The sequence below is a fragment of the Corallococcus sp. M7 genome (genome assembly GCF_054512695.1).
In genome coordinates, this window is the sequence record NZ_CM137252.1 from 4,838,582 (window position 1) to 4,895,095 (window position 56,514).

Annotated in this window: 51 protein-coding genes, 2 tRNA genes and 1 pseudogene (2 of these 54 only partly in view); 39 read left to right on the forward strand and 15 right to left on the reverse strand. The window is 70.4% G+C overall.

Features of this window, described 5'->3' with window-relative positions:
• Together ACX114_RS19470 and ACX114_RS19475 are read left to right on the forward strand one after the other, a co-directional pair.
• Window positions 1-1,006: the 3' portion of a M16 family metallopeptidase gene (locus ACX114_RS19470; RefSeq protein ID WP_459299877.1), read on the forward strand. It extends 497 nt beyond the left edge of the window; only the last 1,006 of its 1,503 coding nucleotides appear in the window; the start codon falls outside the window, past its left edge; its stop codon occupies window positions 1,004-1,006.
• A complete protein-coding gene (locus ACX114_RS19475) occupies window positions 1,003-1,704 on the forward strand; it encodes an RluA family pseudouridine synthase (protein WP_459299879.1) in 702 nt (233 codons plus the stop codon). Before ACX114_RS19470 ends, ACX114_RS19475 begins: the two co-directional genes overlap by 4 nt.
• Window positions 1,705-1,713: 9 nt before the next feature.
• Here the strand turns inward: ACX114_RS19475 and ACX114_RS19480 are convergent, their stop codons facing one another.
• Genes ACX114_RS19480 through ACX114_RS19490 form a run of 3 tightly spaced genes read right to left on the reverse strand, consistent with a single transcriptional unit; the run spans window position 1,714 to window position 4,577 of the window.
• Window positions 1,714-2,559, reverse strand: a complete 846-nt coding sequence (locus tag ACX114_RS19480) for a hypothetical protein (protein WP_459299881.1) — start codon at window positions 2,557-2,559, stop codon at window positions 1,714-1,716.
• Window positions 2,556-3,968 (reverse strand): hypothetical protein, encoded by a 1,413-nt coding sequence (locus tag ACX114_RS19485; protein WP_459299883.1) that lies wholly within the window; start codon window positions 3,966-3,968, stop codon window positions 2,556-2,558. The genes ACX114_RS19480 and ACX114_RS19485 overlap by 4 nt, the downstream gene beginning before the upstream one ends.
• Before the next feature lie 45 nt (window positions 3,969-4,013).
• Complete coding sequence (locus ACX114_RS19490; RefSeq protein WP_459299885.1) at window positions 4,014-4,577, reverse strand: hypothetical protein; 564 nt, start codon at window positions 4,575-4,577, stop codon at window positions 4,014-4,016.
• A 234-nt stretch (window positions 4,578-4,811) separates the two neighbouring features.
• Here ACX114_RS19490 and ACX114_RS19495 point away from each other — a divergent pair, with 234 nt between their 5' ends.
• From ACX114_RS19495 to ACX114_RS19575, 17 genes are all read left to right on the forward strand, one after another.
• The gene (locus ACX114_RS19495; protein ID WP_459299887.1) at window positions 4,812-5,627 is read left to right on the forward strand and encodes an MlaE family ABC transporter permease; all 816 of its coding nucleotides are present in this window, start codon (window positions 4,812-4,814) and stop codon (window positions 5,625-5,627) included.
• Window positions 5,628-5,668: 41 nt separating this feature from the next.
• A complete protein-coding gene (locus tag ACX114_RS19500; protein WP_459299889.1) occupies window positions 5,669-6,406 on the forward strand; it encodes an ABC transporter ATP-binding protein in 738 nt (245 codons plus the stop codon).
• A 119-nt stretch (window positions 6,407-6,525) separates the two neighbouring features.
• The gene (locus ACX114_RS19505; RefSeq protein ID WP_459299891.1) at window positions 6,526-8,055 is read left to right on the forward strand and encodes an MlaD family protein; all 1,530 of its coding nucleotides are present in this window, start codon (window positions 6,526-6,528) and stop codon (window positions 8,053-8,055) included.
• A gap of 127 nt (window positions 8,056-8,182) precedes the next feature.
• A complete protein-coding gene (locus ACX114_RS19510) occupies window positions 8,183-9,109 on the forward strand; it encodes a PfkB family carbohydrate kinase (protein ID WP_014397093.1) in 927 nt (308 codons plus the stop codon).
• A gap of 161 nt (window positions 9,110-9,270) precedes the next feature.
• Window positions 9,271-9,609 (forward strand): TIGR02266 family protein, encoded by a 339-nt coding sequence (locus tag ACX114_RS19515; RefSeq protein ID WP_459299893.1) that lies wholly within the window; start codon window positions 9,271-9,273, stop codon window positions 9,607-9,609.
• Window positions 9,610-9,616: 7 nt separating this feature from the next.
• Window positions 9,617-10,348, forward strand: coding sequence for a metallophosphoesterase family protein (locus tag ACX114_RS19520; RefSeq protein ID WP_120526312.1), 732 nt, complete (start codon window positions 9,617-9,619; stop codon window positions 10,346-10,348).
• Window positions 10,349-10,451: 103 nt separating this feature from the next.
• Window positions 10,452-11,126, forward strand: a complete 675-nt coding sequence (locus ACX114_RS19525; protein WP_459299896.1) for a hypothetical protein — start codon at window positions 10,452-10,454, stop codon at window positions 11,124-11,126.
• 31 nt (window positions 11,127-11,157) lie between these two features.
• Complete coding sequence (gene asd, locus ACX114_RS19530; protein WP_459299898.1) at window positions 11,158-12,000, forward strand: archaetidylserine decarboxylase; 843 nt, start codon at window positions 11,158-11,160, stop codon at window positions 11,998-12,000.
• Between the two features lie 26 nt (window positions 12,001-12,026).
• Window positions 12,027-13,289 carry a histidine--tRNA ligase gene (gene hisS / locus ACX114_RS19535; RefSeq protein WP_459300203.1) on the forward strand — a complete coding sequence of 421 codons (1,263 nt, stop codon included), beginning with the start codon at window positions 12,027-12,029 and terminating at the stop codon, window positions 13,287-13,289.
• A gap of 173 nt (window positions 13,290-13,462) precedes the next feature.
• Complete coding sequence (locus tag ACX114_RS19540) at window positions 13,463-13,873, forward strand: S24/S26 family peptidase (RefSeq protein ID WP_459299900.1); 411 nt, start codon at window positions 13,463-13,465, stop codon at window positions 13,871-13,873.
• The gene (locus ACX114_RS19545) at window positions 13,870-14,184 is read left to right on the forward strand and encodes a PqqD family protein (protein ID WP_459299902.1); all 315 of its coding nucleotides are present in this window, start codon (window positions 13,870-13,872) and stop codon (window positions 14,182-14,184) included. The genes ACX114_RS19540 and ACX114_RS19545 overlap by 4 nt, the downstream gene beginning before the upstream one ends.
• The gene (locus ACX114_RS19550) at window positions 14,181-14,777 is read left to right on the forward strand and encodes a hypothetical protein (protein WP_459299904.1); all 597 of its coding nucleotides are present in this window, start codon (window positions 14,181-14,183) and stop codon (window positions 14,775-14,777) included. The genes ACX114_RS19545 and ACX114_RS19550 overlap by 4 nt, the downstream gene beginning before the upstream one ends.
• A 13-nt stretch (window positions 14,778-14,790) precedes the next feature.
• A complete protein-coding gene (locus ACX114_RS19555) occupies window positions 14,791-17,814 on the forward strand; it encodes an outer membrane protein assembly factor BamB family protein (RefSeq protein ID WP_459299906.1) in 3,024 nt (1,007 codons plus the stop codon).
• 51 nt (window positions 17,815-17,865) lie between these two features.
• Entirely contained in the window at window positions 17,866-17,991 is a 126-nt protein-coding gene (locus tag ACX114_RS19560; protein ID WP_459299908.1) for a hypothetical protein, read from the forward strand.
• The gene (locus ACX114_RS19565) at window positions 17,988-18,839 is read left to right on the forward strand and encodes a hypothetical protein (protein WP_459299910.1); all 852 of its coding nucleotides are present in this window, start codon (window positions 17,988-17,990) and stop codon (window positions 18,837-18,839) included. The genes ACX114_RS19560 and ACX114_RS19565 overlap by 4 nt, the downstream gene beginning before the upstream one ends.
• A gap of 220 nt (window positions 18,840-19,059) precedes the next feature.
• Window positions 19,060-19,950: a tRNA (adenosine(37)-N6)-dimethylallyltransferase MiaA gene (miaA, locus tag ACX114_RS19570; RefSeq protein WP_459300205.1), complete on the forward strand. Its 891-nt coding sequence runs from the start codon at window positions 19,060-19,062 to the stop codon at window positions 19,948-19,950.
• 172 nt (window positions 19,951-20,122) lie between these two features.
• A complete protein-coding gene (locus ACX114_RS19575) occupies window positions 20,123-20,716 on the forward strand; it encodes an HdeD family acid-resistance protein (protein WP_459299912.1) in 594 nt (197 codons plus the stop codon).
• Window positions 20,717-20,781: 65 nt separating this feature from the next.
• On the opposite strand, the gene ACX114_RS19580 is transcribed toward ACX114_RS19575, so the two are convergent.
• From ACX114_RS19580 to ACX114_RS19600, 5 genes are all read right to left on the reverse strand, one after another.
• Complete coding sequence (locus ACX114_RS19580; RefSeq protein WP_459299914.1) at window positions 20,782-22,053, reverse strand: PQQ-dependent sugar dehydrogenase; 1,272 nt, start codon at window positions 22,051-22,053, stop codon at window positions 20,782-20,784.
• An 88-nt stretch (window positions 22,054-22,141) separates the two neighbouring features.
• Window positions 22,142-23,020 carry a hypothetical protein gene (locus tag ACX114_RS19585; protein ID WP_459299916.1) on the reverse strand — a complete coding sequence of 293 codons (879 nt, stop codon included), beginning with the start codon at window positions 23,018-23,020 and terminating at the stop codon, window positions 22,142-22,144.
• A gap of 95 nt (window positions 23,021-23,115) precedes the next feature.
• Window positions 23,116-24,852 carry a response regulator gene (locus ACX114_RS19590; RefSeq protein ID WP_459299918.1) on the reverse strand — a complete coding sequence of 579 codons (1,737 nt, stop codon included), beginning with the start codon at window positions 24,850-24,852 and terminating at the stop codon, window positions 23,116-23,118.
• Window positions 24,853-24,878: 26 nt separating this feature from the next.
• The gene (locus tag ACX114_RS19595; protein ID WP_459299920.1) at window positions 24,879-25,835 is read right to left on the reverse strand and encodes a diguanylate cyclase; all 957 of its coding nucleotides are present in this window, start codon (window positions 25,833-25,835) and stop codon (window positions 24,879-24,881) included.
• A gap of 543 nt (window positions 25,836-26,378) precedes the next feature.
• Entirely contained in the window at window positions 26,379-27,125 is a 747-nt protein-coding gene (locus ACX114_RS19600; protein WP_120622117.1) for a tetratricopeptide repeat protein, read from the reverse strand.
• Between the two features lie 99 nt (window positions 27,126-27,224).
• Between ACX114_RS19600 and ACX114_RS19605 the strand changes: the two genes are divergently transcribed.
• The 5 genes from ACX114_RS19605 to ACX114_RS19625 all read left to right on the forward strand — a co-directional run bounded on the left by ACX114_RS19605 (window position 27,225) and on the right by ACX114_RS19625 (window position 30,061).
• Window positions 27,225-27,310, forward strand: a tRNA-Leu gene (locus ACX114_RS19605).
• Window positions 27,311-27,401: 91 nt separating this feature from the next.
• Entirely contained in the window at window positions 27,402-28,073 is a 672-nt protein-coding gene (locus ACX114_RS19610) for a response regulator (RefSeq protein WP_459299922.1), read from the forward strand.
• A 9-nt stretch (window positions 28,074-28,082) separates the two neighbouring features.
• Entirely contained in the window at window positions 28,083-29,462 is a 1,380-nt protein-coding gene (locus tag ACX114_RS19615) for an RsmB/NOP family class I SAM-dependent RNA methyltransferase (RefSeq protein WP_459299924.1), read from the forward strand.
• Between the two features lie 60 nt (window positions 29,463-29,522).
• Window positions 29,523-29,921: a hypothetical protein gene (locus ACX114_RS19620; protein WP_206794863.1), complete on the forward strand. Its 399-nt coding sequence runs from the start codon at window positions 29,523-29,525 to the stop codon at window positions 29,919-29,921.
• A 67-nt stretch (window positions 29,922-29,988) separates the two neighbouring features.
• A tRNA-Ala gene (locus ACX114_RS19625) sits at window positions 29,989-30,061 on the forward strand.
• Between the two features lie 89 nt (window positions 30,062-30,150).
• Here the strand turns inward: ACX114_RS19625 and ACX114_RS19630 are convergent.
• Window positions 30,151-33,825, reverse strand: a complete 3,675-nt coding sequence (locus tag ACX114_RS19630) for an ATP-binding protein (RefSeq protein ID WP_459299927.1) — start codon at window positions 33,823-33,825, stop codon at window positions 30,151-30,153.
• Window positions 33,826-34,129: 304 nt separating this feature from the next.
• Window positions 34,130-35,050: a class I fructose-bisphosphate aldolase gene (locus tag ACX114_RS19635; RefSeq protein WP_459299929.1), complete on the reverse strand. Its 921-nt coding sequence runs from the start codon at window positions 35,048-35,050 to the stop codon at window positions 34,130-34,132.
• Window positions 35,051-35,224: 174 nt separating this feature from the next.
• On the opposite strand from ACX114_RS19635, the gene ACX114_RS19640 reads away from it, so the two are divergent.
• Both ACX114_RS19640 and ACX114_RS19645 read left to right on the forward strand, forming a co-directional pair.
• A complete protein-coding gene (locus ACX114_RS19640) occupies window positions 35,225-37,024 on the forward strand; it encodes a TolC family protein (protein WP_459299931.1) in 1,800 nt (599 codons plus the stop codon).
• 66 nt (window positions 37,025-37,090) lie between these two features.
• Window positions 37,091-37,726, forward strand: coding sequence for an MlaC/ttg2D family ABC transporter substrate-binding protein (locus ACX114_RS19645; protein WP_459299933.1), 636 nt, complete (start codon window positions 37,091-37,093; stop codon window positions 37,724-37,726).
• Between the two features lie 92 nt (window positions 37,727-37,818).
• Here ACX114_RS19645 and ACX114_RS19650 read toward each other — a convergent pair whose 3' ends face one another.
• The 3 genes from ACX114_RS19650 to ACX114_RS19660 form a co-directional block, all read right to left on the reverse strand.
• A complete protein-coding gene (locus ACX114_RS19650; protein ID WP_459299935.1) occupies window positions 37,819-38,997 on the reverse strand; it encodes an N-acetyltransferase in 1,179 nt (392 codons plus the stop codon).
• Window positions 38,998-39,006: 9 nt separating this feature from the next.
• A complete protein-coding gene (locus tag ACX114_RS19655) occupies window positions 39,007-40,560 on the reverse strand; it encodes an aminotransferase class I/II-fold pyridoxal phosphate-dependent enzyme (RefSeq protein ID WP_459299937.1) in 1,554 nt (517 codons plus the stop codon).
• A gap of 801 nt (window positions 40,561-41,361) precedes the next feature.
• Window positions 41,362-41,499, reverse strand: coding sequence for a hypothetical protein (locus ACX114_RS19660; RefSeq protein ID WP_459299939.1), 138 nt, complete (start codon window positions 41,497-41,499; stop codon window positions 41,362-41,364).
• A gap of 13 nt (window positions 41,500-41,512) precedes the next feature.
• Here ACX114_RS19660 and ACX114_RS19665 point away from each other — a divergent pair.
• The 6 genes and pseudogenes from ACX114_RS19665 to ACX114_RS19690 form a co-directional block, all read left to right on the forward strand.
• Window positions 41,513-42,100 (forward strand): annotated as a pseudogene (locus tag ACX114_RS19665) (MMPL family transporter); the annotation flags it as partial.
• Between the two features lie 100 nt (window positions 42,101-42,200).
• Window positions 42,201-43,463, forward strand: a complete 1,263-nt coding sequence (locus tag ACX114_RS19670) for an MMPL family transporter (protein WP_459299941.1) — start codon at window positions 42,201-42,203, stop codon at window positions 43,461-43,463.
• Window positions 43,460-44,440 (forward strand): phosphatase PAP2 family protein, encoded by a 981-nt coding sequence (locus ACX114_RS19675; protein ID WP_459300207.1) that lies wholly within the window; start codon window positions 43,460-43,462, stop codon window positions 44,438-44,440. Before ACX114_RS19670 ends, ACX114_RS19675 begins: the two co-directional genes overlap by 4 nt.
• A gap of 62 nt (window positions 44,441-44,502) precedes the next feature.
• Window positions 44,503-45,702, forward strand: a complete 1,200-nt coding sequence (locus ACX114_RS19680; protein ID WP_459299943.1) for an aminotransferase class I/II-fold pyridoxal phosphate-dependent enzyme — start codon at window positions 44,503-44,505, stop codon at window positions 45,700-45,702.
• A 15-nt stretch (window positions 45,703-45,717) separates the two neighbouring features.
• Entirely contained in the window at window positions 45,718-46,437 is a 720-nt protein-coding gene (locus ACX114_RS19685; RefSeq protein ID WP_459299945.1) for a class I SAM-dependent methyltransferase, read from the forward strand.
• A gap of 20 nt (window positions 46,438-46,457) precedes the next feature.
• Window positions 46,458-47,432 (forward strand): hydroxymethylglutaryl-CoA lyase, encoded by a 975-nt coding sequence (locus ACX114_RS19690; RefSeq protein WP_171413346.1) that lies wholly within the window; start codon window positions 46,458-46,460, stop codon window positions 47,430-47,432.
• Window positions 47,433-47,440: 8 nt separating this feature from the next.
• Here ACX114_RS19690 and ACX114_RS19695 read toward each other — a convergent pair whose 3' ends face one another.
• Complete coding sequence (locus ACX114_RS19695) at window positions 47,441-49,435, reverse strand: TIM44-like domain-containing protein (protein WP_459299948.1); 1,995 nt, start codon at window positions 49,433-49,435, stop codon at window positions 47,441-47,443.
• 101 nt (window positions 49,436-49,536) lie between these two features.
• On the opposite strand from ACX114_RS19695, the gene ACX114_RS19700 reads away from it, so the two are divergent.
• A complete protein-coding gene (locus tag ACX114_RS19700; protein WP_459299950.1) occupies window positions 49,537-50,313 on the forward strand; it encodes an enoyl-CoA hydratase-related protein in 777 nt (258 codons plus the stop codon).
• An 84-nt stretch (window positions 50,314-50,397) separates the two neighbouring features.
• On the opposite strand, the gene ACX114_RS19705 is transcribed toward ACX114_RS19700, so the two are convergent.
• Complete coding sequence (locus ACX114_RS19705; RefSeq protein ID WP_459299952.1) at window positions 50,398-50,778, reverse strand: YtxH domain-containing protein; 381 nt, start codon at window positions 50,776-50,778, stop codon at window positions 50,398-50,400.
• 217 nt (window positions 50,779-50,995) lie between these two features.
• Between ACX114_RS19705 and ACX114_RS19710 the strand changes: the two genes are divergently transcribed.
• From ACX114_RS19710 to ACX114_RS19735, 6 genes are all read left to right on the forward strand, one after another.
• Window positions 50,996-52,525: an acyl-CoA carboxylase subunit beta gene (locus ACX114_RS19710; protein WP_459299954.1), complete on the forward strand. Its 1,530-nt coding sequence runs from the start codon at window positions 50,996-50,998 to the stop codon at window positions 52,523-52,525.
• A gap of 43 nt (window positions 52,526-52,568) precedes the next feature.
• A complete protein-coding gene (locus ACX114_RS19715; protein ID WP_459299956.1) occupies window positions 52,569-53,714 on the forward strand; it encodes an acyl-CoA dehydrogenase family protein in 1,146 nt (381 codons plus the stop codon).
• Window positions 53,714-54,577, forward strand: coding sequence for a hypothetical protein (locus ACX114_RS19720; RefSeq protein ID WP_459299958.1), 864 nt, complete (start codon window positions 53,714-53,716; stop codon window positions 54,575-54,577). Before ACX114_RS19715 ends, ACX114_RS19720 begins: the two co-directional genes overlap by 1 nt.
• 14 nt (window positions 54,578-54,591) lie before the next feature.
• A complete protein-coding gene (rnc, locus tag ACX114_RS19725; RefSeq protein ID WP_459300209.1) occupies window positions 54,592-55,365 on the forward strand; it encodes a ribonuclease III in 774 nt (257 codons plus the stop codon).
• Window positions 55,366-55,432: 67 nt separating this feature from the next.
• The gene (locus ACX114_RS19730; protein WP_459299960.1) at window positions 55,433-56,110 is read left to right on the forward strand and encodes a peptidylprolyl isomerase; all 678 of its coding nucleotides are present in this window, start codon (window positions 55,433-55,435) and stop codon (window positions 56,108-56,110) included.
• Window positions 56,107-56,514: the 5' portion of a peptidylprolyl isomerase gene (locus ACX114_RS19735; RefSeq protein ID WP_459299961.1), read on the forward strand. It continues 150 nt past the right edge of the window; 408 of the gene's 558 nt are visible here — the first part of the coding sequence; the start codon lies at window positions 56,107-56,109; its stop codon lies off the right edge, out of view. The genes ACX114_RS19730 and ACX114_RS19735 overlap by 4 nt, the downstream gene beginning before the upstream one ends.

Genomic DNA, 56,514 nt, shown 5'->3' on the forward strand with positions numbered 1-56,514 from the left:
CGTGCTGGGGCAGGTGGTGCGCGAGCCCACGTTCCCGGAGAAGGAGGTCGTGGACGCGCGGGAGCGCGCGCTGGCGCAGTTCGCCAACGACCTGGATGATCCGTCCTCCATCGCGGACCGCGCCTTCACGCGCGCCATCTGGGGGGACCATCCGTACGGGCGCGACCTGGGCGGCAACAAGCGCACCGTGTCCACCTTCACCCGCGACGACGTGGTCCGCTTCCACGCCGAGTGCATGGGGCCGCGCATCTCCCTGCTCACGGTGGTGGGCGCCATCGACCCGGCGACCGTGGCCGCGGAGGCCGAGCGCGCCTTCGCCGGCTGGACGGGCGGCCCCGACGCGGAGCCGATGCTGCCCCGCAAGCAGGAGCCGCTGGCGAAGGCCGGCACGGTGCTGCTGGTGGACAAGCCGGACCAGACGCAGTCCCAGGTGCGCCTGGGCGGCCCCGGCTTCTGGCTGGGCCACGAGGACTACTTCCCGGCCACGGCGATGAACATCGCGCTGGGCGGCGGCTTCACGTCGCGGCTGATGAACGAGATCCGCGTCAACCGGGGCCTCACCTACGGCGTCAGCTCCTACTTCGACACGATGAGCGCGGCCGGCATCTTCGCGCTGTCCACGTTCACGAAGACCGCGTCCACGCGGGAGATCATCGACGTGGCGCTGAAGGAGATCCACGGCGTGCGCGACGGCGGCCTCAAGCCCCGTGAGCTGAAGGACGCGCAGAGCTACCTGGCCGGCCTGTATCCGCTGCGCACGGAGACCAACGAGTCCGTGGCCTCCGTCATCGCGGACATGCGCATGCACGGCCTGGGCGACGACTGGGTGGAGAAGTTCCGCGACCGGCTGCGCGCGGTGACGCCCAGGGACGTGGCCGCCGCGGCGAAGAAGTACGCCTTCGCGGACCGGCCCGTCATCGTGGTGCTGGGCAAGGCGTCGGAGGTGAAGCCGCTCCTGGAGGGGCTGGGCCCCATCACCGTCGTGCCGGCATCGGACTACGAATGAGCCGTGACGTTCCCCGCGTCCTCTTCGAGGGCGCGGGCGTGATGGTGGTGGACAAGCCGGCCGGGGTGCTCGTCATCCCCGGCCGTGAGGGCGGCCCGTCCCTGCGCGACACGCTGGAAGCCCACCTGGGCCGCAAGGTCTTCGTGGTGCACCGGTTGGATCGCGACACGTCCGGCGCGCTGGTGTTCGCGCTGGACGCGGCCGTGCACCGCGCGCTGTCCCAGGCCTTCGAGACGGGCAAGGTGCGCAAGCGCTACCGCGCCCTGGTGGAGGGCCGGCTGGAGGCGCCCCAGATGGTGGACGCGCCGCTCGTCGCCGGCCGCAAGGGGCGCATGCGCGTGGCGAAGCCGGAGGAGCCGGACGCGAAGCTGTCACGCACGCGGGTGCGTCCGGTGGAGACCTTCGCGAGCGCGTCGCTGGTGGAGGCGGAGCCGCTGACGGGCCGCACGCATCAGATCCGCGTGCACTTGCTGTCCCTGGGGCATCCGCTGCTCGTGGACCACCAGTACGGCCGCGAGGCGCCGCTCACGGAAGGCGACCTGGGAGGGCAGGGGAGTCAGGAGGTGCTGACCCGGACGCCGCTGCATGCCGCCCGGGTGGAGTGGCCCGCGTTGCCCGGGCTGCCCGCGCGCGGCGTGGACGCGCCGCTTCCCGCGGACATGCAGCGCACGTTGGAGCTGCTGCGCGCTGCGGGGTGAGGCGCGGCGCTACTTGTACGGCTCCAGGCGGAACGTGTTGGAGTCGCCGGTCACGCCGAAGCTGTCCCTCGCGGTGAGGTGCACGTTGCCCGCGGGCGCGTCCATGACGACGAACGCGAGGCACGCGCCCAGGATGCAGGGGCCGATCTTGCTGGGCGTCACCGTCCCGCGCGACGCGCTCAGCTCCACCGAGCCCTGGAAGTGTCCGGCCCTCGGCCCCTGGGCGCGCACCGTGATGGCGAAGGACGTCCGGCTCACGCGCGTGCCTTCGATGGTGTCGAAGCTGAAGCCCGTGACGTCGCCCTCGCGCATCGGCTCGTCCGGCCCGGGGCCCGCGTCCATCACCCGGTCGCCGCCGTCCGTTTCGTCGACCCCGCCGTCGAAGTCGCCGTAGACGGGCCCGGCGTCGGTGAGGATGAGCACGCCGCCGTCCTCGGGGAGGGGAGGGTCGATGACCTCCTGTCCCGGAGGGCGCAGGGTGAGGGCGCCCTCGGCCACCGCCTCGCGCCCGTCATCCAGTCGCAGCCGCACCGCGTGCGCGCCCGCGCCCAGCCCCCGGGGCACCGTCACGATGGCGACGCCCGCCGGGTCGAAGCTCGACACCGCCGCTTCCTGATCATCCATCCAGATGCGGCCAGACCCCATGCGCGCATCCACCTTCTCCTCGCCGTAGTCCACGGCCACGCTGTAGCGCGCGTCGAACCGAACGGTGACGTCCTCGTCCTTCGCGTTCACCGGCAGCGTCGCGGGCTCCACGCCGACGATGGTGGGCGGAGGCAGCGCAGCGGGATCCCCCGTGCAGGCCCACGCCAGCACCGCCATCCCCACCGTGGTGGCCAGGGCCGCGCGCATCACGGGACGAACCTCAGCCCCGCGGACACGGACACGCCGCCCAGCTCGGCGCGCAGCGACGGGGTCTCCACCGGCGCCAATGCCGCGCGCACCTCCGTGAGGAGGCTGAAACGGCCCAACCGGTAGGCGCCCTGCGCGGCCAGGAATCCCATGGCGCGCACTCTGCGCTCATCCACGACGTCAGGAAAGACGTCCCCGGTCCCAATGCCTTGCGTCGACAGGTGATGGCTCAAAGCCAGCACTCCGCCGCCTGCACGGCCGTCCAGCTGAAAGGAACCCCGCTGGAAAAGGGTGACCCGCGCGGACAAAAGCAGGGGGATCCCCCACACGCGCGAGTGCACCTCCGCGCCTCCCTGCTGTCCGTCCATGCTTGCGTGACGCAGGCCCACCTCCGCCTCCGCCGCCACGCGCCAGAACGGTGCCGGCACCGGCAGCGGCACGGAGACGCCCAGCCCCAGCAGCGGCCCTCCATTGGCGCCGCTCGCGAACGCGGCGCCGCCCAGGAGGAACAGCGACGTCCGTACCGCCGCCGCCGGGACCGCGACACCGTGTGCCGGGAAGGGTCTGTCGGTGTCGATGATCACCACCTCCGCGGGCCGCACGGCGGCGGGCTTCACCGCGCCCTGGAGCGTCACCGCGTCCTCGACGGGCGCATCAGTCCAGCGCACGGTGACGGACACGTCCGTGGCGTCCGCGCGCGGCTGCACCGTGTAGCGCGCGCGGTCCGGATCCACCGGCTTCACGGTGGCGCCCTCCGCCTCCACGCTCAGCTCCGAGGCGGCGATCCGCTCCTCGTTACCCGCGATGATCAGCCAGCCACCGCCCTCCACGGGCAGCGGATCCGGCGTGAGCGCGGCTACGAGCGGACGCGCGGCGGGCACCTCCAGCGGCGCGCGGCGATCCGTGGTGAGCGTGCCCCGGGTCGCGAGCACGCGCGCCTCCGTCGCATCCGGCGGCACCTCCACGGGCACCTGCGCCTGGCCTCGCCCGTTCGCCTTCACCGGGCCGAAGCGCGCGTCGCCCACCGCGACCACCACCTCCGCGCCCGGCGCCGTGGACACGTCCAGCGTGGTGCGTCCCAGGAGGGGCAGCCGCACGGTGGTGACCTCCGGCGCGCGGCCGTCCTCCACCCAGAACGCGAGCACCGCCCACAGCGGGTAGCGCACCGGCGGAGGCGTCCAGTGGAAGACGCGCTCGGCGCCGCCCTCCACCCGCGTCTGTTCCCAGGTTCCAGAGGAGGCCGCCGCGCGCACGGGGCCGGCGCCCCTGGGCACCCGCACCCGCACCTCCACGGTGACGTCCTGCCCGAGCACCACGCGCCCGGGCGTCGCCTCCACCTCCGGCGGATCCGCCCGTGCGACGGCGGCACCCAGCATCAGGAGGCAGAGAGCGAGGGGGAGCGGCGGACGCATACGGGACACCCAGCGACCTAGTTGACCGCCGCTCCGGCCTCCGGGTCAATCCCCGGAAGACAGGGAAGTCTCAGCGGCCGTGTCCGCCTCCGGGGGCGGCTCGGCCTGGGGCTTGTCCGCGGGGCCGGTGTGCTTGTTCGTCGGCGGACTGAAGACGGGCTTGTCCGCCGGAGCGCCGCCCCGGCCGTGCACCAGCGTCTTGGTGTCCGAGCGGAAGGTGAGGTCCACCTTGTCGCCGCGCACCGCCGTCACCAGGCCCACGCCGAACGTCGGGTGGTGGATCACCTGATCCACCTTGTAGGTGTCCTTGGGGCTGTACTTGGGCGCGCTCGCGATGTCCTTGCCCGCCAACTGCTCGTCGAAGGAGATGACCACCTTCTCCGCGCGGGGCGTGCTGGAAGAGGCGGCGCGGGGCGCGCGCGTCGCGGCGGCCTTGGTGGGGCGGTCCGTGACGCCCGCCGCGCCACGGAACGCGTGGTCCCCGCCGCAGGTGTTGCAGCGGACGCGCACGATCTTGGGACCGACCATCGCGAGGATGGTGTGCGCCAGGTTCATCTTGCAGCGGGTGCACTGGGCATCCACCTCGCCGCCGACCTTCTGAGTAGCCATGCTGTCGTGTCGCTCTGGCCCGGCAACTCCCAGAAGGGCGCGCCGGGCGTGGAAGTAAAGAGGGCCGCGCAACATAACGGCCGACCCCAGGCGGAGGAAGCCCCATCGCATCCCACCCGCGCGCCGCGTGGGAGCCCTCCGGGCAACCAGCCGATGGAGGTGGGGGTGGGATGGGCCCGCGCTCAGTTCCCTTGTGCCGCCGTCCGGAGCACGTAGAGTCGCCCGCCTGAACGCATGACCACCGAGACCCCCAGCAAACCCAACCGGATCACCGGCGCCTTCACCCAGTCGGTGGAGGGCCTCGGCAAGGGCATCATCGACGTCGTCAGCAGCATTGGCGGAGTGGTGGCCCTGGGCCTGGACGTCTTCCGCTGGAGCGTGCGCCGCCCGTTCCGGCTGCACAACCTCTTCACCCAGCTGGACTTCGTGGGTGTGGGCTCCATCTTCATCGTGGGGCTCACCGGCACCTTCACCGGCATGGTGTTCGCCCTCCAGACGTCCACGGCCTTCGCCCTGTTCGACGCGGAGAGCCTGGTGGGCCCCACCGTGGCCCTGACGCTCACGCGAGAGCTGGCCTCCGTGTTCGCCGCGCTGATGGTCACCATGCGCGCCGGCTCCGCCATGTGCACGGAGTTGGGCACCATGCGCGTCACCGAGCAGGTGGACGCGCTGGAGACCATGGCCGTCAACCCGGTCCAGTACCTCCTGGTCCCCCGGGTGCTCGCGGGCCTGTTCATGGTCCCCGCGCTCACCATGCTCTTCAACACCACGGGCATGACGGGCGCCTACGTGGTCGCCGTCTTCGGCCTGGGCATCTCCCCCGGTACCTTCCTCTCGCGCACCCAGCAGTGGATGGCGCCAGCGGACGTCTACGAGGGCCTGCTCAAGGGCGCCATCTTCGGCCTCTCCGTGGCCCTCATCTGTTGCTACAAGGGCTACAACGCGTCCGGCGGCGCCAAGGGCGTGGGCCAGGCGACCACGGAAGCCATGGTGGCGAGCGCGCTGTCCATCTTCATCCTCGACTTCATCGTCGGCATGTTGATGCACTGATGGACCCCCGGACTCCGACAGCTGCCGACTCCCAGCGGGCCATGATCGACATCGTGGACCTGCACAAGACGTTCGCGGGGAACAAGGTCCTCACCGGCATCAACCTCACCGTGCCCGCGGGCAGCACCTGCGTCATCCTGGGCGGCTCCGGCTCCGGCAAGACGGTGCTGATGAAGCACATGATCGGCCTGCTCAAGCCGGACAGCGGCAAGGTCATCATCGACGGGCAGGACATCGTCCCCATGAGCGTGGAGGGGCTGCAGCAGGTGCGCCGCAGCTTCGGCATGGTGTTCCAGGCCGCCGCGCTCTTCGACTCCATGACGGTGTTCGAGAACGTCGCCTTCCCGCTGCGCCAGCATACGAAGCTGTCCGAGGACGAGATCCGCGTCCAGGTGAGGAAGCGCCTGGACCTCATGGGGCTCAAGCGCGAGGTGGAGGGCCGCTTCCCCGCGGACCTGTCCGGAGGCATGCGCAAGCGCGTGGACCTGGCGCGCGCCGTGGTGCTGGACCCCAAGGTCGTCCTCTATGACGAGCCCACCACCGGCCTGGACCCCATCACCACGGACTCCGTGGACGACATGATCCTCACCGCGCAGAAGGAGCTGGGCGTCACCAGCGTGGTCATCAGCCACGACATCGCGTCCGCCTTCAACGTGGCCAATCAGATCGCCTTCTTGTCCAAGGGCGTCATCGTGGAACACGGTCCGCCGGAGAAGCTGCGGGAGTCCCAGCACCCGGCCGTCCAGGTCTTCCTCCAGACGTGGTTCGGCAAGAACTAGGACCTTCAGGTAGGGAATCCGGTCCCCCAAGGATTCCAGTCCTTCATGAAAAGCTGGCACCCGGCATGCAAATCGTTAGAGTCGCGCGCGGCCGGTGGTAGCGCTCGGAGTCACATCAGGTGAAGAAGCTCGTCACGCCCTTCCGTGTTGGCCTGCTGGTCCTCGCCGCCGGAGGATTCCTCATCACGTTCGTGCTGTTCGCCAAGAAGGGCGGACTGAGCGACAGTGACTCCACCCAGGTGTGGGCCTACTTCCGGGATGCGTCCGGCCTGGCGGTCCGCGGCCGGGTGCAGATCGCGGGCATCCCCGTCGGCGAAATCAGTGACATCAGTCTGGAAGGCACCCGCGCGAAGATCTGGCTGAAGATCCGCAAGGGCGTGGACCTGCGCCAGGACGCCGCGGTCACCAAGCGCTCGGAGTCCCTGCTGGGCGACTACCTGCTCGACCTGAACCCGGGCACGGAGCAGGCGCCTGAGCTGGAGAACGGCGGGCAGATCCGCCGCGTCATCGACACCCAGGGCGTGGAGGCCGTCTTCGAGTCCCTGTCGCAGATCACCTCCGACATCCAGCAGGTGACGGGCGCGCTGCGCGAGGTGCTGGGCGGCGAGAAGGGCGCGGGCAGCCTGGAGCGCATCGTGGAGAACCTGGTCCGCCTGTCGGACTCGGTGGACGCGACGGTGCGCCGCAACACGGACCGCCTGGACACCATCATGGCGAACGTGGAGGGCGTGTCCTCCGACGTGCGCGCCATCACCCAGGGCAACGGCGCGGAGGTGACGCGCATCGTCACCAACGTGGAGCGCATCACCCAGGACGTCCGCGAGGTGCTGGGCACCGTCAAGAACATCGTGGGCAGCGGGGAAGGGGAGTTCAAGGAGAGCGTCTCCAGCCTCAAGCAGACGCTGGGGCGGCTGGACAACACCCTGGCCAACCTGGAGGACATCACCCGCAAGGTGAAGGACGGCGAGGGCGCCGCGGGCGCGCTGCTCACCGACGAGCAGCTGGGCCAGCGCCTCAGCGAGGCCGTCACCGACGTCAGCGAGTTCGCCACCCGCCTGAGCACCCTCCAGACGGAGGTGGGCCTGTTCAGCAGTTACCTGGTGTCCCAGGGCGCGTCGAAGAATGGCCTGTCGCTGCGGCTCATCCCCAAGCCGGACAAGTACTACCTGCTGGAGATCATCGACGACCCGCGCGGCTCCGTCAGCACGCAGGTGGTGCAGACGAACCCGCCGTCGGACGGGGACCCGGTCATCCAGACGCAGAAGGTGACCAAGGAGTCCTTCAAGATCAGCCTCCAGTTCGCCAAGCGCTACTACTTCACCACCCTGCGCGTGGGCCTCATTGAATCCACGGGCGGTGTGGGCGCGGACCTGCACCTCTTCGACGACGCGCTGACCCTGAAGATGGACGCGTTCAACTTCACGGCGGACGAGCTGCGCTACCCGCGCCTGCGCGCCACGCTGCGCGCCCAGGCGTTCGACCACCTGTTCGTCATGGCGGGCATGGACGACATCCTCAACGCCAAGCAGCGTGACGCGGCCACCCGCCGCCTCATCGCCGGCCGCGACTTCTTCTTCGGCGCGGGCTTCTTCTTCACCGACGACGACCTGAAGGCCCTCATCGCCACCACGGGCGTCCCGGCGTTCTAGACCGTTGTCCCCTTGACGTTGCCGGGAAGGTGTCGTACCCGGCACGGGCACGGGGTTTCCCCTGGAACGCGCCGTGCCCTGACGCGAAGCCGTACGCGCGCCGGGTCACCCCCAGGAAGAAGCCTCCATGTCTCTTCTCGTCGTCGGTTCAATCGCGCTGGACTCGCTGGAAACGCCCTTCGGCAAGAAGGAGGACGTGCTGGGTGGCTCCGCCACCTACTTCTCCACGACCGCGTCCTTCTTCGGCCCCGTGCAGCTGGTGGCGGTGATTGGCGAGGACTTCCCGGAGTCGCACCTGCAGTTCCTGCGCGGGCGCGGAATCGACCTGGAGGGGCTGACCCGTGAGGCCGGCCGCACCTTCCGCTGGAAGGGCAAGTACGGCTGGGAGCTCAACGAGGCGCAGACGCTGGACACCCAGCTCAACGTCTTCGAGTCCTTCTCGCCCAACCTGCCGGCCGCCTACCGCGAGACGCCCTACGTCTTCCTGGGCAACATCCACCCGGAGCTCCAGTCGCGCGTGCTGGACCAGGTGAAGGCGCCCAAGCTGGTGGCCGCGGACACGATGAACTTCTGGATCCAGGGCAGCCGCCCCGCGCTGCTCAAGACGCTCCAGCGCGTGAACCTGCTCTTCATCAACGACGCGGAGGCGCGCCAGCTGTCCGGCGAGCACAACGTGGTGAAGGCCGCCCGCGCCATCCTGGCCATGGGCCCGTCCCGCGTGGTCATCAAGCGCGGCGAGCACGGCGCGCTCCTCTTCGACCACGACCACATCTTCGCCTGCCCGGCCTTCCCCCTGTCGGAGGTCTTCGACCCCACCGGCGCGGGTGACACCTTCGCCGGCGGCTTCATGGGCACCCTGGCCAGCTCCGGCGGCAAGGTGGATCAGCAGGTGCTGCGCAAGGCCATGGTCATGGGCAGCGTGATGGCCTCCTTCACCGTGGAGAAGTTCAGCCTGGAGCGCCTGCGCGAGGTGCAGCGCCCGGAGATCCACGCCCGCTTCGCCGAGTTCAAGAAGCTCACCCACTTCGACGACCTGGGCCCGCTGGGCGGGTAGGGGAGCGCTCGCGAGGGGACGGAAGGCCCGGTGTGGAACTTGACGGGCCGCACCCACCCTCCCTAGGCTCGGGCGGACGCAGTGGATGAATAAATCCGGTGCGGACGTCCTTTTTCAGCGCCGACGTGGACGGGAAGTTTCACGTCGGGAGGTCCCCCCGGTTGAGCGAGAATCGAAAGCACGCGCGGGTCGGCACCCACCTGCGCTGCTGGTGCGAGGGTGAGAACGTGACCCTGTATGCACGCATCGCCAACCTGAGCGAGGGCGGCCTCTTCCTGAGGACGAGCACCCCGCTGGCGGCGGGGACGCGGACGCAGGTGCGGCTCACCCAGCAGGCGACGGACACGCAGTTGCAGGCGCAGGCCACGGTCGTCTGGTTGCGGCAGGAAGAGCAGCCCGCCGGCCGTCCCCCGGGCATGGGCCTGAGATTCGAAGCGTTGGACGCGGACGCGCTGACGAGTCTGCGGCGCATCATCTCCCAGCAGCAAGCCCACCCCTAGGGTCCCCATGCGCATCGCCGTCATCTCCGACATCCACTCCAACATCGAGGCCCTCACGGAGGTGCTGAGGGTGGCGGAGCACCAGAAGGTGGACCGCTTTGTGTCGCTGGGGGACATCGTCGGTTATGGGGCGTCCCCCAACCCGTGCTGTGACCTGGTGCGCTCGGTGGCGGAGATCACGCTCCTGGGCAACCACGACGCCGCGGTGGCGGGGCGGATGGACTACTCGTACTACTACGACGCCGCCCGGCACGCGCTCGACTGGAGCGCCAACGTCATCTCCGACGAGAACCTGGCCTGGCTCAGGAGCCTCCCGTACACGTACCGCATCGGCGAGGTGGGCTTCTGCCACGGGTCGCCCATCGACCCGAAGGCGTACGAGTACATCTTCGCGCTGGAGCAGGCGCGGGAGCTGACGCCGTACGTGGCGGAGCTGCCGGAAGTGACGTTCATCGGCCACAGCCACCTGTGCCGCGCGTTCGCCATTGGCAACGGCGAGGTGAACGACGTGGTCGCGCAGAAGTTCGTGCTGCGCAAGGGCTACAAGTACATCGTGTCCGTGGGGAGCGTGGGCCAGCCGCGCGACTACGACAACCGGGCCTGCTTCGTCATCTGCGACACGGACGCGCGCACGGTGGAGTACCTGCGCGTGGAGTACGACATCGAGACCTCCGCGCAGAAGATCTTCGACGCGGACCTGGCGCTCAACTTCGGCAAGCGGCTGTTCCTGGGCGTGTAGGCCAGGCCTGCCGCCCCCCATGCGGAAAAGGGGCGCGGCCGGACGGAAGGTGGCATAAACCGGGGCCGTGCGCCCCCAGGTCCCCCGTCCGATGCGGCCCTTCATGGGTCTTGGCCTCGCAGCCTTCCTCTTCGTCAGTGGGTGCAGCCGCTCGCCCGCGCCGCCCTCGCCCGAGTTCGAGCAGGCCAGCCGCCGGTGGACGGCGCTCTACGCCCAGAAGCTGGACGGCGCGTACCTGGATCCCTCCATCGGGGAGATTGAAGCGCAGCTCCAGCGCGTGCCCGCGGACAGCGTGGACTCCGCCGCGTCCCAGGACCTGCTCCAGCGCATCCAGGCGGGCCGCACGCGCATGCAGGCGGCGCAGGAGGAGCAGCGCCGCGCGGTGGCCAACGCCGGCTCGCTGCCCACGATGGACCCCTCCTCGACGGACTTCCCGCGCCAGGCCGAGCCCGCGGCGGCCGAGCCGGTGGACGCCGGGCCGGGGGACGCCGGGGTGATCGCCGGGCCCCAGATGGGCACCCCGGCCGCCGACCTGGTGGCGGGCTTCGAGGGCTGCTTCGGCCGCGGCACGCCCGTCACGGTGGAGGGGCGGGGGCTGCGGGACACCTGGACGCTGAGCGACCGGGCGTCCTGCCAGCTGCGGTACCCCAGCCACCGGGACTCCGCGCTGGTGATTGAAGACGGCCGTGTGCTGGCGCTGTTACCCAAGAGCGCCATGCGGACCGTGCGCCGTTATGAGGACGGCGGCACGGTGCCCGCGAACGATGGCGGGCGTTGAACCTCTCTCTTTCAAGAGCTGACGACCTTCGATGAACGAACAGACCTTCATGAAGTTGATGCGCGTGCTGCCCAAGTCGGCGGTGTCCTCCGCGGTGGGCCTGGCCACGCGCCTGCCCGCGCCCGCGCCGGTGCACCACTGGGCCATGCGCACCTTCGCCAAGGCGTACAACGTGGACATGGAGGAGGCGGAGCACGCCTTCGAGAAGTACCCGACCTTCGCCCAGTTCTTCACCCGCGGCCTGAAGCCGGGGCTGCGACCGGTGGACCCCGGCGAGAAGGTCGTCGTGTCCCCGGTGGACGGCCGGGTGTCCCAGGTGGGCTACGCGGACAACGGCCGCTGCCTGCAGGCCAAGGGCATCGAGTACACGGTGGACGAGCTCCTGGGCGACGCGCAGGCGGCGAAGCCCTTCCACGGCGGCGCCTGGACGACGGTGTACCTGTCCCCGCGCGACTACCACCGCATCCACTCGCCGCTGGGCGGCACCATCACCGGGTACGCGTACATCCCGGGTGAGTTCTGGCCGGTGAACCCCGCGTCGGTGAAGAACAAGCAGTCGCTGTTCTGCGTGAACGAGCGGCTCGTCACGTACCTGGACACCGTGGCCGGCAAGGTGGCGGTGGTGAAGGTGGGCGCCACCTGCGTGTCGCGCATCAAGGCGTCCTACGAGGACATCACCACGCACGTGGGCCAGCCCGGCAAGGTGCACAGCTACAGCACGGGCATCCCGGTGGAGAAGGGCGGCGAGCTGGGCCGCTTCGAGATGGGCTCCACCGTCATCCTCTGCTTCGAGCCCGGCCGCGTGCGCTGGGACGACAGCATGCAGCCCGAGGCGGTGGTGCGCATGGGCACGCGTATCGGAGTCATCACGTGAGCCAGAAGATCAACGGCGTGAAGGGGATGAACGACCTTCTGCCGGGCGAAATCGAGATCTGGCAGTTCGTCGAGTCCACCGCGCGCACGCTGTTCGGCCGCTTTGGATACGGCGAGGTGCGCACGCCGATGGTGGAGGACACGGCCCTCTTCGTGCGCAGCGTGGGCGAGGAGACGGACATCGTCGGCAAGGAGATGTACACCTTCGAGGACAAGGGCGGCCGCAGCCTGTCCCTGCGTCCGGAGGGCACCGCGCCCGCGGCGCGCGCGTACATCGAGCACTCGGTGAACAACCAGGAGCCGGTGACCCGCTGGTTCTACATGGGGCCCATGTTCCGCTACGAGCGGATGAAGACGGGCCGCTACCGCCAGTTCTCCCAGATTGGCGCGGAGGCCTACGGCGCCAGGGAGCCCGCGCAGGACGCGGAGCTGATGGACGTGGTGGTGCAGTTCCTGGAGGCGCTGGGCCTCACGGACGTCACCCTGAACATCAACTCGCTGGGCGACGACAACTGCCGGCCCGCGTACCACGCCAAGCTGGTGGAGTACCTCAACGCGCACCGCGAAGAGCTGTGCGCGGACTGCCAGCAGCGGCTGGAGCGCAACCCGCTGCGCGTCCTGGACTGCAAGAACGAGAAGTGCCAGGCGGTGGCCGCGGCCGGGCCCAACGTGCTCGAGTTCCTCTGCGAGCCGTGCCGCGCGCACTTCACGGACCTGCAGCGCAAGCTGGGCGTGCTGGGCATCAAGTACGTGGTGAATCACCGGCTGGTGCGCGGCCTGGACTACTACACGCGCACCGTCTTCGAGTTCATCGCCTCGCACCCGGCGCTGGGCACCGCCAGCACGGTGGGCGGCGGCGGGCGCTACGACAAGATGATGAAGAGCCTGGGCGGGCCGGACGTGCCCGCGGTGGGCTACGCCATGGGCCTGGACCGGCTGGTGCTGCTGCTGAAGGAGAGCGGCAAGACGTTCGCGCAGCGGCCGGACCTGTTCATCGCCGTGGCGGACGAGGGCTCGCAGGACGAGGGCCTGAAGCTGGCCAGCCGCCTGCGCCGCGAGGGCCTCAAGGTGGACTTCGACACGCGCGGCGGCAGCCTCAAGAGCCAGATGAAGCGCGCGGACAAGTCCGGCGCCCGCTTCACGCTGGTGCTGGGCGAGCAGGAGCGCACCTCGGGCCAGGCGAAGCTCAAGCCCATGGCGGGCGGTGAGCCCGTCCCCGTGGCGCTCGACAGCGTCGCCGCCACCGTGCGCGCGCAGCCGGACGCCCCGGCTCCGGCCCCCACGGCCTGATCCAACACGCCCCTCCGGCATGACGCGCCAGGCCGGAGGGGAGGGGGGCGGCCCGTCTTCCCTGAAAACCCAGGAGTAAAGGTGTTAAGCATCGTAAGTCCTGGGAATCGCTGGGGGATTGAGGCTTCAGAGATTCGCGGACATTGAGAGGGTGGAGTAGAATTCCGTCCGTCATGTCGAGCGCTCCCCAGCCCGTTTCCGTGATCGATGGCCTGCGTTGGATCCCTGTCGCCGGGGACAGCATGTGGCCGTCGTTGCGCGCGGGGGACGTGGCGGAGGTGGAGCCGCTGGTGGAGGCGCCGCGTCCGGGTGAGGTGGTGCTGGCGCGCTTCGAGTCCTCGCTGGTGCTGCACCGGGTGCGGTGGTGCGACGGCAGCGTCTGCGCGCTTCGCGGAGACAATGGCGGCGTGGAAGATCCGCCGCTGCCTCTCGTCCGTATCCTGGGACGTGCGCGGCGTGTGCGCCGGGGCGGGGCGCTGCTGGAGATGGACCGTTGGGACGTGGGGCCGCGGCGGCTGGGCCGCTGGCGCGCGACGCTGAAGCGCCAGGTGGCCGCGTGGCTGGGAAGGACGGGCCGCGCATGAGCTTTCAGGAAGGCAGCGTTCCCCGGCGGCGACTGGGGACCTCGGGGGAGGGCTTCGGCGCGGACTTCCTGGTGCTGGACGCGGAGGGGCGCACGCTGCGCGGGCTCAACCCCACGGCGGCGCGCATCTGGGCGCTGTGCGACGGACAGCGCACGGCCCGGGCGGTGGCGGAGCAGGTGGCTTCCGAGTTTTCGACCGACGTCGGTCCGGTGCTGACCGACACGCTGCGCTTCCTGGGGGAGCTTCAGCGGCGGGGGCTGTTGGACGAAGTGCGCGCGCCGGCCGGTGCCGCGCCTCTGGAGGAGACATGATGCGGGCGCTCGTGGCCGTGCTGGCGGGTGCAATGGTGCTGTCGGCGTGCTCGGAAGGGGTGTCCCCCCTGCCGCCGCCTTCGGCCGTGAAGCCGGGGCAGGGCAGCGGTTCCTCCGCCCCCGTGGATCCGACGGACGTGCTGGCCGGTGGCGGGAGCGTGGCCCGGCCGCCGCCTCCGGCCCCCACGGGCGAAGAGCCGCCCCCTGAGGAACCGCCTCCGGAAGAGCCGCCTCCCGAGGAGGAGCCGCCTCCGGCGCCGCTGCCGCCCCCGACCGGGAGCGCGGAGGTGGTGGGCGTGGGTTCGGAGCCCACGCCTCTGTCCCAGGTGCAGCAGGTGGACGTGGACTTCGTGGTGAGCGGCGTGCGGAACAAGGGCCTGGTGGACGTGGAGTTCATCGCGCCGGGCGGCCGTCCGTACGAGAAGCGGAGCGCGACGGTGGTGGCACCGCCGGAGGAGACGCGCACGCTGCGCTATTCGCTGCCGGTCGCGGGCACGCCGGTGTCCATGACGCGCATGACGGGCACCTGGCAGGTGCGCTTCTTCCTGGATGGGGCGCAGCTGGCCGCCACGTCCTTCACCCTGGAGCCGTGACGTGAGGCACGCCATGAACGTCCGCATCCTCGCGCTCTTCGCCGTGCTGTTGCCCGCGGTGGGCTTCTCCCAGACGACCTGGTCCGTGCGCCCCGTCCCCTCCACCGGGGAGACGGTCGCGCGCGTGGTGATGGAGGACGCGTCCGACCTCGTCCTGGAGGTGACGAACACGAGCACGTCCACCAACGACTCCCGCGTGTCGGAGGTGTCCTTCGTCCTGCCGACGGGCTACCAGCTCCTGGGAGGCCTGCCCGCGGAGGAGAACCCGCACTGGAAGGTCGAGTACATCGACGCCAACGAGCGGCGCATCACCTTCCAGTCCACGCGGGGCTGCGTGGACGAGGGGCGGGGCCTTGCCAACAACCAGTCCGCGCGCTTCGTGCTGGGCGTGGTGGACCCGGCCAACCGCAACTCCGACAGCACCACCGAGCGCCTCATGGCGGGCACGTACGCCCGCGACCAGTGCGACGGCAGGAGCTACACGTACAACGTCAACAACATGACCCCCTGGACGCGGAGCATCCTGGCCGCGAACGTGACGCTGGCGCCGCGCGTGCTGGCGGTCAACGGCTCCACCATGGCGCGCGTGGTGGTGGAGAACCGCGGCAGCAGCGCGGCCACCGTGTCCGTGGACAACCCCACCTCCACGAGCAGCGTGCCCCTCACCACCGTGACCAAGGACGGCGGCAGGTCCGTGGCGGTGCGCTCCGCGGGCGTCTTCGCGGTCAACCTGCGGCCCACCGCCGCCGGCGCCGTGGCCGCGCGCGTCCGGGCGCGCACGAGCACCGCGAACGCGCCGCTGGTGGACTCGCCCCTGGCGAACGTGGGCAACCTGGTCGCGGCGGCGGACATGGACATCGTGGACGCGTTCAGCGCGGAACAGGTGACGCTGCGCCTGATCGTCTTCAACACGTCCACCACGAACACGTACACGCAGGTGCGCCCGCGCGCGCCGGTGCTGCTGGGCAGCGCGACGGCGTCGCTCGTGTCCGGGCCTTCGCCGGAGAGCGTGGCGCAGCTGGCCCCGGGCGCTTCCGCGCAGTTCACCTGGCGCTACCAGGTCTCGGGCTCGCCCGGCGCCAGCTACCAGTTCCAGGCGCAGGTGGACGGGACGCTCAACGGTTCGACAGTGGCGGGGGACCCGGTCACGGCTCGCAAGGGCCGCATCGTGGAGCACCGCGTGCGGCTGAGCCAGGAGACGGTGTCCACGGCGGCCACGTCCGTGACGGTGGCGTACACGGTGCAGAACCGGGGCACGCTGCCCATCTACGAGGTGAAGCTGTTCAAGCCCGCGGTGAACTACTTCGCGGTGGCCGCGTCGGGGCCGCAGCCGTTCGGGAGCTGGAACGTCTACACGGACACGAGCGGCTACTACTGGGAGTCGGAGTCCGGCATCCCGGTGGGCGGCGAGGCCACCTTCCGCATCACCTATTCGGGCTTCACCGCCGTCCCCGCGGATACGGCGTTCCGTCACCGGATGGAGCTGAACCAGGGCTGGAACGATCCGCGCATCCGCGTGGAGGCGACGATGACGCTGCTCGCGGTCACCGCGGCCCCGGACGTGGGGCGCCTCACGGGCGTGGCCCGCGACGGCAGCGTGACGCTCACCTGGGACAACCCCTTCAACCACGGCGGCACCCTGGTGCTGCGCGCGGAAGGGGCGACGCCCAACACCGCGCCCACGAGCGGCGTGCGCTACGCGCTGGGCGAAGCGCTGGGCAACGCGACGGTGGCCTACGTGGACGAGTTCAGCTCCGCGTCCTCCATGACGGACACGGCGGTGACGAACGGCACGACGTACTACTACCGCGTGTTCAACGCGGATGATCAGATGCGGTACGGGCCGGGCAACCAGCCCACCTCGGTGGGCCTTCTGGCCACGCCCCGGGCGCGCGTGGCGGGCAACCCGCTGTGGTGCTACTCGACGGGGTTCGACACGACGCTGCAGCCCGTGACGGAGCTGGGCGTGGGCATCTTCAGCTCCTTCAACGACTCGGTGGTGGCCACGCTCACGAACGTCACGAACCCTTCCGAGGACGGCGCCGAGCGCTTCCGGCCGGTGAAGATGGCGGGGAAAATCGCCACGCGCTTCCCGGTGGTGCCGCTGCTGGGCCGGCCCGGGCAGCAGTGGATCGTCGTGGGGGATCAGACCGGCGTGCCGGCGGTGCTCAACACGGCCACGGGCGAGTTCCTGTGGCGCAACACCACGCTGGGCCTGGGGAACATCAGCTCGTTCCCGGTGACGCAGCTGCTCGACTACGCGAACCCAGAGTACCGGACGACGTACTCGAACGTGGACCTGGCCATCTTCGCCACGCGCAATTCGTCCGCGCAGAACCAGGTGGTCGCGCTGAACGCGGCCACCGGCGCGCTCATCTGGCGCTACCGGCCCGGGGACCTGGGCATGGTGAGCGGCGGCATGCTGGTGGACTACACGACGAACCGGCTCTACGTGCCGACCACGTCGGGCGTGAGCACGTACACGCTGCGCGTGCTCAACAGCCTCACGGGCGCGGAGGTGGCGCGGCTGGAGCTGGGCGATCTGGAGTTCGGCGTGGTCCGCAACGCCACGAGCAACCAGATCCTGGTCACCGCCAATGACGGCCGGGTGCATGGCGTGAACCCGTCCACGTACGCCGTCGTGTGGACCGTCCAGGTGGAGGGCGCCTCGCAGCGGACGTTCAGCCACTTCGCTCGGCCCCAGGGCCGGGGCTTCGTGGTGAGCCGGACGAACAACACGGTGGAGCGCTACGAGGTCGCGGACGAAACCAACGTTCCGAAGTGGATCTGGACGACGCCCATCACGGGGCCGTCCGGCTCCTTCACCCTCAACGCGGGCGGCGTGCCGCGCGTCTACGTGGGCAGCTCGGACGGAACGGTCCACCAGCTGGAGCTGGAGAACAACGGGACGGACACCGGGCAGGTGACCGTGGGCCCGGCGCAGAAGATCGGCACGCCGACCATCGACCACACCGTAAGCCGGTTGCATGTCGGTACCGAGGATGGTCGTATCTGTGCCTTCCCGGTGCCGTTCTAGGTGGGCCATCACGTGAGCCAACGCCCTTCACAGCCTCCCTCGGGTCCCTCCGTGCCGAAGCCGTCGGCCGCGCCCGCCGTGTACGTGCCTCCCGCCATCCTGTGGGAGCAGCCCTTCGTCGCGCTGGCGCAGCTGTCCATGTGCACCATCCCCGGCGAATCGGAGTGCATGCCGTGAACGGCGGGGACCCTCTACCGGGTCCCCGTGACGGCGCGCTCCGGATCACCCTGGCCGGGTGGACCGTGGCGCTCGATGTGGAAGACGCGGTGAGCGCCGGCCTGGTCCGGCGCGTGTTCGGGGCGTTCGCCGCCCCGGATGACGTGGCTCCCGAGGCCCGGCTGGTGATGCGGAACCCTCCCAGCCCCCAGGCTCCGCCCACCGTGCAGGAGCTGCCCCGGCTGACGCCCGATGACTCCGGGACGCTGCGCGTGGAGGGCTCCGGATACTCCGCGGTGCTCTCCGCGGACCGGTGCCACGCGGACGTCATCGGATCCGGTCGGTACCCGGTGGAGAACGTGATCAAGGTGATGCTCGCGTCCGCGCTGGCGAAGCGTGGCGGGCTGCTCATCCACGGAGTGGGGCTGGTGCACGAGGGCCGGGCCGCGCTCTTCGTCGGGCATTCCGGCGCGGGCAAGAGCACCCTGGGCGGGCTGTGGCGCGAGGCGGGCGGGACGGTGCTCGCGGATGAGCTGGTGGCGGTGTGGCCCGTGGAGGGTGGTGGGTGGCGCGCGGCGGGGACGCCCTGGAACGTGCCGGTCCGGACCGCCGAGGCGTCGCTCGTCGCGGTGGGTACGCTGGGCTGGGACGCGGCTTCGCGGTGGGAGGCGCAGGGGGCGGGGGAGGTGGCCCGCGTGCTGCTGCTGAATGCGCTGTTGCCGGAGCCCACGCCCTCGGGCCGGGGGGCGCTGGTGGGCGCGGCCGGACGCGTGCTGTCGTCCGTGGAGACCGCCCGGCTCGTGTTCGCGCGGGATGCCAGCGCGGCGTGGGTGGTGCGGGAGCGGTTGGATGCGGCGGGAAGGCCCTGACGCATGCTGTCGTCCGTGGAGCCCTCCCGCCACGTGTGGTGGCGCGGATGCCTGCGCGGCTGGATGCGGCGGAAGGTCGGTCGCGTGACCTCGGCGCGGGCCGCCTCCGGGAGCCTGGGGCGAGCCGGGCTGGGAGCGGTGATCCGGGCGGGGGCTCGCGCTCGCCGCGCGTCTGCGTTACAGCGGGCGTGGGAGGCGGACGCTGGTGGCTGAGACGCGGGTGCCGTTGACGGTGATCGCTGGACCCACGGCGTCGGGGAAGACGGCGTTGGCCATCGCCTGGGCTCGCGACGCGGGCGGGGAGATCGTCAGCGCGGACTCGCAGCAGGTGTACCGCGCCTTCGACATTGGCACCGCGAAGCCCTCCGCCGAGGAGCTGGCCGCCGTGCCGCACCACCTGGTCTCCTGCGTGGATCCGCTCGAGCCCTTCTCCGCCGCCGAGTACCAGCGCCGCGCGGACGCGGCCATCGCGGACATCGCCTCACGGGGCCGGCCGGTGTTCGTCGTCGGCGGCACTGGCCTGTACCTGCGCATCCTGCTGCACGGCGTGGTGGACGCGCCCGGCGCCCTGCCTTCGCTGCGCGCGGAGCTGGAGGCGCTCGCGGCGGAGCAGGGGAGGGAGGCCGTGCATCGCCGGCTGGCCGAGGTGGATCCGGAGACCGCGGCGAAGCTGCCCATCCAGGACCTGGTGCGCGTCGTCCGCGCCCTGGAGATCCACGCGCAGACGGGCGTGCCCGCGTCCGAGTTCCGCCGCGCCCACGCCTTCGCGCCGGACCGCTATCCCTTCCAGCTCTACGTGTTGGATCCGCCGCGCGAGGCGCTCTACGCCGCCATCAACGCGCGCACGGAGGCGCTCTTCTCGCGGGGGCTCGTGGAGGAGACGCGGGTCCTGCTGGAGCAGGGCTACGCGGACGCGGCCCCCATGCGCAGCGTCGGCTACGTGCAGGCCCGCGCCGTGGTGGAGGGGCGGATGACCCGCGAGGAGGCCATCGCCGACACCGCGCAGGAGACCCGGCGGTACGCCAAGCGGCAACTGACCTGGTTCCGCAAGGAGCCCGGCGCGGTGTTCCTGTCGCCGCCGTACGCCCGTCCCGCCCCACGGGCGCGGTAGGCCGCACTGGCCCCTGCTCGCCGCTCCGCCTCATTTCGTCCGGCGGCGGCGATTGTTCGCGCCCGGTCGCGCGCCCATCTTCCATGAGGAAGCGCTACCCCCACCACGTCCACTCCCGGACCGACAGGCGGCCGAGGGCCCGAGGCGGGCAGCCATCACCGTGGAGATCGCCATGCGAACGAACGTCGAACGCGCGCCGGAGACCCGGCCGGACCGTCCCCCTCGGGGAGCCTCCGCCATGTGGGGCGGCCCCTTCCTCCTGGGCCTGCTGACGTCGATCGCGGGGGTCGTGCTGCTGGGCGCCACGTTCTTCACCAGCATGGTGACCATCTTCTTCGTGGGGATGATGCTGGTGATTGGCGGCGTCCTGGAGATCGCCGCGGCCATCCGCTCACGCAGCGAAAGCCGGAGCGCCTTCTGGTCCTTCATGCTGGGAGGCGTCCTCACCACCGTGGTCGGCATCCTCACGGTCATGTACCCGGCCGCGGGGCTCGCCTCCCTCACGCTGCTGATCGCCGGCTACTTCTTCGCCAGCGGCCTCTTCCACGTCATCACCTCCGTCATGGACCGCTACTTCCAGTGGGGATGGGACCTGGCCTACGGCCTCATCTCCCTGGTCCTGGGCCTCAGCGTGATGGCCAAGTGGCCCGCGTCCTCCGTGTGGCTCGTGGGCACGATGGTGGGGCTCGCCGTCTTCTTCCGAGGCATCTCGATGATGTCCGGCTCGCTCATCCTGCGGCGGGGACTGCATCGCGTGGAGGCCTGAGCACCAGGGGGACACCCCTGGCGCCCATTCACTCGGAGTGAACCATGGATATCGGCGGGTGAAGTTCAGCCTGGGTGGCCGATGCGGTAGATGACGCCGTTCGCGTCGTCCGTGACGAGCAGCGAGCCGTCGGCGGCCATCACCGTGTCGGCCAGGTGGGCGAACTGGGTGGTGCCATCCGCGCCGAGCCAGCCCGTCGCGAAGTCCTCGAACGCGGTGGGCGTGCCCTGCGCGTCGAAGCGTACGCGGACGACCTTGTAACCGGTGGGCGGGTTGCGGTTCCACGAGCCGCGCATCGCCACGAAGGCGTTGCCCCGGAACTCCTCGGGGAAGAGGGTGCCCGTGTAGAAGGTCAGGCTCATGGGCGCCGAGTGCGCCTGGTACTCCAGCGCCGGAGGCTGCGTCTTCGCGCAGTACTCCGGCCGCGACTGCATGTCCGGCGGCTCCTGGCTGAGGAACGCGTCCGGCTCCTGCTTGCCCAGGCAGTACGGCCAGCCGTAGTCCGCGCCCTCCTGGATGCGGTTGAGCTCCTCCGGCGGGTAGTCATCCCCGCGCGAGTCCGAGCCGTGGTCCATGCCCCAGAGCTGTCCGGACACGGGATGCCACGCGAACCCGATGGTGTTGCGCAGCCCCTTCGCGAACACGGCGCGGCCCGTGCCGTCCGGTTCGAAGCGCAGCAGCGTGGCGTTCTCCTGATTGGCGTCCGCGCACGCGTTGCACGTGCTGCCCACGGACACGTACAGCTTGCCGTCCGGCCCGAACGCGAGCGTCCGGTTGGGGTGCTGCCCGGCGTCCGGCAGCCGGTCGATGAGGAGCGTCGGCGCCCCCAGCGTGTCGTCCGCGTTCACCGGCGCGACGAACACCTGCTTGTCCGTGATCATGAAGAGCCGGTCGCCCTGGAGCGCCAGCCCGTGCACGCCCGTGTTCTTCGTCCCCAGGCCGCTGGCCACGACGACGCGCTGATCCGCCGCGCCGTCGCCGTTCGTGTCGCGCAGCAGGGTGACGCGGCCGGCCTCGCGTTCGGTGACGTAGACGGCGCCGCTGGGGCGCACCGCCAGCTTGCGCGGGTTGGTGAGCCCCTGCGCGAAGACGCCCACCTGGAAGCCGGCGGGGACGCGCAGCTGCGCCAGGCGCTCCGCTCCGAACGGCTGCTTCGCGGGCTTCACCAGGTTGTTGGGCACCGTCACCGCCCGCACCGCGTCCTCCTTCGGCGGCACCTGGGGCGTGGGGATGGAGACGTCGAGCGGCGTTTGATCGCCGGTGTTCGGCGTCGTCTTGTCCGAGCACGCAACGGACAGGCACAGCAGGGCACCTGCGAAGAGGCGGGAAGAGGTCATGGGGTGCCCACCCTGTGCACCAGGAGCACACCCCACAACCCCGGGTCCAGGTCCAACGCGGGTGTTCAGCGAAGGACCGGTACGCGGCCTACTTCGTCTTCTTGTGCGCGTCGTCGAACTGGTCGGCGAACTGATCGCGCGACACGTGCTTCAGGTCGCCCTTGGCGTCCGGGCGCTCCAGCGTGAACTCGTGGATGGTGCCGCGCACCAGGTACTCCTGATCCCGCTTGGAGTTCATCATCGCGCGCTCGCGGTAGGTGAAGCTGCCCTTGGTCGGATCCACGCCGACGTCCGCGAGGATGGGCCGCTCGTGCGGCTCCGGCTGCCACACCGGCTTGCCGGGCTGGCTGCGGTTCACGGCCGTCTCGTCCAGGTCCGGGTGCGTGGACGTGCGGATGTCCCGCTGGATGTCGAATTGATCGAAGACGTCCCCGCCCTTCGCGTCGTGCGCCGGGTTGTGGACGATGCGGCTCTTGCCGTAGTCCGGGTTGTCCACGAGCTTCTTCTGCGTGGCCTGGCCATCCACGCCCACGGGCACGCCGCTGAAGGACGTGTAGGGCGAGTGCGCCTTCGTCTCCTTCGCGCCGTCCACGTGCGCGGTCAGCGTCACCGTGCGGTCCTTCGCGTCCACCGGCTGCAGCTTGCCGTCGCGGTCGATGGCCGACTTCGGCGTGTCGTACTTCGGCTGGATCTCGTTGAAGGGGAAGTTGTCCCGGCGGGTCAGCTCCACGTCCGGCCGGAGGCGCGGCGCGAGCTGGTTGTTGCCGCCGTCGCGCCGATCCAGGCCGTTCATGATGTCGGTCATGACGTCGTGCTGCTGGAACTTGATCCGGTTCTGATCGGCGCGGGCCTTGAGCACCTCCTCCTGCGACGGGACCTTGGTGGAGAAGGTGCGCTGGATCTCCGGCGCGTGCTTGAGCAAACGGGACGACGACTGACCGGCGCGAAAGAGCTTCGAGGCGAGCATGAGGGATTCCCTTTGGATGGAGCATGAAGTGCGAAGCTTCATGCTTTTGTAGGGATTATCCCGTCGATGTGATTGTGGTTGCGTGCAGGTAGGTGTCAGGACGCAAAACGGTCTTCACCAAATGTTTCCGCGACCGCGGGCCGGATGACGTCACGCGGCGAGCCGAGCGGGTCCGGCACGCGGCCGGTGAGCTGGCACAGGAGGCGGTCCGGGTTCACCGGCTTGGGCAGGAAGGCCTCCGCGCCCGCGTCGAGCGCGCGCTGACGCACGTGCGGACGGTTGAGGCCGCTCATCACCAGCACGCGCGTGTCGCGGGTGAGCGGGTGCTGCTTGAGGCCTTCACACAGACGCAGGCCGTCCACCCAGTGCAGCACCACGTCCAACAGGATGGCGGTGGGCGGACGGCGCGCCACCGCGCAGAACAGCGCCAGCTCGTCCGCGAAGGACACCACGCGCGCGCCGGTGCTCTCCAAGAGCAGCGTGAGCGCCTCGCGCGTGTCCGCGTCGTCGTCCACCACGTAGTAGAGGTCCGGCTCCACCTCCGGGACCAGCGTGGGCACGGGCTCGATGGGCGTGCGCAGCCACGAGCCCACCACCTCGCGCACGCCCGACCAGCGCGCCGCGGACAGGAGGCCCAGCGGAGTGGGGGAGCTCAACCCCAAGACGCCGCCGCCGTACACGCCGCCCGCCGAATGCTTCGCGCGCGCCGCGACGAACGCCGCCGGAGCGCGCTTCCCCGCGCGGCGCAGCCAGGTGATGGAGCGCGCTCCCGCCGCCGCGTCCTCCATCAGCTCGCCCAGCCCGTCGCGCACGTAGCGGCGCTCCAGCGACGGCGCGTCCAGCCCACCATCCAAGAGCGCCACCGCGGCGCGACTGCACGACGCCAGCGTCTCCGACAGGCCCACCTGTAGCGGGTGGCCGAAGGCCGCGGGGCCCACCACCAGCTGCCCGGGCGCCACCAGCGTGCGGCCGGGGCCAAAGGGCAGGCGCGTCGTCTCCAGCGCGGTGAGCTCGAAGCCCTCGTCCAGCAGGCCGTCGCGCGCGGCCATCATCAGCACCTGGCACAGGTCCGCGGGCGTCACCGCCGCGCCGAAGGCCAGCGCGTACACGGACGACGCGCCCGGGATGAGGAACAGCGCGTCCACGGAAGGCAGCGGCGCCACCCACAGCCGCGCCACCGGCGCCAGGTCCCGGCCCGGCATCCCGCCCGTGATGCGCGCCTGCACCGCCGGCATGGACGGCGCCGGCTTGAAGCCCTTGAAGAAGGCGTCACCCAGCAGAGGCCCCGCGCCCGCGGCCAGCGCCACCGCGTGGAAGCGCTCGCCGCTGCCCTGCGCGCGGACGACCAGGGGACCCGCGTTGCGCACCGCCGTGGGCGCGTCCGGGGCGGGCGCCTGCCGCTCCACGCGCTCCACGTGGCGGTTCACGAACCGGGCACCCTGCGCGCTGGCCGCCGTGGAAAGCACGTGGCGCACCATGTCCAGGCCGCCTTCGCCCTTGGGCCAGCCGTCCACGACCCACAGGCCGCCGGCCGCGCAGGGGAGCAGCTCGCGCTCGCCCTGGGAGATGATCTCCACGCCGCGCAGCTCATGGGCGCGCCACTCCGGAGGAATCCGGCAGCCCAGCGCGGCGAGCCGCGAGCGGCACTCCGGCGTGAGCAGGGCAGGGGGCGCGGTGCGCTCCTCGGTGCCCCCGGCGTAGACGCGCACGTCCAGGGCCACGCCACGAGCGCGGCCGTTGAAGAGAAGAGAGGCCGCGAGCCCCGCTCCGGCGATGCCACCGCCGACGATCGCCACCCTCGAACCACTCGCCAGCTTGCTGGTCCCGCTCATCGCGCGCCCTCGTTCCCTTCCCGCCGTCAGTGCCGCTGTGCCGCGGGCGAGTGGACCGACTGGCCGTACACCACCACCCGGTCGCGTCCCTCCCGCTTGGCCTCGTAGAGCGCGGCGTCCGCCGCCTTCAGCAAGGCCTCCGTGCTCTCACGCGGGGAGTCGGCCGTGTGGTCCGCCACGCCCACGCTGATGCTCAACCCGAAGGGCGCCGGGCGCCCGTCACCGCGCTGCACGTTCACGCCGCGCAATTCCGAGCGCAGGCGCTCCGCGAACACCGCGGCCTCCAGCGACGTCTGGTGCGGCAAGAGCACGACAAACTCGTCCCCGCCGAAGCGCGCCGCGAAGTCGGACTCGCGCAGGTTGCCCTGCATCAGCGTGGCCAGGGCCAGGATGGCGCGGTTGCCCACGTCGTGGCCCATGCCGTCGTTGATGGCCTTCAGGTGGTCCAGGTCGATGACCACCACGCTCAGCGCGTAGCCGTAGCGCTGGGCGCGCTTGAACTCGTCCTCCAGCCGCACCGACAGCGCCCGGAAGTTCGCCAGGCCCGTGAGCGCGTCTGTCTGCGCCAGCACCTGGAGCTTGCGCTGCTGCTCGCTCTGGCGCACCGCGCGGTCGATGCGGGCGAGCAGTTCGCGCGAGCTCGCCGGCTTGTGGATGAAGTCCACGGCGCCCATCTCCAGACATCGCTCCAGGGTCGCCTCGTCCGCGTCCCCCGTGAGGAAGATGACCGGCACCGTCTCCGTGCGCACGTCGCCCTGGAGCGTCTCCAAGACCGCCAGCCCATCCCCGGAGGGCAGGAAGCGATCCAACAGCACCAGGTCCGGGCGGTGCTCGCGCGCCAGCTCCACGCCCGCGTCCGCGTCGGATGCGGCCAGCACGTCGAAGCGCGGGGCGAGCAGGTCCATCAGGCCTTCGCGCACGCCGGTGTCGTCCTCGATGATGAGCAGGAGCGCGCGCTCACTGCTGCGGCCGTGCCGTTCCATGAACTGGTTCGCTCCGCTCGCCTGTCCCGAAATGGCAGGCCGAAAGTCTCGGGCGCCACGCCCTTCCAGGTGCTCCCCACGCCCTTGCGCCCCACGCGCACCCGCCGCCGCCTCGTTCTGCAAGCACCCACCCACCCATCCAAACTTCACCCGAGACCTCCGGCTGCCAAGCCCGTCCGCCTCCGCGGGGGCTTTGGGAACCATCCGTTCCGATCGCCCGCGTGCCCCTGCCCGAGAGCAAGCCCTGTGCCCCGCGCTTCACGGACGCGACGGCCTCTTTTCAGGGGGTTGCATGGGGGCCCGCGAGACAGCCAACAAGACAGCCGGAAGACGTTGCAGCGTAAGTCCCATGCGCACGGTAGGAATTGCCGGACGCGGGCCGCTCGGGAGCCCGTGCCCCCGGGTGGGAGGGAGCGGCTGATCCGTTGGGAACTCCCCGGAAGCGCGCGCTCGAAGCGGCGCCATCGACGGGGTTGCCACGAGCAGCGGAAGCGGGCCCTGGCGCCATTGCGGTGGCGCCGGGCCATCACTTCCACCGGGACTTCAGCGCCGGTGGGTGAACTGCACGCGGCGCCCGCCACCCTGGGGAGGCATCATCGGCGGCGCCTCCAGGCCGAACTGCCACCAGAGCGGCTCGTAGGGCTTCATCTTCAGGCGCTTGTCGTTCTGCAACTGGGCGAGGCTGCCCTTGAGCTTCTCGTCGGAGGGGTTCTGCTCCACGCCGCGCGCGAGCACGCGCTGGGCGCTGTCCTTGTCCTTCAACTGCAGCAGGCACCACGCGTACACGGCCCAGACGATGGATTCCTTCTTGCCGCTCTTCGCCGCGGCCTCGAAGGAGGCCTTCATGGCGGGCACGTCGTTGCGGCGGAAGTGCAGGGCGCCCTCCATGGCCTTGGCCATGTAGTTGCGGCCGCTGGCCTTCTCCAGGTGGGGCTTCGCGCCGTCCAGGTCCTTGATCATGTACTTCAGCATCCCGATCTGCGCGTGGATCTCCGGGCCGATCAGGAACTGCCACTTGTCCCAGACCAAGCCCTGCTCCAGCGTCTGGACGGCCCGGTCCACGCGGCCCTGGGCCTCCTTCTGGTTGGCGGGCTGGCCCTGGAGATCCTTCTGCACCGTCGTCATCAGCGCCTGGACCCGGGTGGAGACCCGGCGGGCGAGCACGATGTAGGTGGCGAAGAAGACGATGACGCCGGGCACGATGCCGGCCCACCAGGAGAAGCCGCCGGCGAACTTCACCAGCACGCCGACCGCCAGCCCGACGGCCAGGGAGATGAGGAGGTTGTACATGCGCTGCCCCTTTAGCGGTGTGCGTGGACAGCCGCAATCTTCGGATGCACACGAACCGAAGGCGCGATATACGTTCGGCCGCCTCGCTCACACCCAAGGGGCCCTCTGTCGAAATTGGTAGACGAGGCGGACTCAAAATCCGCTGCGGCTGACCCCGCGTCCCGGTTCGAGTCCGGGGAGGGCCATCTTCAAACGCAGACCCGGCGCCCACCATGCCGTCCTTCCGGGCCGCCCGAACGTGAAAGCGCTCCCCTGTCCCCCGCGCTGGAAGACGCGATGAAGGTCCTGCTGGTCGAGGATGATCCGAGCCTCCGGGAGGGAATGGGAGAGCTGGTCGCCGAGCTTGCGGACGTGCAGGCGGTGGGCACCCTCGACGAAGCGCTGCGCGCCCTGGCGGCGGACCGCTTCGAGTTGGTGATGACCGACATGCGCATCGCCGGAGGGCACACGGACGGCCGGGGTGTCCTGGAGGCCGCGCGCCGGCAGCGCCACCCGGTGGCCATCGTCAGCGCCGCCGGTCCGGACGAGGTCGCCCAGGTCCTGCACCCCTCCGTGCCGGACGCGCTGCTGATCAAGCCCTTCCAGGTGGACGACATCATGGAGCTGGTGGAGCGCTTCCTGGGGCTCAAGCGCCAGGTGGTCGCCGCCGCCCGGGAGCCCGTGGCCAGGGATTCCTCTGAGTGGATTGAGGCATCACCTGGAGTGAAGTGGGCCGATCCGGCTCCGGACGGCGCCCGGACCTGGATGCGGCTGGACGCCGAAGCAGCCTTCCCCTGGAGCCGCTCCCAGTCCGCCCATGGCGTCCTCCTCCTGGAGGGCGACCTGGAGCTGGACGGCGAGCGTTATGCCGCGCCGTGCTACCTGTTCCTCTCCCAGGGCGCGTCGCCCCAGGTGAAGACGCGCGCCGGTGCGCTGGCCGTGTGCGTTCCGCTGCGCGGCCAGGCGTAGAGGTCATCCGTGGACATTCCCCTCTGGCCCACGCCGCATGAGCCGTCACGCCTGGGGCGTCCGTCCCGGCGCGCGGCCACCGCGGCGGTGGAGACGCACATCGCCGTCCTCAAGGGCGAGCCGCTGAAGGCCGCGCTCGCCACCGCGCTGCGGGAGGCGGAGGGACTGGGCGGACAGGAGCGGCGCTTCGTGGCCCTGGCGGCGCGCGAGCTGTCCCGGCACACGCGGCTGCTGGACCTGGCGGCGCGGCAGTTGGGGCACTCCCCGGGCAAGCACGCGCTCACGGAGGATCAGGCGCTGGTGCGCTACACGCTCTGGCGGCGCCTCTTCTGTGGCGAGGGCTGGGCGCGCATCGGTCCGGAGGTGAAGCTGCCGGGGCCGGTTCGGCCTCGCACGCTGCATGACGCGGTGCTGGAGGGGCTGGTGACGAAGCCCCTCGCGGAGCCCGCCGCGGTGGAGGGCGCGGAGGCCCTCGTCGAGCGGCTGGCCACCCGGTACTCGTTCCCGGGCTGGCTCACGCAGCGGCTGGCGCAGGTGTATCCGGAAGCAACGCTCGCGGGGTTGATGGCGTCCCTGGACGAGGAGCCGTCGCTGCACTTCCGCGCGCGGCCCCCGGGCACTCGCGACGCGGTGCTCGCGGCGCTGGCGGAGGAGGGCGTGGCGGCGGAGGCGGTGCCCTGCGCTCCGGACGCGCTGCGGGTCTCGGACGCAAGCCACCGCATCTTCGAGTCCCGGACGATGAAGGCCCGGCGGCTCCAGGTGCAGGACGTGGGCAGTCAGCTCATCGTCCTGGCGTGCCTGCCACCCGGAGCGACCCTGACGGGGCTGGCGGTGGCGGACGTGTGCGCGGGGGCCGGCGGCAAGACGCTGGGGCTCGCGGATCTGGTGGGCGCGAAGGGGAAGGTGCTCGCGGGGGACCGCTCCAAGCGGCGTCTCTCCGACGCGCGCGACCGCGTGCGCGAGTTCGGCCTGAAGCAGGTGTCGTTCCCGCACCCGGTGCCGCTGGGGGACGTGGACGTGGTGCTGGTGGACGCGCCGTGCAGCGGCACGGGGTCCCTGGCGCGCGAGCCGGATCAGAAGTGGAAGCTGTCCGCGAAGGCCATCACCGAGTTCCAGGCCACGCAGTCCCAGTTGCTCGCGGAGGTGGCCGCGCAGGTGAAGCCCGGCGCTCGCATCGTCTACGCCACGTGCTCCGTGCTGCCGGAGGAGAACGACGCGGTGGTGGAGGGCTTCCTGAAGAAGCACCCCGGCTTCGCCCTGGAGCCGGTGGGGGAGGGCTGGGCACCGGAGCTCCTGGTGGGCGTGGACGGTCCCTACCTGCGCGCGCTGCCGCCCCGGGTCCCCGGCGGGGGCTTCTTCGCCGCCCGGCTGGTCCGCAAGGCGGGTTGACAGTCGCCGAGCCGCCACGTTACGCACGAACGACCTTCTCCTCTCCCGAGGGTGACAGCCGTGGCGGCAGATCCGAAGCAGACGGAAGTGATGCGGCAGATCAACGAAGCCTTCCAGGCGGCCGAGGCCAAGCTGGCCAAGCTGCGGGAGGCCGTCGAGCGCAACACGGAGCTGGCGCGGGCCAACGGCAAGGCGGCCTTCCTCAAGGACAAGAAGGAGCAGACCCACCGCGAGCTGGGCGAGGCCGTCTGGCAGGCCGTCCAGGCAGGCCGGCTGGAGCTGCCCGCGAACTTCGGCCGGCTGCTCCAGAACATCGCGGCGGCGGAGAAGGCGGCGGCGGACCACGCCGCGTCCCTCACCGACCTGCTGCGGGAAGGAGAAGAGGTGGCGGATCGTTTGAAGGTAAAAACCGTCGCGAAGCCGCAAAAAGTTGTGGCGTCCGGGACGAAGAAGCCGTAGAAGTCGCGCCGCCTCACGGCACGGACCGCCCCCCACGGCGGGCCGGGCAGCACGCAGCAGAAGAGAAGGGGCTATAGCTCAGCTGGGAGAGCGCTTGAATGGCATTCAAGAGGTCACCGGTTCGATCCCGGTTAGCTCCACACTGAAGTGAGAGAGGCCCGCGAGAGAAATCTCGCGGGCCTTTTGCTTTTGGCGCGTCCGGCGGGGAGCCGCGCCCTGGCTTCCCTCGCTACACGTTCGCCGGGACGTCGCGGGGCAGCCGCACGGTGAAGGTGGTCCCCGCGTCGGCGGTGGACTCCACGGTGATGGTGCCCCGGTGGGCCTCCACCAGCTGTTTCACGATGTAGAGCCCCAGGCCGATGCTCCGGCTGCTGTGGTCCACCTCGCCGCTGGGACGCTGCAGCGGCTGGAAGAGGCGGCTCATCCGCTCCGGGGGGATGGGCGCCCCCGCGTTGTGGATGGACAGCGTCACGGCGTCGGCCTCGCCGTGGGTCTCCACCCGGACGGCCGTGTCCCGGGGGCTGTACTTCAGCGCGTTGGTCACCAGGTTCTGGGCCAGCTGCCCCAGCCGGTCCGGGTCCCACGTGCCCAGGCCGCTGCCACTCCGGCGCCGGCGGATCTCCCGGTCCGGGTGCGTGGCTTCAATCTCCTCCAGCATGCCGTCCACGATTTCGTGCAGGTCCGACGCCCGCCGCTGGATGTGCAGCCCGCCGCCCAGGCGCGCCTGGGTGAAGTCGAGCAGGTCGCGGATCATCCGGTGGGCCCGCTCGGCGGCGGACTGGATGCGGCTGACGGCCTTGGTGCTGCGCTCGTCCAGCTCCTCGCGGCGCATGAGGCTGGCGGCGCCCAGGAGGATGGCGCTCACGGGGTTGCGCAGGTCGTGGCTGACGATGCCGATGAGCTGCTGTTCGAAGTCCGCGCGCTGCTGCTGCTGGGCCTGGGCCTGGCGCAGCTCGTGGACATCCATGGAGGTGCCCACCCACTTGATGATCCGGCCCTCCGCGTCCTTCACGGACAAGGCGCGCACCAGGTGCCAGCGGTACAGACCGTCCCGGTAGCGCACCCGGTGCTCGGCCTGGAAGCGGTCGCCGCGCGCGAGGGCCTCCATCCAGGTCCGGCCGCTGGAGGCCATGTCGTCGGGATGGACGATGTAGCGGTAGCCCCGGTGCAACAGCGTCTCCGCGGTGACGCCGGTCTCCTCCGTCAGCACGCCGTTCACGTAGGTGACCGAGCCATCCGGGGCGGTGACGAAGACGGCCTCCGGCAGCGCCTCCGCGAGCGTGCGGAACTCCTCCTCGCTGCGGCGCAGGGCGTCCTCCGCGGCCTTGCGCAGGGTGACGTCCTGCATGGCCCCCACCATGCGCAGCGCGGTGCCGGAGGCATCCCGCACCACCCAGCCCCGGTCCTCCACCTGGGCATAGGTGCCATCCGCCTTGCGGAAGCGGTACTGGGCGCGCCAGTCGCTGCCTTCGGGCGCCTCCGCGGCGGCGTGGAGGCTTTCGATGGCCTGCTTCCGGTCCTCCGGGTGGACGGCGTCCGTCCACCAGTCCAGCGCGGTGGGCACCGTGCCGGGCGGATAGCCGAAGAGCGTGTGGATGCCCTCGCTCCAGGTGAGCTGCTGGGTGCTCAGGTCCAGGTCCCACACGGCGTCCTTCGTGGCCCGGGTGGCCAGCCGGTAGCGCGTCTCCGACAGCTTGAGCGCCTGGAGCAGCTCCTCGCGCTGGGCACGCGCCCGCGCGGCGTTCACCGTTCCCTCCAGGCGGGCCACCAGTTCGCGCACGCCGAAGGGCTTCACCAGGTAGTCGTCCGCGCCGGCGGTGAGGCCCTCCACCTTCGCCTCCTCGCCCGCGCGCGCGGACAGGAGGATGACGGGGACGTGGGCCGTGCGCGGATCCGACTTCAGCGCGCGCAGCAGCCCGAAGCCGTCCAGCCCCGGCATCATCACGTCCGACAGCACCACGTCCGGCGGGTGCTGCCGGGCCATGGTCAGCGCGGCGTTGCCGTCCGCCACGGTCGTCACCCGGAAGCGCCCCTCCAGCGACCGCCGCACGTAGTCGCGCATGTCCGCGTTGTCGTCCGCCACCAGCACGTGCCCCCGCACGACTCCCGGCGGCGCCTCCGGGACGGGCACGGGCACGGGCGTGTCCTGCACGTCCGACAGCCACAGCGCCGCCTCCTGGACGAAGACCTCCGGATTCGGGGCCCGGACGGCCTCCCGCGAGGTCGCCCGCAGCTGCTCGGGCGGCAGGTGCGCCGTGCCGGTGGGCAGGGACACGGTGAAGGTGCTGCCCAGGTCCAGCGTGCTCTCCACGGAGACCTGGCCGCCGTGCAGCTCCACCAGCTCCCGCACGAGCGCCAGTCCAATGCCGCTGCCTTCATGGCTGCGGCCCCGCACGCCCTCCACCCGGTGGAAGCGGTCGAAGACGCGGGGCAGCTCGTGCGCGGGGATGCCCGTGCCCGTGTCGCTGACGGACAGCTCCACCCGGTCGCCGCGCTCGCGGAGCCGGACGGTGAGGGTGCCCTCGAAGGTGAACTTGAAGGCATTGGAGAGCAGGTTGAGGACCACCTTCTCCCAGAGATCGCGGTCCACCCAGACAGGGGTGGGCAGGGAGGGGCAGTCCACCTGGAGCCCCAGCCCCGCCTTCCTCGTCAGTGAGTCGAACGCGCTCGCGAGCCCCGCGGTGAGCGGCCCCAGGTCCGTGGGCTCGAAGATGGCCCGCATCCGGCCCGCCTCCAGGCGGCTGAAGTCGAGCAGGCTGTTCACCAGCTTGTGCAACCGCTGGCTGTTGCGCTGGACGAGCGTCAGCCGCTCGCGGTGCGCGGGTAACAGCGGGTGCTCCACGTCCGCGAGCACGTCCCCCAGCGGCCCCAGCATCAGCGTCAGCGGCGTGCGGAACTCGTGGCTGACGTTGGAGAAGAAGGCCGTCTTCGCCCGGTCCAGCTCCGCCAGCGCCTCCGCCTGCCGCCGGACGTCCTCGTGCGCGCGGGCTCCGGCGATGGCGGCGCCCAGGCCGCTGGCGGCCAGCTCCAGGAACGACAGGTACGACGCATCCGCGGGCACCCGCGGAGACATGCCCAGCACGAGCACGCCCAGGGGATTCGGCTCACCGGGCCGGGCCATGGGCAGGACGAGCGCGGCTCTCGGCTGCGGCACGCCGCCTCGCAGGGGGAGGGGACCGAAGCGTGCTTCCAGTCCCTGGACCTGCTCGGCCTGCCTGGAGCGGATCACCTGGGCCAGGGGCCAGGGGGAGGCCGCGCCCGGCTCCAGGCCCACCTCCCCGGGACAGAAGGCGCCGTCCCCCTCCAGGCCCATGCGCCCCACCAGCCGCGCCTGGGTGCCATCCGCCTCCACGAGGTAGAGCAGCGCGAACGGGAGGTCCGCGGGGTTGGTGGCGAGCGCCTCCATGCCGTGCGTGGCGGCGTCATGGACCCGGATGCTCCCGCCCGCGCGTGACGCCATCTCCTGCAGCGTCCGCAGGCGGCGCGAGTCCAGCACCTGGCTGGTGGTCTCCACCGCCGTGTCCAGCACTCCGTTGACGGCGCCGGACTCGTCGCGGACGGGGCTGTAGGAGAAGGTGAAGTAGGTCTCCTCCAGGAAGCCGGCCCGCTCCAGGAAGAGCTGCTGGTCTTCCGCCAGCGTGGCGCGGCCTTCGGTCCGGACCTGTTCGATCATCGGGCCGATGACGTCCCAGATCTCCGCCCAGACCTCGCGGCCGGACCGTCCCATGGCGAAGGGGTGCTTGCCGCCCAGCATGGGGCGGTAGGCGTCGTTGTAGAGCTTCACCAGCTCCGGCCCCCAGAAGACCATCATGGGGAAGCCCGAGTTGAGGCAGGCGCTGGCGATGGTGCGCAGGGACTGCGGCCAGGAGGACACCGGACCGAGCGGCGTCTTCGACCAGTCCATGGACCGCATCAGGGCGCCCATCTCTCCGCCCCCGGCCAGGACCTCCCGAGCCGCAGGGTCGGCGACGTCCGGCCTCGACGCGGACGCTTCCGCGCCGACATCACCGGGCGTCCTGGAGCCGTGACTCATCCCCGTTGCCTAATCGAAGCCCCTCGGGGAGGCCAGGGGACGAACGCGGGGGCCGGCCGCTCCATGGCCTGCCAGCCCGCCAGCGTTCACGGCGAAACGGTCCCGCGAGCCTGGCGCCCGTCCCGGCTGCGTCAGGCCGGGAAGGGCGCCACGCCACGGATGACCGCGCGAGAGACTACTTGCCCGCGAAGACGTTCATCACGTCCTTGAGCAGCTTGAGCGACTCGGCGTGCGGACGCTGGAAGGCGTTGCGGCCCATGATGGAGCCGAAGCCGCCACCCTGGTGGATCTGCTTGATGTCCTCCATGAGGGCGGACGTCTCCTTCGCCTCGCCGCCGGAGAAGATGACGATGCGCTTGCCGTTGAACGCGGAGCGCACCACCTCGCGCACGCGGTCCGCGAGCGTCTTGGTGGGGATGTTCGCCTTCTCGAAGGCCTTCTTCGCCTCCGCCTGCTCCAGGAAGTCCGTGGGCGGCTTCACCTTGATGACGTGCGCGCCCAGCTGCGCGGAGATCTGCGCCGCGTACGCCACCACGTCGATGGCCGTCTCGCCCTCCTTGGACAGCGCGCCGCGCGGGTAGGCCCAGAGCACCGTGGGCAGGCCGTAGGACTTGGCCTCCGCGATGATGTCGCGCAGGTCCTGGTACTGCTCGTTGCGGGCCGCGGAGCCCGGGTAGATGGTGTAGCCCACCGCCGTGCAGCCCAGGCGCACCGCGTCCTTCACGGACGACGTCACCGCGGACATGGGCGCGGCCGTCTTGGCCAGCGTGTCAGAGTTGTTCACCTTCAGGATGAGGGGAATCTCACCGGCCAGCTTGCCCGCGACGGCCTCCAGGAAGCCCAGCGGCGCCGCGTACGCGTTGCAGCCGGAGTCGATGGCCAGCTGCGCGTGGTAGTCCGGATCATATCCAGCGGGGTTGGGACCGAAGGAGCGCGCGGGGCCGTGCTCGAAGCCCTGATCCACCGGCAGGATGACCAGCTTGCCCGTGCCGGCGAGCGTGCCGTGGTTCAGGAGGCGCGCCAGGTTCGTCAGCGTGCCGGGGTTGTCGGAGGGATACCAGGAGAGGATCTGCTTGACGCGGTCGGTGTAGGCCATGGGGTTTTCCTTGAAGGAAGGCGTCGAAACCGGCGCGGGATTCTGCGTTCGTTGCCCGCGCCCACAAAGCTTTGTCTGAACGGAGTGTCCGCGACTGTTACGCCCTCTGCACAGAAATGCTGCACCGTCGCGGGCTTCCGGATATGCCCGGCCGCACACGAGGCGGACCACAGCATGGGCAGAGAAGTCGGCAAGGTCGTCGCAGTGGCAATGATGCTCACCGGTGGCGTGGCGGGCGCGCAGATCTCGCCCACGACGGCCCCCTCGAATGCTCCTGGAACAGGGGCGCCGGGGACCGCGTCTCCCTCGCCCGGCAACCTGTCCCCGGGCACCGTGCCCACCCCCTCGCCCGGTAGCACCCCGGCCCCCGGCCCCACGGGCACCGGTTCGTCCGCCGCCAACCCCACCCCGGGCACGCGCGCGCCGCTGCCCAGCCCCTCCACCGTGAACCCGGGCCCGGCCGCCGAGCCGGGCAACGCCGCCCAGGGCGCCACCACCGGGACGCCCAGGCCGCCCGCCGCCACCCCGGGCGCGCAAGACCTGGGCACGTCCTCCCCGTCTCCCGGCTCGGGCGACGGCGCGCGCGGCGACCTCACCCCCGGCACGCCCCGGGGCCCCCCGGAGGAGGCCCAGGCCCCGGGCACCACCCCGGCCACGAAGCCCTTGAAGGGGCCCATCACCCTGGCCCAACTGGTGGCGCGGGCGCGCACGCAGGACGCGCGCGTGGCGGAGGCCAGCGCGGAGCTGCGCAAGTTCCAGGCGCTCCATGATCAGGCCCGCTGGGCGTGGTTCCCCCGCTTCGAGATCACCCTGGGCGCGGGCGGCCCCGTCCCCGAGGCGCGCAACGACGGCCTGGGCGGCCCGCCCACCACGGAGGCGTCGCTGGAGGGCGACTGGAACTTCGGCAAGGTGGGCGTGACGGTGTTCTCCACCGGTAACGCGGTGCTACCGCTGTACACCTTCGGCAAGCTCTCCGCGCTGGAGAAGGCGGGAGAGCAGGGCCCCAAGGTGGGCGCGGCGCTGCGCGAGCGCGTGCGCGCGGAGGCCGGCTTCCAGGCCGCGCAGGCGTACTACGGCTACCAATTGGCGCGGGCTGGGCTGAAGCAGCTGGAGGATGTGTCCAAGCGCCTGAAGGACGCGGGCGACAAGATCGACGCGCTCCTCAAGGAGGACTCGGATCAGGTGACGAAGCTGGACACCTACAAGCTGGGGTACTTCCGCCAGCTGGTGGAGTCGCAGCGCGCCACCGCCATCCAGGGCGAGCAGTTCGCGCTCACCGCCATCCGGCTCCTGGCCAGCGCGGGCCCGGACGAGCAGGTGGAGGTGGTGGAGGAGGACCTGCCGCTCCAGGGTGAAGTGAACGTGCCCGACCTGGAGAGCTCGCTGAAGCTGGCCAACGAGCGCCGTCCGGAGCTGAAGGCCATCGCCGCGGGCATCATCGCGCGCGAGCAGGAGGTCATCATCCGCGAGCGCAGCTACTACCCGGACCTGGGACTCGCGGGTTACTACGACGTGCGCTGGACGAGCAGCGCCACGCGCCAGCGCAGCCCCTTCGCGTACGACCCGTTCAACGACCGCACCGCGGGCCTGGGCCTGGTCATCCGGGGCACCTTCGACATCCCCATCAAGGACGCACAGCTGGAGCAGGCCCGCGCGGAGCTGGACAAGATGCACGCGCAGGAACAGACGCTCAAGGCGGGCATCCGGCTGGAGGTGACGCAGGTGCAGAGCCAGCTCGCCGCGGCCTACGCGCGGGCGAAGTCCTTCACGGAGGCGGAGAAGAACGCGAAGCGCTGGGCCACCGCCGCCTACGCCGCCTTCGACCTGGGCACCGGCGACACGCGGGAGCTGGTGGACGCCTTCACCGCGCTGGCCCAGGCCTCCGCCGAGCGCGGCAAGAGCTGGCACGACGTGCGCGTCGGATTGGCGTCACTCGCCCGCGTCACCGGTGCCGTCCCCACGGCGGATGAATAACCCTTTCAGGCTGCCAGTCCTCACAGGTGTCGTGACACCTGAACTTCAACCCGGAGCTTCATCAATATGATTGCTTCCCTGCTTGCCGCCACGCTGCTCGCCGCCGCCCCCGTGAGCCCGCTCAACGTGGTGAAGAACGGCAACGCCGCCGTACAGAAGGCGGCCAACGCCCCTGGCGCCTCCGTGCAGTCCCTGGCGACCGTCGTGGAGTCCTTCGTGGACTTCGAGGAGCTCGCCAAGCGCGCCCTGGGCGAGAAGGCCTGGACGGGCCTCACCGCCGCCCAGCGCAAGGAGTTCACCGAGACCATGACGGGCCTGCTGCGCGCCTCGTACGCCCAGAAGGCGATCGGCCAGGCGAAGGCGGACGTGAAGTACGGCAAGGAGAGCGTGCAGGGGACCGAGGCCACGGTCGACACCGAGCTCACCGTGAAGACGGACCAGGTGCCCGTGAACTACCGCCTCTACAAGGCCACGCCCAAGGCCGACTGGCGCATCTACGACGTCATCACCGACGAGGTGTCGCTGGTGGACACGTACAGCGGCCAGTTCAAGAAGATCCTCTCCACCAAGGGCTTTGACGGCCTGCTGACGACGCTCAAGTCCAAGCGCGCCCAACTGGAGAAGGAGAACGCCAACACCAGCGCGGCCTCCGTGAAGGAGACGGCCGCCGGGGGTTCCGGCGCCGCGCCGCAGGCCAAGTAGCAAAAGCCGGGCAGGGCGCTTCGAACAGCTTCTTGGTGATTCCTTCCGCCCGGGTGCCCAAAGCGCCCGGGCGGAAGTGTTTCAGGGGGACGTCAGACGGGCCGCTGGAACACGCGGTACGTCTTGGAGCGCTGGCCGCCCATGGACTCGATGGCGCGGTTGACCAGGTGGTTGTCCTCCAGCGTCCAGGAGATTTCCCCGCCCGTGTACCCCAGCTCCTTCGCGGTGCGCAGGGTGTCCAGGTAGAGGATGGCGTCCAGGCCGCGGCGCCGGTAGCCCTCCTTGATGCCCAGCGTGAGCAGGCGCAGCCGCTTGAGCTTGCGCGACGCCAGCACCAGCTTCACCAGGCCAATGGGCAGGCCGAACGTCGTCAGCCGCCCGTTGGCCGCCTTGAACGCCGCGTTGGCGTCCGGCAGCGTCATGGAGAAGGCGACGGGCTCGCCCTTCACCTCCGCGATGAGCACCAGCTCCGGACGCACGATGGCCTTCATCTCCTTGGCCATGTGCTCGAACTCGCGGTCCGTGAAGGGGATGAAGCCCCAGTTCTTCTCCCAGGCCGCGTTGTAGATCTGCTTGATGCGGGCGACCTCGGCGGGGAAGTCCTTCAGGTTCACCGCGCGCACGGTGACGCCCTCGCGCTGGCGGATCTTCTCCGCGATGCGCGCCACCTTCTCCGGCGGCGGCGTGGACGAGGACAGCTCGTAGGCGAACAGGTCCTTCGCCTTGGTGAAGCCGCACGTCTCCAGGAGGCCCGCGTAGTACGCCGGGTTGTAGGGCATCATCAGCGCGGGAGGGCTCTCATAGCCCTCCACGAGCAGGCCCCAGTCCTGGTTGGAGGAGAAGTTGGCCGGCCCCAGCACGGTGTCGATGCCGCGCGCCTTCAGCCACGCGCTGGCCGCGTCCAGCAGGCCCCGGGCCACGCCCGCGTCGTTCACGCACTCGAAGAGGCCGAAGAAGCCCTCCTTCGTGCCGTGGAACTCCATGTGGCGCGGGTTCTTGATGGCCGCCACCCGGCCCACCACGTCCTGCCCGCGGCGCGCGAGGAACAGCTCCACCTCGGCGTAGTCGAAGAAGGGGTTCTTCTTCGGGTCCAGGAAGTCGCGGCGCTCCATCTCCAGCGGCGGCACCCAGTTCGGGTCGTCACGGTAGAGCGAGTACGGCAGCCGGATGAACGCCGTCCGGTCCGCCGCGCCGCGCACAGGGGTCACCTGCACGTCGGAGGGCATGGAGGCGGAAGGCGAGGACGCTTCGTGCTTGGCGGGGTGGGCCATGGGTGGGGCTCAGTTCCTTTCGGCCTGGTTGCCGTCGGAACCGTCGCTGCCGTTGCGCATGAAGAGCTGCGCGCCCTTCTCCAGGAGCACGCCGCCCAGCTCGCTGCGCTTCTCCCACAGCTTCTTGGGCGCGCCGCCCAGCCGCCGCAGGTCCTCCGGCTGCAGGTTCGCCGCGCGCCAGGTGAGCTGCTCCACCGCGTCGAAGAACTTCCCGGCCATCTCCCGCGACGACATCCGCGACAGCTGCTCCAGGCTGAAGCCCTTGTCCGCGAGCAGGCCCGCGCTGCCCGCCGCCCACGTCTCGCTCGCCTTGTTGCTGCGCACCGCGCTGCCCGGCCGGGCGATCTTCACCGGCTCGTACACCGTGGGGCGCGTCTCCGGGATGACGTTGAGCTTGCGGCCGATCTTCTCGAAGGTGTCCAGCACCTGATCCAGCTGCGCGTCCGTGTGCGTGGCCATGTAGCTGGTGCGGATCAGCGCGTGGCCCGCCTCCACCGCCGGCGGAATGACGGGGTTGGCGAACACGCCCGCCTCGTGCAGCGCGCGCCAGAAGCGGAAGCACTTCACCTGGTCGCCGATGTGCACCGGCACCACCGGCGTCACCGACACGCCCGTGTCGAAGCCCATGGCGCGGAAGCCGTTGTGCATCTTCTCCGCGATGTCCAGCAGGCGCTCGCGGCGCTGCGGCTCCGCCTCGATGATCTCCGTGGCCTTGAGCGCCGCCGCGATGGACGCGGGCGTCATGGACGCGGAGAAGATGACCGAGCGCGCCTTGTGGCGGATGTAGTTGATGACCTCGAAGGGGCCCGCGAGCACGCCGCCCAGCGACGCGAAGCTCTTGGAGAACGTGCCCATCACCAGGTCCACGTCCTTCTCCAGCCCGAAGTACTCGGAGGTGCCCCGGCCCAGCTCGCCCAAGACGCCCATGGCGTGGGCGTCATCCGTCATCACGCGGGCGTTGTACTGCTTGGACAGCTCCACGATGCGGGGCAGATTGCAGACGTCGCCCTCCATGGAGAACACGCCGTCCGTGACGATGATCTTCCCGGCGCCCGGCTCCGCCGCGGCGAGCAGCTGCTCCAGGTGATCCATGTCGTTGTGGCGGAACTTGCGCTCGGTCGCGAACGACAGGCGCACGCCGTCCACCAGGGACGCGTGGTTCGCGCGGTCGCTGAACACGATGTCGTGCCGGCCCAGGATGGACGCCAGCGCCAGGTTCGTCTGGAACCCGGTGGAGATGACGATGGCCGCCTCGCGGTTGAGGAACTTGGCCAGCCGCGCCTCCAGCTCCTCATGCAGCGCCAGCGTGCCGTTGAGCAGGCGTGAACCGGAGCAGGTCGTGCCGAACTTCTCCGTGGCCTTGATGGCCGCTTCCTTCACGCGCGGATCCGCCGACAGGCCCAGGTAGTTGTTCGAGCCCACCATGATGACCCGCCGCCCCTCGATCTCCACCTCCGTGGCGCCGTGCGACGCCTCGATGGCCCGGAAGTACGGGTACAGGCCGGTGGCCTTGGCGATGCGGTAGTCCTTCCAGGTACGGCACTTGTCGAACACGTCGCTCATGGTGGTCTTTCTTACGCGTCGGAGGGTGTGATCCGAGCCGCTTTCCATGTGCAGGGCGCGTTCCAGGTTCGGATTGCCCGGCCGCGCGAACACCCAGGGGGACGACGCGAGGGGGTCAATAAAGAGGGAAATCCGCACTGTCAAGGCGGGGACGGTCCCATCGCATCGCGTGTGGGGCATCCGTGTCAGGGCGCGCCTTGACAGTCATGCCGCATTGGTGGCACGCCGCGCCCCCGGACCTCCGTTCGCCAGTGGATGCTTCCGCACCCAGGGCACACATGGGTTCACACGGGGAATGGGTCGAGTGGGGCCGTCTGTTGCGGGGGCCTGGATCATGGCCGGCTTATTGCTTTGTCGGCCGGCATCAGAGGAGCAGACGGTGTCTCAAGCACGACGGCAGCGGTGGTTCGAGGGCTTCATCCAGGCAGCGATGTCGCGCCCCTGGCAGGTGCTGCTCGCCATCGCCCTGGTGACGGCCACGGCGGGCTTCTTCGCCTCGCGGCTGGAGTTCCGGGGGTCCTTCGTGGAGCTCCTCCCGGAGGGTGCCCCGGAGGTCCGGGATCTGACACGCGTGTCAGAGAAGGCGGGTGGAGACGGCTACCTGGTCATCATGGCCAAGGGGGCGGCCCCGGAGGCCCTGAAGGCCTACGCCACGGAGTTCCAGAAGCGCCTGGAGGCCCTGCCGACGGTCCGCTACGTCGAGCACCACTATGACGTGGCCTTCTTCCGCCGCCACGGCCTGCTTCTCCTACCCACGGCCGAGGTCGCCTCGCTGCGTCAGGACCTGGAGGCCCGCGTCCGCTACGAGAAGGAGCGCGCCAGCCCCCTCTTCGTGGACCTGGGCACGGACGAAGCGCCGCCCACCTTCGAGGAGATCGCGAAGAAGCACACCCCGGACACGACGGCGCTGCCGGAGACGCTGTCGAACAAGGAGGGCACCGAGGTCTACCTGATGATCAAGCCGTCGGGGACGGCGGGGGACCTGGGGTTCGCGCGGGACTTCGTGGCCTCGGTGTTCGACACGGGCCGCAAGCTGGCGGCGGAGAAGTACCCGGGCGTGACGCTGGAGGCGACGGGCAACTTCCAGAACCGCATCGAAGAGGACGCGGTGATGCGCCGCGACCTGTCCAACGCGGGCCTCCTGTCCGCGTTCATCGCCGTGGGCCTCATCCTGCTGGCCACCCGGCGCATCTCCGCGCTGGCGGTGGTGGGCGTGCCGGTGATGGTGGGGCTGATGCTGACGTTCGCGTTCGCGCAGGGCGCCATCGGCCACCTCAACATCGTGACGGGCTTCCTCGTCGCCATCCTCATCGGCCTGGGCATCGAGTACGGCGTCCACCTGGCCATGCGCTACTGGGAGGAGCGCGAGCATCACGGCGTGAAGGAGGCGCTCACGGCGGCGGTGCGCGGCACCTTCAGCGGGGCGCTCACGTCCGCCTTCACCAACGCGGCGGCCTTCTTCGTGCTGGTGCTGGCGCAGTTCCACGCCTTCCAGCAGTTCGGCCTGCTCGCGGGCGTGGGCGTGCTGATGGCGGTGCTGTCCGCGTACGCGCTGGGCCCGTCGCTGCTGGCCATCGCGGAGCGCATCCGCCCGTTCCGCCGCGATGCGGCACCCGCCGCCCGAGGCCTCCGAGCCCGTCATGGCTCCGGCTCCGGCTCCGGCGAAGGAGTGGCGGCGCTGGCCCACGGGCGTCATCGTCGCGGTGGCGCTGTCGGTGGTGGGCTTCGCGGCGTACTCGGTGGGCATCGCGCCCCGGCTGGGCTTCGAGACCAACCTGCGCAACCTGAAGGGCGACTCGCCGGCGTCGCGGCTGGACGACCACATCACGGAGCAGATCGGCTCGCCGCTCAACCCCGCCATCCTCGCGGTGGACACGCTGGAGCAGGTCCGCGAGGTGGAGGCCGTCATCGCCCAGGTGAAGGCGAAGAACGGCGCCAACTCCGTGTTCCTGCGCACCGCGTCGTTGAGCGACCTGGTGCCCTCCGACGTGGCGGGCCACAAGGCGGAGATGGACGGCATCCGGACGCTGCTGGACGGGCTGCCGAAGTCCGCCCAGGAGGACCCGCGCGTGAAGGACCTGCGGGAGCTGGTGGACGCGAAGCCCTACGGCCTGGACCAGTTGCCGGTGGAGGCGCGCCGCCGCTTCGAGGCGCTGGACGGCAAGGGGATGTTCCTCCTGCTGTTCCCGTCCGTGTCCAACTACGACACGCAGGACCTGAACCGCTGGGCGGGGCAGCTGAACGAGGTGATCGCCGGGGCGAAGGAGAAGGGGATCGACCTGGCGGTCCTGGACAGCAACCGCATCGCGGCGCGCATCTTCTCGCTGGTGCGCGGGGACGGGCCGTTCATCCTCTGGTCCGCGGCCGTGGTGGTGTTCCTGGTCATCCTCGCCAGCCTGCGCAGCTTCAAGCGCGCGCTGCTGGTGGCGGGCCCGCTGTTCCTGGGCATGACGTGCCTGGCGGGCGGGATGTACCTGTTCGATGTCCAGCTCAACTTCATCAACGCGGTGGTGCTGCCCAACCTGCTGGCCATCGCGGTGGACAACTCGGTGCACCTGTTCCACCGGTACGAGGAGGAGGGCCCCGGGTCGCTGGGCCGGGTGGTTCGCAACACCGGCTTCGCGGCGGTGGTGGCGACCCTGTCCAACGCGGCGGGCTACGGAGCGCTCCTCGTGGCGAACCATCAGGGCTTGCGCAGCATCGGACAGATTGCCCTACTGGGGGTCGTGAGCACCTTCCTGGGAACGACGGTGTTCTTCCCGGCGATGCTGGCGCTGTTGGAGCGGTGGAAGGGGCGGCGGTCCGCGGTGGCGCAGGAGTCGGGCGCGGTGGTGCGGAGCCTCAATCTCGGGGGGGCCGGCGAGCTGCCGGCCGAGTCGCCGGGGGAGCGCAAATCGGCGTGAGCATCTGGTCATTCAGCGAAGGCCGCGTGCGGCCCGTCGTGACGTCGTCGGACGAAGCGCTCGTGCGCTTCCGGCAGGTGGACCTCGTCCTCATGGTGGCCTGCTCGGTGGCCGCCCTGATGTGCGTGGGCCCGGCCCGCTGGGCGCCGCACTCCGGCCGCAACGCGCTCCTCTTCCTCTTCTTCGCGCTGGGCCTGCCGGCCGTGCGCATGCTGGAGGCGCGCTTCCCGCGTCAGCCGCTCCTCGCCATCGTGGCGGACTTCTGGCTCCTGCCGGTGTCGGCGCTGGCCCACGGGTGGCTGGGGCCCATCGTGGACTGGATGAACCCGGTGCTGAAGGACGCCCAGCTCGTCGCGGTGGATCAGCAGCTGTTCGGCTTCCAGGTCTCGGTGGCGCTGGCGCACGTGATTCCGCCCTGGGCCAACGACGTGCTGATGCTCTGCTACTACGGGCACTTCATGTGGCCGCTGCTGCTGGGCATCTACCTGTACGCCCGGGGCAGGGGAGCCACGCCCGGCTTCGACGAGTACCTGCTGGGGCTGGGCCTGCTGCTGGGCTTCAACTACGCGGCGTACTCGCTGGTGCCGGCGGTGGGGCCCCGGTACTTCCTCATTGGCGCGTTCGACAGTCCGGCGACGCAGGGGTGGATCCTCACGCCGCTGCTGGAGTCCATGATGCGCACGCCGGTGTACACCCGGGACTGCTTCCCGTCCGGGCACACCGGGGTGATGCTGGTGGTGCTCTTCTACGCGTTCCGGTTCGCCCGGCGGTTCTTCTGGGTGATGCTCTTCCCGGGCATGGGGCTCATCTTCGCGACGCTGGCGGGGCGGTTCCACTACGCCATCGACCTCGTCTGTGCGGTGCCCCTGGTGATGGTGGTGACGGGGCTGGCGCTGGCCCTGTCCCGGTCCGCCCGGCAGCGCGCGGTGGAACAAGGCGCGCGTTCCGTGCCCGCGGACGCTATCGTCCGGCCCTGAACCGCCAGCCGGTCGCCCCGGGGTTCGGGGTGGACGTGCGCTGGCCTCTAGAGGCCTGACCCATGTCCCCCCGGCCCGTGCTCGCGCAGCGCGTCTCCCGCTTCGGCACCACCGTCTTCTCCGAGTTCAGCGCGCTGGCGCTGAAGCACCAGGCCGTGAACCTGGGGCAGGGCTTCCCGGACTTCGACGGGCCGGACGCCATCAAGGAAGCGGCGTGGAAGGCCATCCAGGGCGGCGTCAACCAGTACGCCCCGGGCGTGGGCGCCAAGGACCTGCGCAACGCCATCTCCGAGCACGCGCAGCGCTTCTACAACCACGCCGTGGACCCGGACACCATGGTCACCGTCACCAGCGGCGCGACGGAGGCCATCCTCGACGTCATCCTGGGCCTGGTCGACCCCGGCGATGAGGTGGTGGCCTTCGAGCCGTTCTACGACTCGTACGACGCCAACATCGCCTTCGTGGGCGCCACGCCGCGCTACGTGCCGCTGCGCCCGCCGGACGCGTCCCACACCACCTGGTGGTTCGACCGGGACGAGGTGCGCGCCGCCTTCGGCCCGAAGACGCGGCTGCTCATCCTCAACTCGCCGCACAACCCCACGGGCAAGGTCTTCACCCGCGAGGAGCTGGAGTTCCTGGGCCACCTCTGCGCCGAATACGACGTGAAGGTGCTGGCGGATGAGGTCTACGAGCACATCGTCTTCGCCCCCGCGAAGCACCTCCGTGCCGCCACGGTGCCGGTGCTCGCGGACCGCACGGTGACGGTGAGCAGCGCGGGCAAGTCCTTCAGCCTGACGGGGTGGAAGATCGGCTGGATCATCGCGCCGCCGCCGCTCCGGGACGCGGTGCAGCGCGCGCACCAGTTCGTCACCTTCGCCACCGCGTCGCCGTTCCAGGTGGCCATGGCCGTGGCGCTGCGGCTGCCGGACAGCTACTTCCAGGAGCTGACGGCGCTCTACACCGCCAAGCGCGAGCGGCTGCTCACGGGCCTGCGTGAGGCGGGCCTCCAGGCCTTCTCCCCGGAGGGCAGCTACTTCATCCTCGCGGACATCCGCGGCTACGGGTTCGACGACGACGTCGCGTTCTGCCGTCACCTGGTGACGGAGGTGGGCGTGGCGGGCATCCCGCCCAGCGTCTTCTACGGCCCGGAGCACCGGCACCTGGGACAGCGCTTCGCGCGCTTCGCCTTCTGCAAGACGGAGGGCGTGCTGGACGAAGCCGTGCGCCGCCTGCGCGAGAAGCTGCCCGCCCTCAAGCGCTGACGGGCCCACCTGTCCGTGGACGACTTCTTCGGAGAGCTGTACCTGCGCAGCACGCTGCCGTACCTCTCCGAGGCGGTGACGGCCCGGGAAGTCGAGTACCTGTCCCGGGCGTTCGCGGACGTGGAGGGCCCGGTGGTGGACCTGGGCTGCGGCCACGGCCGGCACGCGGCGCGGCTCAACACGGAGGGCGCGCTCGCGGGCAGGGTGGTGGGTCTGGAGCTGGATCCACTGTCGCTGCGCCTGCGCCGCCCCGGCTTCCCCGTGGTGCGGGGCGACCTGCGGGCGCTGCCCTTCCAGGACGCGACCCTGGGGGGCGCCTACGCCTGGTATTCGACACTCTTCGCCTTCAGCGACGCGGAGCATGTCCAGGTGCTGCGCGAGGTGGCCCGGGCGCTCAAGCCCGGCGGACGGTTGGTGTTCCAGACGGTCCCCTACGAGCGGCTGGCCGGAAGTCCGGGCGCGTCGTTCCGCGAGCGGTTACCGGATGGGAGTCTCCTGGAGGAGGAGAGCCGCTTCGACGCGACGCGTGGAAGGGATGTCGGGCAGCGTCAGCTCACCTTGCCTGACGGTCGCGTCCTGCGAGCGGCGTACACGCTTCGTTACTATCCTCTTGCGGAACTGAAGGGGCTGTTGGAAAGCACGGGCTTTTCGGTGGAGTGGGTGCACGGCGGCCTGGATGGAGCGCCGATGTCACCCGAGTCGACCGACCTCATCGTGGGAGCCGGGCGCCGGTGACGGAGCCCGGGACACGTCCAGTGGATCCGAAAGAGACATCGCGAACGCGGGTCGGCCTGCTGGGGCAACTGCCCCGCCGGGTCGACGTGTACGAGGTCGGCCCCCGCGACGGCCTGCAGAACGAGCTCCGCACGCTGCCCACCCGCGACAAGGCGCGCCTCATCAACGCCCTGGTCGCCGCGGGGGAGAAGCGCATCGAGGTGACGTCGTTCGTGTCACCCAAGTGGATCCCCCAGCTGGCGGACGCGGAGGAGCTGCTCAAGCTGGTGGGCCGCCGCCCCGGCGTCGTCTTCTCCGCGCTGGTGCCCAACTTGAAGGGCCTGGAGCGCGCGCAGGCGGCGGGCCTGGAGGAGGCCGCGGTGTTCATCTCCGCGTCGGAGGCCCATTCCAAGAAGAACATCAACAAGACCATCGCGGAGGCGCTGGCCGGCGCGAAGGAAGTGACGGCCGCCGCCCGCAAGGCCGGGATGCGCGTGCGCGGCTACCTGTCCACCGTGTGGGGCTGCCCCTACGAGGGCCACGTCCCGGTGGAGCGCGTGGTGGACATCTGCCGTCAGCTGGTGGACGCGGGCATCTACCAGCTGAGCCTGGGCGACACGATCGGCGTGGGCACGCCCCGGCAGACGGAGGAAATCCTCGCGGCGCTGCTCCAGCACATGCCGGTGGACACGCTGGCGCTGCACCTGCACGACACGCGAGGCACCGCGCTGGCCAACGCGCTGGTGGGCCTGTCCGCGGGCGTCACCACGTTCGACGCGAGCATCGGCGGACTGGGTGGCTGCCCCTACGCGCCGGGCGCCGCGGGCAACCTGGCGTCGGAGGACGCCGTCTTCATGCTGCACGGCATGGGCGTGGACACCGGCATCGACCTGGACAAGCTGGTCGAGGCCGGGGAGATCGCCCAGGAGCTCATCGGCCGGAAGCTCGCGGGCAAGTACCTCCAGGCCGCGCTCGGCGAGCGGGACAAGAAGGCCTCCCGCCGCGCGCAGACCTGAAGTCCCGCTTAGTGGTCCCCGAGGAGCGCCGGAAGCCGCTCCTCGAGGCCCAGGTGCTGGGCGGCGATCTGCAGCATCTTCCGCTCCTTGCGGTCGATGCGGCCGTCCACCAGGGCCATCTCCACGATGTGGCGCAGGAACACCTCCGCCTCCGGGCTGCCGCGCGGCACCAGTCGCTCGAAGAGCTGCGGCCCGGCGTTGAGGGCCATCTCCACGTTGGCCCACGACACGCTCCAGCGCTCCGCGCACAGCTTGAGCAGGCGGCGCTCCGCCGCGCTGACCTCACCGTCCGCGGCGGCGATGGACGCCATCATGTAGAGCAGCCGCTCGCGCTCCTTCACGTCCGTCACCACGCGGTCGCCGTCGTCATGGCCGTAGCCATTGCCATGACCGCCGACGTCCACGGGCGGGGGCGCCACGGTGCCGCGCTCGGCACGGCGGGCCTCCTGGAAGCGGGCCGCGTTCCGCGAGGTGCGCTGCGCGTGGTGGACGTTCCAGGACTCGAAGGGCAGGGCGGACGCGAGCACCCAGTCGCGCTCGCCGTTGCCCAGCACCGTGCCGCAGAACTCGCAGGTGTTCGCCGCGCTGTTGGTGGTGGGCGCGTTGCACTGCGGGCAGCGGTCCGTGGACATACCGGTGTCCGTGTTCGTCTTCGCGCCATGGCGGCGCAGCAGCGTGAACACCCAACGCTGCGGCACCGTGGGCAGGCTGGGCGGCCTCTCGTTCACCGGGCCCACGCCCATGCGGGCGCTCCAGCGGATCTCCACCTGGGCCTCGTCGAAGGACTCCGGGTGCACCTCCAGCGCGCGCACGTCCACCGCGCCCACCGCGCACTCCAGGAAGACGCGACGGCGGCCCTGCTTCGCCAACTGGCCCAGCTCCGCGTCCAGCTTCGTGAGGGCATCCGCGTTGGCGACCTTGGACAGGCGCTGCGTCTCGTTGCGGCTCTGCGCGTCGATCCACTTCCAGAACAGCAGCGACGCGCGGTCCTCCAGCATCTCCAGGTTGAGCGCCGGGTCGTCCGCGCGCGCCTGCATCAGGCCGTCCACCTGCTTGTGGTGGCGCACGTGCTCCACGCCCTGCGTGATCTCAGAGAGCGTCCAGTCGTAGTTACCGGAGTTCACCACCGCGTTGCAGAACTCGCAGGTGTTGGACGCGCCGCCCTTGTAGGGCGCGCCGCAGTTGGGGCACTTGCCCTGGAACAGGTCTTCACCAATGCGCGTCTGCGCGCCGGGCTTGCGCACGAAGGTCCACACCTCCGTGAACGTCTCCGGGGCCACCTTGCTGGCGGCGGCCATGGCCTGCGCGTCCGTCTGGTTCGCGGGCACGTCCGTGTCGCGGATGCTGGCGCGCACGCGCACGTGGATGCTGTCGTACCACTCGGTCTGGTGCAGGCCGATGAGCTGCACGTCCAGCACCTTCATGTCCGCGAGCGCGTCACGCACGCCCTGCGCCTGCATCAGCGCCAGCTGCACGTTGAAGCGCTGCCACGTCGCGTCCGACAGGAAGGGGCGCACCGGCGTCATGTCCCGGCGGAACCACGACTTCTGCAACTCGATGAAGAGCCAGCGCACCTTCTCCAGCGTGGGCTCCAGCTCGAAGGACGGGTCCTTGAGCTTCAGCGCGTTCACCCAGCCCGACACGTCGCGGCCGGACACCTCCGTGCGCACTTCGGCCTCGCGCTGATCCAACGCGCGCTGGGTGGTGGCGGTCGGGTGCAGGTTGCGCTTGTAGAACCACCAGGCGACGCCGCCGATGATCAGCAGCGGGACGGTCACCTTCGGGTAGAGGAAGAGCAGGCGGATCAGGTCGAAGATCAGCCAGAAGGGCAGGCCGTCGCCCCCGCCACCGCCGTTGCTCCGGTCGCGGCCGGACGTGTAGTGCTCGCCGCCACCGCCGCGCGCCAGGGCCACGAGCGGCAGGGCGAGCACGAGCAGGGCGGACACGGTGAGCAGGCCGGGCAGCCACCGCCACGGATGTTTCGTCGTTGAGCGCGAAGACATGGGCAGGATCCTATCCGTTTACGGCTTGCCAGACTGGAGAACAGGTTTCAGGCTGCGCGCCATTCACGCGGGCCCAGCACGGTCCGTCACGGGGAGCGAAGATGCCGGAGTTCAAGGTCGAGGCCCGAGGGGCCATCGAGATCTGGACCATCGACGGGGAGAGCCGCCGCAACGCCATCAGCCGGGCGATGCACCAGGAGCTGGACGCGCTCGTGTCCCGCGTGTCCTCCGGCCGCGCCGTGCGCGCCGTCATCCTCACCGGCGCGGGCGACAAGGCCTTCTGCGCGGGCGCGGACCTCAAGGAACGCACCACCATGTCGGAAGACGAGGTGCGCGCCTTCCTCAACGGCCTGCGCGTCACCCTGCGCGCGATTGAAAAGAGCGACTGCGTCTTCATCGCCGCCATCAACGGCGCGGCCTTCGGCGGCGGCACGGAGCTGGCCCTGGCGTGCGACCTGCGCGTCGCTTCCCCCGCCACGGAGATGGGCCTCACGGAGGTGAAGCTGGGCATCATCCCCGGCGGCGGCGGTACGCAGCGGCTCGCGCGGCTCATCGGCCCCGGGCGCGCCAAGGACCTCATCCTCACCGCCCGGCGCGTGAACGCGGCGGAGGCCTTCAGCATCGGCCTGGTGAACCGGCTGGCCCCGGAAGGGCACCTCCTGGAGGTCGCCTTCCAGCTCGCGGAGGCCGTGGTGGAGAACGCCCCCGTGGCCGTGGCCACCGCCAAGCACGCCATCGACGAGGGCACCGGCCTGGAGCTGGACGACGCGCTGGCGCTGGAGCTCAAGAAGTACGAGGAGGTGCTCAAGACGGAGGACCGGCTGGAAGGGCTCCGCGCGTTCGCGGAGAAGCGTCCCCCTGTCTATAAAGGCCGCTGAGCCTCCCGAAAGCGACAGGGGCGGCAGGCCCGCGGTTGCCCGCGGACCGTGCTGCCCCTGCTTGCGTTACGACTCAGCCGTGACTCAGGCGCTCGCGGTCTTCTCGCCGCCGATGTTCACGCCCTGCTTGTTGATGTAGCCCATCGCCTTGTCCTTGACGGTGGTGCGCAGCTCCGTGCCGCGGCTCGGGGCCATCAGCAGGGCCACGACACCGCCCACGGCGGCGCCCAGCAGGAACGCCCCGATGCCGCCCGCGCCCGTGCGCGCCGGCTTGTACGTCGTCAATCCCACATAGCGCAGCGCGTCGTCCGGGTCGAAGTTGTCCCAGGACTTCCGAGCCACCTTGCCGGCCTTGTCCGCGTACTCAGGGAGCTGGTCCAGCAGCTGGTGGGCCAGGAACTGACGGTACAGCTTGCTCTTGGCCAAAGCCTTCGCCTGCCACGTCGCCTTCTTCGCTCTGAACATGGGTCCCTCCTGGGCCGGATTCAATTCACGGGGCGGTTCGTGGCCCGCCTGGGTGCACACCCCCCGTGCGACATGAAGGTAGGCAGGGAGGCCCCGGACGACATCCCCCGGCGCGCCGCGGCGTAGGCTCATGCGTCGTCCGTTGGACGGCACGGCTGGTGGATCGGCTGGCAAGAAGGCAGCCAGGCCAGGGGTTTCTTGGTATGGGACGACGGCCATGTCCTCAGATCAGAAACTGCTCGAGAAGGTCTCCCAGGTGGAGAAGGGCGGCGCGCCCAAGTACCACGCGAAGAACGCGGAGACGGGCAAGCTCTTCGCGCGCGAGCGCATCCGGTTGCTCGTGGACGCGGACTCCTTCGTGGAGGACGGCAAGCTCGCCAACAACCTGGACCCGGAGCTGCCCTCCGACGGCGTCATCACCGGTGTCGCGCGCATTGACGGACGCGCGGTGGCCATCATGGCCAACGACTCCACGGTGAAGGCGGGCAGCTGGGGCGCTCGCACGGTGGAGAAGATCCTCCGCATCCAGGAGACGGCGAAGGCGCAGCGCTGCCCGCTGCTCTATCTGGTGGACAGCGCGGGCGCGCGCATCACGGACCAGGTGGAGATGTTCCCCGGCCGCCGTGGCGCGGGCCGCATCTTCTACAACGAGGTCCACCTGTCGGGCTTCGTCCCTCAAATCTGTCTGCTCTTCGGCCCGTCCGCCGCGGGCGGCGCGTACATCCCCGCGTTCTGCGACCTGGTCATCATGGTGGAGGGCAACGCCTCCATGTACCTGGGCAGCCCCCGCATGGCGGAGATGGTCATCGGCGAGAAGGTCACCCTGGAGGAGATGGGCGGCGCGAAGATGCACTGCTCCGTGTCCGGCGTGGGCGACGTGCTGGTGAAGACCGAACAGGACGCCATCGCCGCCGCGAAGCAGTACCTGGCCTTCTTCCCGGAGAACTTCTCCAAGGCCCCGCCCCAGGTCGAACTGAAGGCGCCCAGGCACAGCGGCAAGCGCGTGGACGAGATCGTCCCGCCGGATCAGAACAAGCCGTTCGACATGCACGCCCTCATCTCGGAGCTCATCGACGAGGGCAGCTGGTTCGAGGTGAAGAAGCTCTTCGCGCAGGAACTCATCACGGGCCTGGCGCGCATTGGCGGCCGGCCGGTGGGCATCGTCGCGAACCAGCCCAAGTACAAGGGCGGCGTGCTGTTCGTGGACAGCGCGGACAAGGCGGCCCGGTTCATCTGGCTGTGTGACGCGTTCAACATTCCGCTGCTGTACCTGGCGGACGTGCCGGGCTTCATGATCGGCACCAAGGTGGAGCGCGCGGGCATCATCCGCGCGGGCGCGAAGATGATCTCCGCGGTGTCGGAGGCCAGCGTGCCGCGCATCTGCGTGGTGGTGCGCAAGGCGTACGGCGCCGGCCTCTACGCCATGAGCGGGCCCGGGTTCGCCCCGGAGGCGACGCTGGCGCTGCCCCAGGCGATGATCGCCGTGATGGGCCCGGAGGCGGCGGTGAACGCCGTCTATTTCAACAAGATCCAGGAGCTGCCGGAGGCCGAGCGGCCAGCCTTCGTCCAGAAGCTCCGCGACGAGTACAAGCAGGACGTGGACATCTTCAAGCTGGCCAGCGAGCTCATCATCGACGCCGTGGTCCCCGGCGACTCCCTGCGCGGGGAATTGATGCAGCGTTATTCGCTTTATGCGGACCGGTTCCAGCCCCGTGCGGAGAAGAAGCACGGCGTCCACCCCGTCTGAAGTTCCCCACCCGTCATTCACGCTCTAGATTCCGCACCCGACCATGGACTTCGAACTTCCTGAAAGCCACCGCGCCCTCCAGGCCTCCCTCCGTGAATTCTGCGAACGCCGCGTGAAGCCGTACGCGCGCGAGTGGGACAAGGACGAGAAGTTCCCCATGGAGGTGGTGAAGGAGCTGGGGCAGCTGGGCGTCTTGGGCATGCTCGTCTCCGAGGAGTACGGCGGGGCGGCCATGGACTCGCTCGCCGTGGCGGTGGCCGTGGAGGAGATCGCCCGCTACGACGGCTCGCTCGCGCTCACGGTGGCCAGCCACAATGGCCTGGGCACCAGCCACGTGCGCGTGTTCGGCAACAAGGCGCAGCACCAGCGCTACCTGCCCAAGCTCGCCTCTGGTGAGTGGCTGGGCGCGTGGGGCCTCACCGAGCCGGGATCCGGCTCGGATGCGTCCGGCATGCGCACCACCGCCGTGAAGAAGGGCAACAAGTGGGTGATCAACGGCGCGAAGATGTTCATCACCCAGGGCACGGTGGGTGACGTGTTCGTGGTGCTGGCGCTCACGTCGCCGGAGAAGCGCCAGAAGGGCATCACCGCCTTCGTGCTGGAGAAGGGCATCCCCGGCTTCAGCCAGCGCTCCATCCACGGGAAGCTGGGCATGCGCTCGTCGGACACGGCCGAGCTCATCATGGAGAACGTGGAGGTCGGTGACGACGCCATCGTGGGCGAGGTCGACCGCGGCTTCATCGACACGCTGAAGATCCTGGACAAGGGCCGCATCACCATCGGCGCGCTGTCGGTGGGCCTCTTGCGCGGCGCGCTGGAGGAGTCCATCGCGTACTCCAAGGACCGCACCGCGTTCGGCCAGCCCATCGGTGAGTTCCAGGGGCTTCGCTGGATGATGGCGGACATGAAGACGGAGCTGGAGGCGGCGCGCCTGCTGGTGCACCGCGCGGCGCGGCTCGCGGACGCGGGTCAGCCGTACTCGGAGGAGGCCTCCATGGCGAAGCTCTTCGCGTCCGAGGCGGCCATGCGCGGCTGCAACAAGGCCGTGCAGATCCACGGCGGCTACGGCTACACGCGCGAGTTCCCCGTGGAGCGCTACCTGCGCGACGCCAAGCTCTGTGAGATTGGCGAGGGCACGAGCGAGATCCAGCGGACCATCATCGCCCGCGAGACCTTCAAAGGCGCCTGATGGATACCGCTCGGCTGCGAGAGCTGGGGCTCCTGGTCCGTGAGGAGCCGTCCGGCGTCGAAGTGGTGCTGGATCTGGAAGCCGCGTCCCTGGTGAATCCCATCACCAAGGACTTCATCACCGAGATCACCTTCCAGGTGATGGGGGACCGGCTCATCCCCATCTCGCCGCCAGCCGTGGTGGGCATGACGCCCATCCTCCTGTCCGCCATCGACGCGGCGGAGGAGATGCAGGCGCTCCTGCTGGACACCTTCAGCGACCACGTCTTCCACCTGCAGCGCCGCTCGGAGGAGCTGCAGCTGTTGGGCCTGCCCGCGGACGTGGATCCGCAGTCGCTGGTGCTGTCCACGGACGTGAAGGAGGGCCAGCTCGCGGTGAAGCTGGTGGCGGACCGGCAGGGCAACTTCCGCATCTCGCAGGCCATCCGCGGCGGAGAGGAGCTGGCCACCGCCGCCGGGCACGTCATCGAGCTGTCCGAGTTCCGCGAGAAGGCCGCGCTGACGGGCTACCTGGCCGCGCTGCTCGGCGAGCCCGTGCCGCGCGCGCCGCAGGCGGCCCCCGGCGCGGAGCCGGTCCGCTTCGTGGAGATCGTGGAGAAGTTCGGCCCGCAGTCGCTGGTGCCGCCGCGCTCCAGCCTGGAGCTGCTCGCGCAGCTCCAGGTGGACGGCAAGGCCTACCGCTTCGCGGCCGCGCGCATCGCCGGGCGCACCTTCCGGGGCCTGTTGGCGGGTACCCAGGGCAAGGTGTGGGCGGGCCGCTTCGAACTGGATGAGTTCCCCGGTGTCGTGCAGCTGGTGGCGGGCCTGCTGAAGGTCGCGCCCGAGGCCGTGCGACTCGTGGGCCCGGACGCACCCCAGGAGTGAGCCGCGTGGAGAAGATGACCCTGGCCGAGCGGGTTCAGGCCCTGGAGGCACGCCTGGGCGTGCAGTTCTCCAAGCGCGACCTGGCCCTGGAGGCGCTGACGCACAAGACGTACGTCAACGAGAACCGCGACCAGAACCTCAAGGACAACCAGCGCCTGGAGTTCCTGGGCGACGCCGTGGTGGACCTGGCCGTGAGCCACCGGCTGATGGACCGCTGCCCCGGCGTCCCCGAGGGCGAGCTCACCAAGATGCGCGCCCGCATCGTCCACGAGGAGGGCCTGGCCCGCGTGGCCCGGAGCCTGCGCCTGGGCGAGCTGCTCCTCTTGGGCCGGGGCGAGTCCCAGTCCGGAGGCCGCGACAAGAACTCGCTGCTCGCGGACGCGATGGAGGCGGTGCTGGGCGCGGTGTACCTGAGCGGCGGCCTGGAGCCGGCGCTGGCCCTGGTGGACCGCATCTTCGGGGAGCTGGTGGAGGAGGTGGCCTCCGGCGCGGGCCGCCTGGACTACAAGACGCTCCTCCAGGAGCTGGCCCACGAGAAGCTCAAGCTGTCGCCGCGCTACCGCGTGGTGGCGGAGACGGGCCCGGAGCACTCCAAGGTGTTCGAGGTGGAGGTGTGCATCGGGGAGTCCGTGTACGCCCGCGCCACCGGCCGGAACAAGAAGGAGGCCGAGCAGGCAGCCGCTCGCACCACGCTGGAGCGCCTGAAGACGGAGACGGCTGTCGTGGCATCCCCGGCTGTCGTGGTGCCCGTCCCGGGAGGTCCTTCCCCGGACGACCCTCCGGCGTGAAAGCCCTTGGAGCGGGAGGGGGGTGGGGGGTAGGGTCCGCGCCTTCCTGCCCTGGAGGCTGTCCCGTATGCACCGTCTTCTCGGTCTCACCGTGGCGCTGGCCGCCGTCGCGGCGTTGGCCGCCGAGCCCGCCGCGGGCCCGTGGACGAAGAAGGTCCAGGCCGGCAAGGACCTCTACGCGACCCTGAAGACGAGCCAGGGCGTCATCACCGTGAAGCTCTTCTCCAAGGACGCGCCCAACACGGTGGCGAACTTCGTGGGCCTGGCCACCGGTGAGAAGGCCTGGACGGATCCGAAGACGGGCGAGCAGGTGAAGGGCAAGCCGCTCTACGCCGGCACCGTCTTCCACCGCGTCATCCCGGGCTTCATGATCCAGGGCGGCGACCCCACCGGCACCGGCCGGGGCGACCCGGGCTACCGCTTCGCGGACGAGTTCCAGAGCGGCCGGAGCTTCGACAAGCCGGGCATCCTGGCCATGGCCAACGCGGGCCCCAACACCAACGGCAGCCAGTTCTTCATCACCACCGGCACGCCCGTGCACCTCACCGGCCGGCACACCATCTTCGGCGAGGTCGTCACCGGCTACGACGTGGTGGAGAAGATCGGCAACGTGCCGCGCAGCGCCCAGGACCGCCCGCAGACGCCCGTGGTGCTGGAAACGATGACGCTGAGTGAGAAGGCTCCCAAGCTTCCCAAGAAGCCGGCCACTCCCAAGCCCGCCGCCCCCAAGAGCACCCCGCAATGAGCTTCATGGAACAGGCCCGCGCGGGCACGGAGTTGTTCGGCACCTTCCAGACCACGGAGGGGCGCATCGTCGTGCGCCTGTTCTCCAAGGAGTCGCCCAAGACGGTGGAGAACTTCGTGGGGCTGGCCACCGGGGAGAAGACCTGGACGGACCCCATCACGTTCCAGCCCCAGCATGGCCGCCCGCTGTACGACGGGACGCTCTTCTTCCGCTGCATCAAGGACTTCATGATCCAGGGCGGAGACCCGACCAGCCGGGGTAACAACGGCCCGGGCTTCCGTTTCGAGGATGAGTTCCAGGGTGGCCGGCGTTTCGACAAGAAGGGTGTGCTGGCCATGGGCAACACCGGCCCGAACACCAACGGCAGTCAGTTCTTCATCACCGCGGCGCCGCAGCCCCACCTG

Bases quoted from the DNA above. Each gene is read 5' to 3' on its own strand.
- ACX114_RS19485 (WP_459299883.1), bottom strand. From the start codon at position 3,968: ATGCGTCCGCCGCTCCCCCTCGCTCTCTGCCTCCTGATGCTGGGTGCC.
- ACX114_RS19650 (WP_459299935.1), bottom strand. From the start codon at position 38,997: ATGGCCCACCCCGCCAAGCACGAAGCGTCCTCGCCTTCCGCCTCCATG.
- hisS (WP_459300203.1), top strand. From the start codon at position 12,027: ATGAACGACCTTCTGCCGGGCGAAATCGAGATCTGGCAGTTCGTCGAG.
- ACX114_RS19705 (WP_459299952.1), bottom strand. From the start codon at position 50,778: ATGTTCAGAGCGAAGAAGGCGACGTGGCAGGCGAAGGCTTTGGCCAAG.
- ACX114_RS19635 (WP_459299929.1), bottom strand. From the start codon at position 35,050: ATGGCCTACACCGACCGCGTCAAGCAGATCCTCTCCTGGTATCCCTCC.
- ACX114_RS19730 (WP_459299960.1), top strand. From the start codon at position 55,433: ATGCACCGTCTTCTCGGTCTCACCGTGGCGCTGGCCGCCGTCGCGGCG.
- ACX114_RS19550 (WP_459299904.1), top strand. From the start codon at position 14,181: ATGATGCGGGCGCTCGTGGCCGTGCTGGCGGGTGCAATGGTGCTGTCG.
- ACX114_RS19600 (WP_120622117.1), bottom strand. From the start codon at position 27,125: ATGTACAACCTCCTCATCTCCCTGGCCGTCGGGCTGGCGGTCGGCGTG.
- ACX114_RS19490 (WP_459299885.1), bottom strand. From the start codon at position 4,577: ATGGCTACTCAGAAGGTCGGCGGCGAGGTGGATGCCCAGTGCACCCGC.
- ACX114_RS19575 (WP_459299912.1), top strand. From the start codon at position 20,123: ATGCGAACGAACGTCGAACGCGCGCCGGAGACCCGGCCGGACCGTCCC.
- ACX114_RS19595 (WP_459299920.1), bottom strand. From the start codon at position 25,835: ATGGAACGGCACGGCCGCAGCAGTGAGCGCGCGCTCCTGCTCATCATC.
- ACX114_RS19680 (WP_459299943.1), top strand. From the start codon at position 44,503: ATGTCCCCCCGGCCCGTGCTCGCGCAGCGCGTCTCCCGCTTCGGCACC.
- ACX114_RS19500 (WP_459299889.1), top strand. From the start codon at position 5,669: ATGATCGACATCGTGGACCTGCACAAGACGTTCGCGGGGAACAAGGTC.
- ACX114_RS19555 (WP_459299906.1), top strand. From the start codon at position 14,791: ATGAACGTCCGCATCCTCGCGCTCTTCGCCGTGCTGTTGCCCGCGGTG.
- ACX114_RS19700 (WP_459299950.1), top strand. From the start codon at position 49,537: ATGCCGGAGTTCAAGGTCGAGGCCCGAGGGGCCATCGAGATCTGGACC.
- ACX114_RS19475 (WP_459299879.1), top strand. From the start codon at position 1,003: ATGAGCCGTGACGTTCCCCGCGTCCTCTTCGAGGGCGCGGGCGTGATG.
- ACX114_RS19495 (WP_459299887.1), top strand. From the start codon at position 4,812: ATGACCACCGAGACCCCCAGCAAACCCAACCGGATCACCGGCGCCTTC.
- ACX114_RS19520 (WP_120526312.1), top strand. From the start codon at position 9,617: ATGCGCATCGCCGTCATCTCCGACATCCACTCCAACATCGAGGCCCTC.
- ACX114_RS19590 (WP_459299918.1), bottom strand. From the start codon at position 24,852: ATGAGCGGGACCAGCAAGCTGGCGAGTGGTTCGAGGGTGGCGATCGTC.
- ACX114_RS19540 (WP_459299900.1), top strand. From the start codon at position 13,463: ATGTCGAGCGCTCCCCAGCCCGTTTCCGTGATCGATGGCCTGCGTTGG.
- ACX114_RS19720 (WP_459299958.1), top strand. From the start codon at position 53,714: ATGGATACCGCTCGGCTGCGAGAGCTGGGGCTCCTGGTCCGTGAGGAG.
- ACX114_RS19640 (WP_459299931.1), top strand. From the start codon at position 35,225: ATGGGCAGAGAAGTCGGCAAGGTCGTCGCAGTGGCAATGATGCTCACC.
- ACX114_RS19630 (WP_459299927.1), bottom strand. From the start codon at position 33,825: ATGGACTGGTCGAAGACGCCGCTCGGTCCGGTGTCCTCCTGGCCGCAG.
- ACX114_RS19670 (WP_459299941.1), top strand. From the start codon at position 42,201: ATGGCTCCGGCTCCGGCTCCGGCGAAGGAGTGGCGGCGCTGGCCCACG.
- ACX114_RS19545 (WP_459299902.1), top strand. From the start codon at position 13,870: ATGAGCTTTCAGGAAGGCAGCGTTCCCCGGCGGCGACTGGGGACCTCG.
- ACX114_RS19585 (WP_459299916.1), bottom strand. From the start codon at position 23,020: ATGCTCGCCTCGAAGCTCTTTCGCGCCGGTCAGTCGTCGTCCCGTTTG.
- ACX114_RS19610 (WP_459299922.1), top strand. From the start codon at position 27,402: ATGAAGGTCCTGCTGGTCGAGGATGATCCGAGCCTCCGGGAGGGAATG.
- ACX114_RS19655 (WP_459299937.1), bottom strand. From the start codon at position 40,560: ATGAGCGACGTGTTCGACAAGTGCCGTACCTGGAAGGACTACCGCATC.
- ACX114_RS19645 (WP_459299933.1), top strand. From the start codon at position 37,091: ATGATTGCTTCCCTGCTTGCCGCCACGCTGCTCGCCGCCGCCCCCGTG.
- ACX114_RS19710 (WP_459299954.1), top strand. From the start codon at position 50,996: ATGTCCTCAGATCAGAAACTGCTCGAGAAGGTCTCCCAGGTGGAGAAG.
- ACX114_RS19715 (WP_459299956.1), top strand. From the start codon at position 52,569: ATGGACTTCGAACTTCCTGAAAGCCACCGCGCCCTCCAGGCCTCCCTC.
- ACX114_RS19525 (WP_459299896.1), top strand. From the start codon at position 10,452: ATGGGTCTTGGCCTCGCAGCCTTCCTCTTCGTCAGTGGGTGCAGCCGC.
- asd (WP_459299898.1), top strand. From the start codon at position 11,158: ATGAACGAACAGACCTTCATGAAGTTGATGCGCGTGCTGCCCAAGTCG.
- ACX114_RS19510 (WP_014397093.1), top strand. From the start codon at position 8,183: ATGTCTCTTCTCGTCGTCGGTTCAATCGCGCTGGACTCGCTGGAAACG.
- ACX114_RS19580 (WP_459299914.1), bottom strand. From the start codon at position 22,053: ATGACCTCTTCCCGCCTCTTCGCAGGTGCCCTGCTGTGCCTGTCCGTT.
- ACX114_RS19695 (WP_459299948.1), bottom strand. From the start codon at position 49,435: ATGTCTTCGCGCTCAACGACGAAACATCCGTGGCGGTGGCTGCCCGGC.
- rnc (WP_459300209.1), top strand. From the start codon at position 54,592: ATGACCCTGGCCGAGCGGGTTCAGGCCCTGGAGGCACGCCTGGGCGTG.